Source organism: Halococcus saccharolyticus DSM 5350, from assembly GCF_000336915.1.
GTDB lineage: Archaea > Halobacteriota > Halobacteria > Halobacteriales > Halococcaceae > Halococcus > Halococcus saccharolyticus.
The window spans coordinates 56,877-103,297 of record NZ_AOMD01000005.1; the positions used below are offsets into that span (position 1 = coordinate 56,877).

The window sequence follows — 46,421 nt, forward strand, 5'->3', positions numbered from 1 at the left end:
GAGACCCTCGACGCCCACGACGCCGACCGGGCGGCGGGGATGGAGCGGGCACGGGAACTCCTCTCGGATCTCTACCTCGATCCCGATCGCGTGCTCGACTCGTACCCTCACGAGCTCTCGGGCGGGATGACCCAGCGCGCGCTGATCGCGCTCTCGCTGGTGCTCGATCCCGACCTCTTGGTGATGGACGAGCCGACCGCCGCACTCGACCTCCTGATGCAGCGTTCGATCCTCCAGCTGTTGGGAGGACTGCGCGAGAAGTACGACCTCACGATGGTGTTCATCACCCACGACCTGCCGCTTGTCGCGGCGCTCGCCGACCGGCTTGCGGTGATGTACGCGTTCAAGCTGGTCGAGATCGCCGACACTCGCGAGATGATCGAGGACGCAGGCCATCCCTACACGCGTGCACTCTTGAACTCGACGCCGAACCTCGATGCTCCCCTAGAGGAGATGCGACCGATCGACGGGAAGAGTCCGGCCCCGATCAACCTCCCGAGCGGATGTGCGTACCATCCGCGGTGTCCGCTCGCAACCGAGCAGTGTCGCGAGGAGGTTCCCGGGTATCACGAGGTGACGGCAGGCCACGGTGCGGCGTGTTTCCACTGGGAGGAGGCGATCGAGGAGATCCCCCTCAACTACACCGACTCGCTCGGCGACACCGCGGCGACCGGAGGAGGTGCGGCCGATGAGCAGTAATGACGCCGGTACCGATTCCGAGCCGGTGCTCTCGCTGTCCGATGTGGAGGTCCACTTCGAGAACCGGCCAGGGCTACTCGATTTCGGCGGCGAGACACAAACTGTGCGGGCCGTCGACGGGGTGAGTTTCGATCTCGAAGAGCGCGACGTGCTCTCGCTGGTCGGCGAGTCGGGCTGTGGGAAGACCACGCTCGGGAAGACCTCGATCGGGCTCCAGCGCCCGACTGGCGGCACCGTGAAGTATCGTGGTCACGACATCTGGAAAGTCCGCGACGGCGAGAGCGACGCCGACATCACGTGGGACGAGATTCGCCAATCGCTCCAGATCATCCACCAGGATCCCGGGAGCTCGCTCAACCCGAACCGCCGGCTGATCTCGATCCTCTCGGAGCCGCTCCGGTTGACGGGCGCGGATCTCAGCCGTGGGGAGCGCCGCGAGCGCATCTACGGACTCCTCGAACACGTCGGGATGACGCCGGCCTCCGATTTCGCCGATCGGTACCCCCACGAACTCTCGGGCGGCGAGAAACAGCGCGTCGCGCTGTGTCGCGCACTCCTGATGAACCCCGACGTGATCCTCGCCGACGAGGCGATCAGTGCGCTCGACGTCTCGCTGCGGGTGGAGATGATGGATCTCATGCTCGATCTCCAAGAGGAGTTCGACACTTCCTACGTGTTCATCAGCCACGACCTCTCGAACGCGCGCTACTTCACTCAGCACGGCGACGGCAAGATCGGGGTGATGTATCTCGGCGAGCTCGCCGAGATCGGTCCCGCCGAGGACATGGTGAACGACCCACACCACCCCTACACCAACGTGTTGCGGTGGGCGACGCCGGATCTCTCGCTCCGGGAGGCGGGCGAGCCGCCGATGCGGAAGATCGACATCCCGGACCCAGTGAACCCGCCGTCGGGCTGTCGGTTCCACACCCGGTGTCCGGAGGCCCGCGAGGCCTGCCGTCAGGAATCGCCACCGGATTACCAGCACAACGGCCAGCGGGTGGCGTGCTTCCGCGAAGACGACGACCACGAGTACTGGGATAGCCCAGAGCTCGCCGACTGACCGTTTCCGAACCGACCTGCAGGCGAAGTTTCTTTGTGTCGGCACTCGGCTATGACGAGCATGTCGTGGCGCGACGAGTTCTGGACGCTGGTTTACGAGTCGAGAGAGTACTTCAGACTGATTTGGGCGTTTCTGGTGTTGATGGCGCTGCTGAGCGCCGTCTCGTTCGTGTTCGGTCGGCCCGGTACCGCATCGCGCGCGATCGCGTACGTCAATCTCATTCTGATCGTCGGATTAGGGGTGATCGCGATCGGAACGTACTGGTACGCCGCGCGTCGCCAGCGCGAGCCCTGATCTCAAGCGGCGTCGCGATCGAGCCAGTCGGCGGTTTCGGCGGCGAGCGCGCGGAGATCTTCGTCGGCATCGGTGTCGGTCGCGACCTCCCGGAGTGGACTAACTGCACGATCGTCTCCGATGTATCCGAGTGCAGTGACGACGCTCGCCCTCACGGCTCCGTCGTGAGTGTCGAGACACGCACACAGTGGCTCGACCGCCGTGCTCGTGGCGTCGGGGTGATCCTCGGCGACGACTCCGATCACGTCGGCACCCGTCGTGACCAGAAGGGTATCGTCGCTATCGAGGAGGTCGACGATCGCCGGAACGTGTTCGACCAGCGCGGCGCTGTCGGCCTCGGCGACCGCCACGACGACGTTCGCCGCGACCGCCCGTGCAGCGAGCTGTCGCTTCCGTCCTTCCTCGCCGATGGCACGGTACTGCTCGAACGTCGAGAGACCGCCCATCGGTGGCTCTTCGAGCCCCTCGACGAGATTCGTGATCTCGCTGTCAAGCGTTGCGAGGAGATCGTCGAGTTCGGTCGCGAACCACTCGGGGTGCTCGGCGGCGACTGGACGGACGACGCGTGCGGCGAACGTCCGCACCAGTGGAAGGTCGTGATCGAGGAGATCGACGAGGGCTGGTACTCCGTCGGCGAGTTCTGCGGGTCGTTCGTCGGCGACGAGCGCGAGCGCCGTGAGGCTCTCCTTCAGAACGACCGAGTGATCTTCCGCGAGCCGATCCAGGAGCGTCGGCACCACGGGCACCACTGTATCGGGATCCTGAGCCGCGAGCGCAGCGGCGATCTTGGCGGCGTGTGTCCGAACGAGGTTCTCCTCGTCGGTGAGCCCGGCTCGGACGTGTTCGATATCGACGTCTGCCGGCGTGATCTCGTCGGCGTCGAGTTCACGAATATCGTCCGCGGTTGCGTGTGTCATTGCCACGAACGGCGGCGGCGAGCGGCATATGCGTAACGGTCGGTGATCTCGTCGATGGAACGACTGATGAACGTGAAACGACCGTACCGTGACGGTTTACGTCTCGTCGTCTATTTCCGATGGCGAGAGTGCGCCCGATTCTACCATCGCTTCGAGCGGACTGTCGTCGACATCGAGCGGGAGATCGACTCGGCCCCGCCGACGGACCGACTCGTAGCCGCCGAAGAGGATCTCGGCGGTGTTGAGACCGATTCGGCCAGAGAGCTGGGACTCCTCGCCAGTCCGGAGTGCGTCGATCGCGTCGCCGATCGAGCGATCGTGGAACCGTGAGCCGAACCGATCGCCGTCGTCGGCCGTGGCGTGCATCGTTTCGCCGTCGACGTCGATCACCTCACGCCGGCCATCCCGTTCGAGTTCGAGCATCGGACCGTCGTCGACGTCGATCCGGAGCGTCCCGTTGGTCCCTCGCAGCACGATCGCGGCGTCGGTCAGTGACGCGCCCGCACCGGTCGAGAGCACTCCATGGACGCCGTTGTCGTAGCGCCACTGGGCGAACATCTGGTTTTCTTGGTGGGCACCGAACCGGACGTCCTCCTCGCGGTAGTCGAGCTGGGCGATGACCCACTCGGCAGGTCGGTCGTCGTTGAACATCCCCGCGAGATCGACGGTGTGTGCGCCGGTGTCGAAGAAGTCGCCCCACCCGATCTCGATCCGGCGGAGCGCGCCGATCTCACCGGCGTCAAGCAGTCGGTCGGCCTCGGTGAACGGTCGGCCGAACCGGCGCTGGCGGTTGAAGGTGAGCTGGACGTCGCGTCGCCAGCAGGCTTGGACCATCCGCTCGGTACTCGGCCACGTCAGCGCCATCGGTTTCTCACAGTGGACGGCGTCGACGACCCCGCTGCGCGCACAGTCCACGACGACCTGCTCGTGAATCGCGGGCGGCACGGTAACACTGACGACGTCGGGTTCGACCGCAACGAGCATGTCCTCGTAGTCCGCGTAGATACCGTCCTCGGTGAGATCGAACGCATCGGCGAACGCGTTGGCATTCTCGGGAACGAGGTCGGCGCAGGCGACGAGCCGGCAGTCCTCGTTGTTTCGATATGCCTCGGCGTGTCGATACCCCATCGCGAACCCCTCGACAGTGGGGTTTCGTGGATCCGGGCCAGTGCCGATGATGGCGACTGTGTATTGGCTCATCTCGTTTGCGGACAGTGGGGACCAGCGGCATAGTGCTTTCGCTCGACCGATGTGAGCAGCGTGGGCCGACGATCGATATCGCCGGACGCGATTTCGGTGTCGTCGAGACGTTTATCCGGACCACGACCGAGGTCGGCACATGCACGCTCTCGTCATCGGGGGTACGGGACTGATCAGCACGGGAATCACCCGCCAACTCGTCGACGCTGGCCACGACGTTACGGTGTACAATCGTGGCCGCACTGACGCCGACCTCCCGCCAGGCGTCGCGCACGTCACCGGCGACCGAACCGACTACGATCGCTTCGAGGAACAGATGGCGGACCTCGATGTCGACTGCGTGATCGACATGGTGGCCTTCGAGCCAGCGGACATCGAATCCGCGATCCGTGCGTTCGAGGGTGAGATCGAGCAGTACGTCTTCTGTAGCACGATCGACGTCTATCACCGTCCGGTCGTGGACATGCCGATCGTCGAGTCGGCAGCACGCAGTCCCGCGGTCAGCGAGTACGGAGCCGACAAGGCTGCCTGCGAGAACCGACTGTTCGAAGCCCACAGCGACCGTGAATTCCCGGCGACGGTGCTCCGGCCGTGGCACACCTACGGTGAAGGTGGCACGCTGATCCACACCCTCGGCGACGGCACCGCCTACATCGACCGGCTTCGTGAGGGAAAACCGCTCGTGGTCCACGGCGACGGCACGTCGATCTGGGGGCCGTGTCACCGCGACGACATCGCGAGCGCGTTCGTCGGGGCGCTCGACAACCCGGCAGCGATCGGCGAGACGTACCACGTGACGTGCGAACGGCCGATGACGTGGAACCAGTACCATCGCCGCGCGGCCGACGCGCTGGACGCGCCAGATCCCGATCTCGTTCACATCCCGACTGACGCGCTCACCGCGGCGGTCCCCGACCGGACCGACGGTCTCGAGGATCATTTCCGGTTCAGCACGGTGTTCGATACGACGAAGGCTCGCCGAGATCTCGGGTTCGAACAGACCATCGACTGGAAGGAGGGCGTCCGGCGTACCGTCGATTGGCTCGCCGAGCGCGACCGGATCGACGACGCCGCGAGCGACCCCGAATACGATCGGGTGGTTGCAGCGTGGCGCGACGCCGAGGCATCGTTCGTCGACGCACTCGACAGCTCGTAAGTGCTGCGTCGAATCGTTGTGGTCTCTAGCCGCTACACCGAAAGCGCACTCCAAGTTCCTCAGAACTGTTCCAGCACGTCCGCGCCGTGGACGACTGACTCCATCTGATCGTCGAGATCGTCGTGCTCGTAGATCGCCCACTCGACATCGTGCTCCCGAGCTGCTGCCGCACAGGCCGCTACGTCGAGCACGCCGTCGCCGACTTCGGTCGGTGAACCCGACTCATCGGCGTCGGAGATGTGGACGAGCGTCACTCGGTCACCCCACCGATCGAGGACGGCAGTCGGATCCACACCCGCCACCGCGGTCCAGCCGCAGTCGAGTTCGAAGCCGAGCGGCTCTCGGGTGGCTTCCGCGAGCTGCTCGAACGCCGGCCGGCCGTTCACCTCGGCGAACTCGTGGTCGTGATTGTGATAGGACAGCGCCATCCCGTAATCGTCGACTGTCTCGGCCACTGCCATCAGCCGATCCGCGGTCTCCGCGACAGCGGCCTCAGTCTCGAAGCATTCGGGGTCGAGCCACGGCACTACGAGGTGGTCACAGCCGAGCGACCGATAGAACTCGACGGTGTCGTCGGGATCGTCTTCGATCTCGTCGATCCCGACATGGGCCGCGACCGATTCGAGACCCGTCTGGTCGAGTGCGGTCCGAACGGCGTCGGCGTCCGCATCGCCGATCCGGTTGGCGTACTCCACACCCTCGAACCCCGCGTCACCGACCCGCGCAAGGAGTTCGTCGAGCGGTTCGTCGAGCGCGCGTAGCGTGTACAGTTGGATGGCTGGTCGTGCCATACTCCGCCACTCACGGGTCGGCGGTAAAACGGTTTCTCCTGATAGTCGATCGATAACGCGACGGAGCCGAGCTACCCGGTGTTCTTCATGCCGGCAGCGATCCCCTTCACCGTCAGGCGCAGCGCACGCTTTTCCGTCTCGGTCCGGTGCTCGCGGTCCAGCAGGTGTGTCTGGAGTACGTTCAGCGGGTCGACGTAGGGGTTCCGGCGGCGGAGACTCTCGCGGAGCCACCCACGGTTCACGAGGTCCTCGCGGCCGCCGATGGTCGTCGCGAAGTCGGCCGCCCGCTCGTATTCGGCCTCGAACACTGGGAAGAAGCGCGCTTCCAAGTCGTCGTCGGCGACCGCGGCGTACTCGGTGGCGATCTCCATGTCGGTGCGCGCGAGCGCGAGCGCCGCGTTGTCGATCGTCGTTCGGAAGAACGCCCACTCGTCGTACATCGACTGGAGCGTCTCGGTCGAGCCGCCCGCCTCCAGGTACGCCTCGATCCCCGCTCCGAGGCCGTACCACCCGGGGAGGATGCACCGCGACTGGGTCCACGAGAACACCCACGGGATCGCCCGGAGATCCTCGACCGTGCGTTCGCCCGACCGCGAGGCGGGCCGCGAGCCCATGTTGAGCTCCTCGATCACCGTGATCGGCGTAGCCTGCTCGAAGTACGACACGAATCCGTCCGTGTCGAGCAGGTCCTGATACGCCGTCCGCGCCGCGTCGGCGATGGTTGCGGCCGCGGTGAGCCACTCCTCGGGTACGTCATCCGCAGGCTGATCAAGCGACTGCGCCCGTGCGCGGATCTGGGCGTTCAGCATCTGTTCGAGATTGCGTTCGGCGATCCGTGGGTTGGCGTACTTCTCCGCGATCGCCTCGCCCTGTTCGGTGAACTTGACCTGGCCGTTCACTGTCTCGTTCGGCAACGCGAGCAGTGCCTCGTTCATCGGGCCACCACCTCTGGAGATCGAGCCGCCACGACCGTGGAACAGTCGGAGGTCGACGTCGTGATCGTCGACGATGTCGGCGAGTCGGCGCTGGTTGCGGTAGAGGTCCCAGTTCGCCGCGAAAAACCCGTTCTCCTTGTTCGAATCGGAGTAGCCGAGCATCACTTCTTGAACATCGCCGCGGGCGGCGAGCGCCTGACTGTACGCCTCGTTCTCGAAGAGGGTGCCCATGATCTCGCGCGCGCCGTCGAGGGCGGCCTCGGTCTCCAGAAGGGGCACGACATCGATGCCACAGTACTCGGGAAGGGAGACTGCGCCCGCCTGATCGGCGAGGAACAGCACTTCGAGCACGTGACTCGGCTTCTCGGCCATCGAGATGCAGTAGGTGTCGATCGCGTCCGCGCCGTACTCGCGCTGCCAATCGTTCAGCCGATCGAACCGTTCGAGCACGCGCGCCGCGGGGTCGAACAGTCCTTCACGATCGGTGACGTCGATCAGTGGCGCGTCCTGGAGAATGGCCTCGGTGAGGAGTTCGACGCGCTCGTCCTCGTCGAGTGATTCGTAGGCGATGTCCTCACGACCAAGCGCCGCAGCGATCGCCTCGGTGTGTTTCTCCTGGTGGTCCCGAAGGTCGAGGCCCGCGAGACAGAATCCAAACGTCTGAGCCTGGCGTTCAAGCGGGTCGACGTGGACCGCGGCGATCCGCTCGCCGCCGTTCGCCCGAAGGCTCGTCGCCAGCGCGTCGAGATCGGCGGTGAACTTCGCCACCTCGTCGTACCCGTTCGGCCGAACGTCGCCGATGCGTTCGAGGCGCTCGCCCATCAGCCGGAGGTGCTGGCGGTAGGGTTCGTCGGGATAGCGCTCGCGGGCCTGATCGGCGAGCGTGGGGAAGCGCTTGCGGTTCGCAGCGAGGCGTTCGTCGAAGGTTGCGCCCGTGTCGAGCCGGTCGGCGTCGTGGGCGAGTACGCTCGAAAGATCGGCGAGCGCTTCCTGGTATTTCTCCAACACACTGCGGCGCTGTCGCGCGAGGGTCTCGCTCGTCACGTCGGGCGTGACGTAGGGGTTGCCGTCCCTGTCGCTACCGGCCCACGACCGGAACTCGAAGAGTTTGGGTACTCCAATATCGTCGAACTCGGCCCCGAGCGTGTCCTCGATCTCGCGGTAGACTTCGCCGGTCGTATCGAAGAGGGTGTTTTCGAGATACCAGTGGACGTTCCGAGCCTCGTCGAGCGGTTCGGGCTGGCGCTCGCGGATCTGGCGGGTGCCCCAGAGACTCGTGACCTGGGCTTCGAGGGCGTCCTCGAGCTGTTCGCGCTCGGTGTCGGTCAGTCGACGCTCGTCGAGTGCGACGAGGTGATCGGCGATGGTGCGGAGCTTCGCCTTCACGGTCTTGCGATGAGCCTCCGTGGGATGGGCAGTAAAGGTCGGCTCGATCAGGACGTCCTCGAGGATCTGCTCGACGACCTCCGGATCGCGGTCGGCGAGGCTCTCGACGGCGGCACCCAGACTGTCGGCAAGCGAGTCCTCCTGGGAGGCGGTCCGGATCGCACGGACGCGTTCGCGCTCCTCGGCGAGGTTCACCATCTCGAAGTAGGTGGTGAACGCGCGCGCAACCGTGACTGCGGTCTCCGGGTCGAGACCGCGCAGCGTTTGATCGAGGCCGTTTCGTGAATCGATCTCGCCGTTGCGGTAGTCGATGGCGGTGGTACGGAGGCGTTCGACCGTCTCGAACGCGTCGGTCGAGGTCTGTGTTTCGAGCACCTCACCGACCAGCGCGCCGAGTTCCCGAACGTCCGTCCCCACCGTGCGATTGTGTAGCGTCATCGTGTTATTAGAGCACGATACTCTTGTATCGAATGAACCCTTCGATACTCGTGCCGATACCTTCCCGGCCGATGCCCGAGTCCTCGTTCCCGCCGAAGGGGATGTCCCCGAGACCGTGGCTCGGTGCACCGTTTATTCGTACCGCGCCGGCGTCGATCCGCTCGGCGACCCGGAGCGCGCGGTCGTACTCGCTCGTGAACACGCAGCCGTCCAGCGCGAGATCGGTGTCGTTGGCGATCTCGATGGCGTGATCCTCGTCGGCGAACGTCGTCACCGGGATCACGGGGCCGAACTGCTCCTCGGTGACGAGGCGTGCGCTCTCGGGAACACGACCGAGCAGCGTGGGCTCGACGAACTGGCCGTCGCGCCCGCCGCCGCGAACGATCTCGGCACTCCGATCGGTGGCGTCGGTGACGAGTTCTTCGACCCAGTCGGCCTGGTCGTCGCTGATGAGCGGTCCGAGAGCCGTTTCCTCGTCGAAGAGGTCGCCCGTGGGGTAGGCGTCCATCTCGTTCTCGATCCGCTCGACGAGATCGTCGTGGATCGACTCGTGGACGAGCACGCGGCTGACCGCCGAGCAGCGCTGGCCGGCGTACTTGAGCCCGCCCTTCGCACACGCCGCGGCGGCTTCGTCGAGGTCGGCGTCGGGGAAAACCACGGCGGGCGCGTTGCCCCCGAGCTCCATGTGGAGGTTCACGATCCCGCTCTGGCGGGCGACGTGCTCGCCCGCACCCGACGAGCCGGTCATCGCGATCGCGTCGATCTGGTCCGAGCCGGCGAGCACGTCGCCGATCGTGCTCGCGTGCCCCGGCACGAAGTTGAACCCGCCCGCCGGAACGTCGGTCGAGGCGATGACGTCGGTCAGGATTGCGGCGCTCACTGGGGTCTTGCTCGCGGGTTTGAGCACGACGCTATTGCCGGCGGCGAGCGCGGGCGCGACCTGAAGCGCGGTCGTCGAAAGCGGGTAGTTGTACGGCGTGATGCAGAGCACGGTTCCCCGGGGTTCGGACTTGACGATCGCCTCCCAACCTTCGTGACCGGCGGTCGTCCCCGGACGGAACTCCCCGCTCAGTCCGCGGGCCTCCTCGACCGCGCGCTCGAACCGTTCGGCAGCCGATTCGACCTCGCCGCGCGCGCTCGCGATGGGTTTGCCCGCCTCGCGAACGATCACGTCCGCGAGTTCGTCCTTGCGGTCGCGCAGTCCCGCGGCGATGGCTTCGAGCCACGCGACTCGCTCGGGGATCGTCGATGCAGCCATCGCCGTCTGTGCGTTCTCGGCCGCATCGAGCGCGGCCTCGGCCTGGAGCGGACCCGCGGCGGCGATCCGCCCGAACACGCCGCCCTCAGCGAGGTCATCGACCTCGATCACGCCGTCACCGCTCTCCCACTCCCCGTCGATGTAGGGGCGTTCGTCGTGGGCCGTTGATGTGGTGGCCATGCACACGGATAGGGGCCGCGCCGGTAAAAGATTTACTTTGAACCGAATAAATGCCGTGGCGTCCGATTGACTCGTCGCTCCAGCCATCGTCCCCACCAGTTCACTTGTCGATTTCTCATTATGAGGGCGACCGAGGAATGTACAGCCACCGCGATACTACTCCGTGGACGGCAGGGTGGTATCGACTCAATGTGTGAGCAGTTCCTGGTTTGGAGGAATGACGCTCCAAAAATCGCTCGTAGCGACGATTAAGACGCCCGGTATTTAGTGTTGGGAGACGAGAGCACACAGGTGCTCTGAGGGTGCCCTCAGGACGCTCACGGTGCGGTTCGAACTCCGTTAACTCGTTTGATATTAGGAAACGGTTTTTCGGATTCCGATGGTCGAAAGCGGTATTACGCTCGCTCTGGAGGTACGGCTATGACCGAGGACACGCTCGAAATCGGGGTCGCGGGGCTCGGGACCTATGGTCTCCTCCGAGCGGAAATCCTCGCCGAGTTCGGCCACACGGTGTACGGTTCGGACGCGAGCCCGGATGCCCGCGAGGAGTTCGAGCGCCGCGTCGGCACCGCGGTGTTCGAACGCCCCGCCGAACTCTTCGAACGCGACCTCGATGGCGTTCTCGTCACGACACCGAACAAGTTCCACGAGCCGGTCGCCACGGCGGCGATGGAGCGCGGGTTCGACATGTTCGTCGAGAAGCCGCTGGCCCACACTCTCGAAAGCGCCGAACGGATCGCCGCAACCGCGCGTGAAACGGACTGTCTCTGCATGGTCGGCTTCCAAAATCGGTTTTTGAACGTCTGTAAGGTGCTCAAGTGGTACATCGACGAGGGATATCTCGGAGAGATCAGACACGTTCAGGCGGCGTACATCCGGCGGCGTGGGGTGCCAGGCCGCGGGTCGTGGTACACCTCCTCGGAGATCGCCGGCGGCGGTGCGGTGATCGATATCGGCATTCACTTGATCGATCTCCTCGACCACTTCCTCGACGCGCCGGTGATCGACGACGTCGCCGCCACGACCCGTCAGGACTTCGGCCACCGCGAGTCCTACGCCTACCTCGACATGTGGGGCGAGGACGCCGACGCGAACATGTTTGACGTCGAGGACTCGGCGTCGGGTTTCTTGACCTACGAGGACGAGACCACCGCGACGCTCGAAGTCGCGTGGGCGGCCAACGCCGAGTCGGTCCACAGATACCAGCTCTACGGTACCGAGGGTGGCGCGGTACTCGACATCACCGATCGCCTCAACGGTATGGCCGAGGTCGACCAAAGCCTCCGATTTTACGGCGCGAACACGGGCGGCATGGACCACTACCTCGACGCTTCGGTCACGGTGAACTCGAACGACCCGTACCGGGAGCAGTTGCGCACGTTCACGACGGCGATCACCGAGGACGCCCCGCCATCGGTGAACACCATCGAGCAGGCGCTCGCCGTCCAGCAGGTCGTCGACCGTATTTACGCCGAAAACGAGTGAGTCACGACCCGCGACGAGGGCCGGATATTTATATCGACACGCACAACCTCCGACATGACCCCGGACGCCGACGGCGCAAAGACGATCAACTCGGTCGACAACGCGGTTCGCATCCTCGACGAGCTCCTCGCTCGGGAGACCGCCGGGGTCACGGAGTTGGGCGAGGCGGTCGGTCTCTCGAAGGCCACCGTCCATCACTACTTGACGACCCTCCGGCAACACGGTTTCGTCCAGCAGGTGGATGGAACCTACCGCCTCGGCCTCCGGCCGCTCTCGTACGGCGGCGCGGCCCGCGAGCGCGAGGCGGTGTTTCAGTCCGGTAAGGAGGGCGTCGACAGGCTCGCGGCCACCACCGGCGAGACCGCCCGACTCGTCGTCGAGCGCAATGGGTACGCCGTCACGCTGTATCAGTCCTCGGAACGCCCCCACGAGGAGATCCCGACCACGCTCGGCACGCGCGAGGACCTCCATAGCACCGCCGCGGGGAAGGCGATGCTCGCTGCCCTCGACGACTCGTATCTCGATGCGTTCCTCGAACGAGAAGAGTTGACACGACACACTCGAAACACCATCGTGGACCCGGCGACCCTGCGCGCAGAGATCGCCGACGTCCGTTCTCGAGGAATTGCGTTTGACGATAACGAACAGTTCGAGGGCGTCCGGTGTGTCTCGACCCCCCTCGTCACCGACGCCGGAGGACTCCTCGGCGCGCTCAGCGTGAGCAGTTCCACCGCGAACCGCTCGGACGAAGCTTTCGAGGAGGAGTTCCCCCAGGCTCTCCAGAACGTCGCCGGCGTCATCGAGATCAACACCGCCTACCGCGGGTGGGTCGAGTGATCCCACACGGTCGGTGGCGAACCCGTTCACTACGACCGATCAGCGGAACGCTTGGTGAAGATATCTGGAGGATCACCAAGCAGATCCATACTAACTCCGACACGATCCTCGCGGTCACCAGTCAGCGATGCTGCCGTCCTCGTGTCGCCAAATGGGGTTGTGCCAGTCGGTCTCCATCGTGGATTTCTCCGCAACCACCGACTCGTCGATCTCGATGCCCAGTCCGGGCTCGTCGAGCGTGTCGAGATAGCCGTCGTCGAACACGAACGGCGACTCTCCCGCGAGATACTCGTGGGCGGGCCCTCGCGCGTCCGAATGGACGTCGAACCCGTGATCCTGAACGAGGAAGTTCGGAACGTGGGTCACGACCTGAAGCGAGGACGCGAGCGCGATCGGTCCGAGCGGACAGTTCGGCGCGACCGCGACGTCGTGGGTCTCGGCGGCACTCGCCAGCCGACGCATCTCGGAGATGCCGCCAGCGTGGGAGACGTCAGGTTGGATCACGTCGATCGCGCTGTCCTCGAACACCGGTTGGTAGTCCCACCGCGAGTAGAGCCGTTCACCCGCAGCGAGCGGGGTGCCCGACTGGTTCGCGATCACGGGAAGGTGTTCGAGGTTCTCCGGCAACACCGGCTCCTCGACGAACAACAGGTCGAACTCGGTCAGCCGGCGGGTCAACGTCTTCGCCATCGATTTCGAAACACGACCGCGGCAGTCGACCGCCATATCGACCGAGTCGTCGACCTCGCTTCTGACGTGCTCGATCCGCGAGACGATCCCCTTCAGCACCTCGCGCCCCTCGACGTGGCGGGTCTGGTTGGTCGCGTCCATCTTCAGAGCGGTGTAACCGGCCTCCGCGAGCCGGGTCGCCTCGCTCGCGACGTCACCCGGACGATCCCCGCCGATCCACTTGTACACCCGGATCTTCTCCCGGCTCTTGCCACCGAGTAGATCGTAGACGGGGGCCTCGTAGTGACGACCCTTGATGTCCCAGAGTGCCTGGTCGACGCCCGCGATCGCACTCATCAAGATCGGGCCCCCGCGATAGAACCCGCCGCGATACATCGCCTGCCAGTGGTCCTCGATCCGGAGCGGGTCCTTGCCGACGAGATAGCTGTCGAACAGCTCCTCGACCGCCGTTCGTACCGTCTTCGCGCGACCCTCGACGATCGGCTCGCCCCAGCCGACCAGCCCCGTGCTCGTCTCGATCTTGAGGAAGAGCCAGCGCGGCGGGACTTCGTACAGTTCGTAGCCGGTGATTTGCATACAGGATGGTCTCCCTATAGGGTATTAATGACACGGGTTCGACCGATACCATCGCGTCCGCCGTGGCGTCCGAAACGGTTGCATTCGGTTGGACGGTCCCGCCGTCAGTCAGCGCCGCCGGTTTCGGGGACCGTCGCCATCGCTTCGATCTCGACGTCGATATCGACGGGGAGTTTTACCACTTCGAACGCGCTGCGCGCGGGATACGGCTCCGACAGGAGTTCGCCGTAGACGTCGTTGACCTCGTCGTAGTAGCGCATGTCCTTGAGATAGACCGTCGTCTTCACGATATCGTCGAGTGAGGCGTCCGCAGCCCGAAGAACCGCGCCGACGTTTTCGAGCGTGCGTCTCGTCTGTTCACCGGGCGAGCCCTCGATCACGTCGCCGGTGTCGGGGTCGACTGGTCCCTGTCCCGAAACGTAGATCGTGTCGCCCTCGACGATTCCCTGCGAGAACGGGCCGATACTTGCCGGTGCGTCGTCGGTTTCGAGTTCGTTCATGGTGGTCCTGTCGCGGCGCGACAGTGGATACTCCACCGGCGACACGTCCCAAAACGCTACCGATCCGTGGCGGCACGATCGATGACCGGCGGCTCGAACGGAGGTGAGATGGCCGGCAGTTCACCCGAGATACTTGCTGGCGCGCTCGTGGAGCGGGGCGAACCCTTCGGCGCTCCCGACGCCGGTCCGCTTACCGAGCACGACCCCTTCGGCGTAGATTCCGTCGAGGAGGTTGTCGAACTCGGCGTCGATTCCACCGTGTTCGGTGAGGAAGGCTACCTGGGATTCGTGCTGTTCGATCGCCCTGAGCTTCCGATCGACGTGCTCGCTAGTGTCGACGAACGTCGACGGCTCGAATTCAGAGGTGGGTTTCCCGAAGTAATAGACGTTGTCCGGATCACACGGTCCGTGGTCGGTTTCGGCGAGCGGGAGCGACGCCATGTAGTACGCGTCCGTCACCAGCCGGGAGGTAACTCGGTGATCGGGATGCATGTCCTCGCGGAAATGCGTGAGAACCACGTCGGGATCGTATCGGCGGAGTGCCTCGACGATCCGCAGTCGGTTGTCGAGCGAGTAGGTGATCCGTCCGTCCTCGAATCCGAGGAACTCCACCGCGTCGGCCCCGAGCACCTCGCCGGACGCCCGGGCCTCTTTTTCGCGAACGTCGGCGATCTCCGCCTCGGTATCGGTTCCGAGACCGCCGTACTCGCCGCGGGTCATGTGGGCGATCGTCACCCTGTCGCCGCGGGCCGCGTGTTTCGCGAGCGTTCCGCCACAGAAGATGTCAGCATCGTCTGGATGGGCGACAATCGCTACCACGTGCATACAGAGACGTGCGGAAACCGGCAACAAATAGTTTGTGATCGACGAAGCGTTGTCGACTCGGTTCCGATCGTGGGCCGACGCTACTCGACGTTCGCGACGATGCGATCGATCACGTACTCGGCCTCGCTCTCGTCGAGACACATCGGATTCACGACGATTTTGCCGTCAGAGAGGTCGTCGGTGCCGACGTAGACTCGGGGGTCTTCGTCGCGGAGTGCGCGCGCGAGTTCTGTGGCGTTCGTCCCGACACCGGTCGCCTCGACGTCGACGACGACCTCCGGGGCGACGCTGGTGCCGTTGGGGCTCGTCACCCGCACACCGAGCCCGGTCTCGGCGAGTCGCTCCGCCATCGCCTCGGCGAGATCGATCCACTTCGCTTCGAGCCGGCCGTGATCCTCCTCGACGAACAGTTCGAGTGCACGGATCGCGCCGACGAGCTCTTCTTTTCCGACCTTCAGCGGCCGGCCGATGCCCTGGCGTGGCACGCCGTCGAACCGTTCTCGATCGATGAGATCGGTCGGCGGCTCCCAGAGATCGTTCGCGACGTGCATATCGAGATGCTGGGCCGCGATCGACGCGACGTACTCGCGCTTGCCCGCGACGAACCCGGTGGTCTGGGGACCACGGATCCCTTTTCCACCGCTGAACACCACCATGTCCGCACCCGTTTCTATGAACGCCGAGAGGTTCTCGCGCGGCGGAACCTCCGCTGCGGCGTCCACGATCACTGGGACGTCGTTACGATGGGCGACCTCGACGACCGACGCCAGCGGCGGTTGGGTGTAGGATTTCTCGATGTAGCCGACGGCGACCGTCTCGTCGGTGATCGCGCGATCGAGCTGCCACGGCTCGACGTCGGTCGCGCCGGTGCCGAGGTACCGGTCGTTGGTACCGACGTCGACGATCGACGCGCCGGCGGTCCGGAACGCATGGTCGTAGCCCGTCCGGTGAGTGCGGGGCATGACGATCTCGCTCGGCACGTCGGACGTGTCCGGGAGGGCGTTCATTACACCGACGTCGTGGCCCGCGATGGCGGCCGCCGCACACAGCAACAGTCCCGCGCTGGCTCCGCTGGTGACGTAGCCGGCCTCCGCACCCGTGACGTCGGCGATCGATGTCGAGGCCCGTGCTTCGAGGTCGCCGATCTCGACGAACTCGTCGGCAGCCCGCCGCATGGCGTCAAGCGCGCCAGGTCGAATCCGGCTCCCGCCGATACGGGTCTTCGTCCCCGCTGCGTTCACGACAGGCGTCACGTCTAGCTCGCGGTAGATGGAATCGTCCTCACTCATTGTTGGTAGCGGTATACACACCCTTACTGCCGGTAATCATAATCGTTGTGATTGGGGTGGTTCGGCACCGAACGACCCAAGAATCGATTCACTCCGCCGGCAGTAGTCCATCCGACGAGACGTTTGTCGTCGTTATCGAGACGGGGCCCACCCCGTTCACATCCTGATCGTCAATCGCTCCGTTCGCCCCGTCCCCCTCTCTAACCAGTCGATGGGGCGAACGGTCGACCCTCAGACGTGGTTTCCGACACACACGTCCACCCAGAGTAAACGGTAGCCGAGAGCACGGATCCCAGTAGTTCACGATCGGCGTCGTTTGAGGAATCCTCTTACGTGTTCCTTGGTCACTTTTAACGTGGAAGTCCGACGTTCACCACGCTACTGTGGACGGTCGTTTTCTGATAGTGGACAAGTGGTGTCGAGATCGTGACTCGATCCGGGTGTAGCACCGTTTCGGATCGTCGATCGGCGTGCGCTACCGTCGCAATACCCCGACCCGGAACGGATGTATCTCGCATGAACAGCAAGCAAATCGGATCGGTCAGCGATATCGGCGTCTGAATAACAGTTGTATCGGCGTTACACTCAAGACTCACGTTGTGACACCGATCTGCGATACGACTCTCGGCCAATTGTGTGTTGGCGCGTCGTACGTTCACACTGTGTGTACAGTCGGATCGATACCCTCGTTCGCTATCGGAGATCACCGTGCTGCTCGAACACGTTCATCGCTGCGTAGTGGTTGGCGACTGGATGATAGCCAGGCTCGACCGCAGTTCCGTGGTTCGGTCCATCCCGACTCCAGTCGGAGTCCAAGCGCTCGTACCAGTTCCCGAACCGTGGATTGACGACGTGGTCGGTCGCACATCGCTGGAGGTGGTCGTACCACTCGAGGTACGTCTCGTCGTGAACCGCGAGACGGGCGGCCGCGCCAATCCCTTCAGCCAGCGCCCACCCGTATTTGTCGGCCACGACCGGTTCGCCGCTCCGATCGACCGTATAGTGGAACCCATCGTGATCGTCGTCCCAGCCGATTTCGATGGCAGTGTCGAACAGCTCCATCGCGCGCGACACGAGCCAGTCGTCGTCGCGATGGTCTGCGAGATGGCAAAGGAGCTTCGCCCATTCGGCGTGGTGGCCCGGCTGATACCCCCACGGACGGAACAAGTGGTCGGGCTCGTTGCGGTTGTACCCGAGATCGGGCTCCCACTCCGGAGTGTAATGTTCCCAGACACGGCCAGCCTCGTCCGTACGATCACGGACGAGCGACCGGGCAACAGTGGCGGCACGATCGAGATGGGCCTCGTCGCCGGTGGCCTCGTACGCGGCGAGCATCGCTTCACACGCGTGCATGTTCGCGTTCTGTCCCCTGTAGGGTCGATATTCGCTCCAGTCACCGGTGGCCACGTCCGCGTAGAGCCCGTACTCGGGTTCGAAGAAGCGGCCGTTCAGGACGCCGAGGGCGCGCTCCAGTTCCGCGTCCGCGTCGGGGAGCCCGATCTCTGTCGCACGTGCGGTCGCGAGGACGGCGAACGCGTGGCCGTAGCAGTGACGCGTGTCGTCGGTCGTCTCGCGACCGGAAAGAAGCCAGTCGTAGCCCTCGTTGTCGGCGTCCCATTGAACGTGCCGGAGGAAGTGGAGCCCGTGCTCGGCGGCCGCGCGACAGTACGTCGGGCCGTCGATCGCGACGCCGATCGAAAAGTTGTGGATGGCACGGCACGTCGCGACGAGATGTTTCGATCGCCCGTCGTAGACGTGGCCGTCACGTTCGTCGAGCTGGGCGATGTAGCCGCCAAACCGTCGATCCACGATGTCGGGCCAGTAAAACTGAAGCACCCGACATAGCTTGGAACGGATCCGTTCCGGATCACGATGTGTGGCTGTCATACGTCGTGATCGAACGGCCGAGGGATAAGTGCCACGTCGGCAGGAGCGCCGTCGGTCGTCCACTCTTCGTGAACGTTATGGGTCCTGGCGAGAAACGACGGTATGGAACCGAACGGGTCGCCGAACACGGTCGGTGCGGTGCGGACAGCGTTTTCGCTGCTGGCGGCGGTCGCGGAACGCGGCGGCACTGCCGGTGTGACGGAACTGGCGACTGCCTGTGAGATGCCCAAAAGCACCGTGTACAAACATCTCAACACGCTCGTGGAGATCGGGTATTTAGAGCGTGACGACGGTACGTACGCACTGGGAGCCCGGATGGTGGATCTCGGGCAGCACTCGCTCGCACGGACCGATCTCTACCCCGCAGCGAAGCCACAGATAGAACGGCTGGCGGAGCTAACCGACGAGACGGCTGGCATCGCGGTCGAGAGTCGAGGTCGCGTGGCGGATCTCTACTGGGATTCCCGCAGCGATAGCGCGATCAGCGCGGCCGGCACCTCGAAACACCCACACTGCAGCGCTCCCGGGAAGGCGATACTCTCACAGTGTTCGGATTCGAGCGCCGAGTCGATCGTCGCGGAACTCGGCCTTCCGCCGCGGACGTCGAACACGATCACCGATGTGGAACACCTCGTGAACGCCGTCCGACGCGTCCGCGAGCGTGGCGTCGCCATCGAGCGCGAGGAACAGTACGAGGGCGTCAACAGCGTCGCTGTGCCGCTCACCGATCTCACTCCGAACGCGGCGATCTACGTCGCGGGCAGTGCCGAGCGGCTATCGAGCAAGCGTATCGAGGAAGACATCCCCGGTATCCTCCTGAGCGCGGCCAACGAAGTGACGAAGCGCTTTCTCGCCGAAACGTAGTTCACTCATAGTGGATGATTGACCGACAGGGTCCGAAGCACCGATCCAGTTGTGAACGGGGCAGGTTGACGGAGTACGTGTCTATCGAGCGACGAAGCAGCGGCGGTGATCAAGGGAGTCGCTATCAACCTCTGTTCACCCTAGCGAAACGGATTCGTCGAGCATAACTTCTAGTGTCTGTTCGGTGGTGAAGCCGGATGCGATCCGTTCGGCCCGACCACCGTCAGAGGGTTTATTTGTGGGTATGCGGAACTGGGCACGATGGACGGTATCACGCAAGCGGTGCACCGAGTAGTGTGGAGCCAAGGGTGTGCGAGGAATGGTGACGGCAGATGAAGGCCGTCGTCGTCCAGCAGGGCGAAACCGAGCCCACGGTCGTCGAGATAGACGAGCCGACACCCGATCCGGGGGAAGCGCTGCTCCGGACGCTGCGAGTCGGGATCGACGGGACCGATCACGAGGTCATCGAGGGTAATCACGGAGGATTCCCTGACGGTGACGACTACCAGGTTCTCGGCCACGAGGCGGTTGCGGTCGTAGCGGACGCGAACGGCACCGACCTCAACGAGGGGCAACTCGTGGTCCCGACGGTCCGCCGCCCCCGCGAGGAGGGCAACGAGTATTTCGAACGTGGTGAGCCCGACATGGCTCCCGACGGCCAGTACGTCGAGCGCGGGATCGTTGGCGCGCACGGCTACATGGCCGAGTACTTCACGAGCGCGCCACGATATCTGGTTCCGGTGCCGGATGCGTTCGCCGAATCGGGCTTTCTCGTCGAGCCGATCAGCAACACCGAGAAAGCGCTCGAACACGCCCACGCGACGCGGTCGGCGTTCGAGTGGACGCCCGAGACCGGACTCGTGCTCGGGAACGGCCCGCTCGGGCTGTTGACCCTCGCGATGCTGGAGGGCGGGCGGACCGATTTCTCTCGGACGTACTGTCTGGGACGGCGGGATCGCCCCGACCCCACGATCGACATCATCGAACGGCTCGGCGCGACCTACGTCGATTCGCGCGAGACGCCGGTGTCGGTGATTTCCGAGGTCCACGAACCGATGGATTTCGTGTACGAGGCGACCGGCTACGCGAAACACGCCTTCGAAACCGTCCACGCGCTCCGTTCCAATGGCGTGGGTGCGCTGCTCGGGATCCCCGAAGACTGGACGTTCGAGATCGATGGGGGTGCACTCCATCGCGAGCTAGTGCTCCAGAACAAGGCGCTGTTCGGCAGCGTCAACTCGAACGTGCGCCACTACGAGGCCGCGATCGACTCGCTTTCGGCGTTTCCCGACTGGCTCGTGGATGATCTCGTCACCGGCGTTCACGAACCGGCGGCGGCCCCGGCCGCCTTCGAAACCAACGACGAAACGATCAAAACCGTCGTCGAGTTCGACACGGTCTGAACGGCAGACGGCGGTTCCGGTAACCGTATCGGATGATCGGGAAACGCGAACGGTAATTCGGTGACAGTACCGTAAGCACCAACGTTATGCAGGCGATCACCGAGAACGTAGTATGACGGCTACCGTCGAGCAACTCACGGATCGTGCGGCGATCCGCGATGGCATCTCGCTCTGGAACGACCAGCACCCGGACTTCCGGATCGGCGATCGTCTCGCAGCCAACGTTTTCGCGCCGTTTGCCGGGCTTGACGTGCGGTGCTACGGGAGCTACGCCGATGAGGAACTGGTCGCGTTCGGCGTGCTGAAACGGCTCACCCGCTCGGTCGGCGGGTACGACGCGACCGATACCGCGTGGCTCTCGCTGTTCGCGTTCGACGGTGACGCCGATCGCGGCCGACCGATCGCCGAGGAGTTGCTGACCGCGATCGGCGAGACGGCGGTCGAGAGCGGTGCGGCGCGACTCCGCCTTGGCGGCGATCCACAGAACTTCGTCGCGGGTGTGCCGAACACCGTCAGTTCGGCGTATCGCGACGTACTGACGGCAGCCGGGTTCGCGATCGACACCGACGACGTGGTGTACGACCTTCAGCGGAGCATTACCGAATTCGCACCGCCGGACGCCGTTCAAGCGACCGGCCGCGAGTGGCCCGGACTGGATGTGGAACGAGCGACGGATCACGAGCCGGCGTTGCAGTCCTTCCTCGCCGATCAGTTTCCCGGTCGATGGCACTACGAGGCTGAGAACATCTGTCGGGTTCCAGGTGGGCCCGAGGACTACTGGGTGCTACTGTACGAGGACAGCGTGGTTGGTTTCGCCCGCTCGAACCGTCACGACGGCGCGTACCGCGGCGCGAACGTGAACTGGGGGTGGCGACTCGCCGACGCACACTGCGGTGTCGGTCCGCTCGGAGTTCACACAGACTACCGTGGTCGCGGGTGGGGACTGTACATGATCAGCGAGATCGTCTGTCGGCTGCGGGACGCGGGCTACGAGGCCGCGGTGATCGACTGGACCGATCTCCACGACTACTACGAGCAGCTTGGGTTCGAACGATGGATCGCCTACGATTCCGCCGTTCGCGAACTGTCCGGTGCGAGCTCCGTCTGAGCACACCGTCTTCACAACCGCATCCGTTTCGGAGGGAAACGTTACACGCGGACACTCGGCACACGAGCAGCGACCGCTGATGGTGGGGGTCACGCTATATCCATCGCTGTATTTCTACATGCTGCACGACCGAGAGACGGATGTCTTCTCCGCCCCGTCGAAACGATGACGACCGTCAGTCGATCGACAGTCGTTCGACTGTGAGCACAGCGGTGATAGTACTGACCGTCCCCGACCCTCAAAAATGCAATCAGTGCCGTGCTAAAATATCGGTAATCCTACGGAAATGATTATATACCATTCGGTGGTATCTCGTACTGTGTTAGCATAGCAGTACTCGTGGTCACTAACCCCACGATTGGCGCGGTTCGATGGTATGAGGCTTCGAAAGCAACACTGACCGCCACGAACCACTGTCGAAACCGGAGTCGAGCCACTACAATGTTTGTCCTGTGTCCGCTGAACGAAGATATAGGGCAAGAAAAAATTGATACTATAGCTAGAAAAACTATTTATTACGTGACTGTGTACGAAGAGTGACGGGGGCAAGTAAGCGGACCGGATACGAGTTCGGCGATCGTGAATCGGACGACGACCGATCCGATGCCGCCGTCTCGATCGACCACAACTATGTCACGACAACCAATCGAACGAACCAGGCGCAACATCCTTCGGACGACGTCGGCGCTGCTCGCTGCAGCTGCCGGCGCAGGTGCGACGGTCGCCGCACAGTCACAGTACCCGGCGTGGGACGCGAACACCGCATACAGTGGCGGCGATCGCGTCACCCACAACGGCTCTGTCTGGGTGGCGGAATGGTGGACGAAAGGTACCGAACCGGCCGAAAGCGCGAACGTGTGGACGAAAACCGAGCCCACCAACGGTGGAGGGGGCGAAAGCGGCAGTGCCACGGACTGTAGTAACGTCCCGGCGTACGATTCGGGGACCGCCTACTCGGGCGGCGACCAGGTGACCTACGACGGATCGCTCTGGAGCGCCGAGTGGTGGACCAAGGGTACCGCACCCGCCACGAGTGAAAACGTCTGGACCAAACAGGGCGACTGTGGGTCCGGCGGCGGTGGCGGTGGTGGTGACGGCGGCGACGGTGGTGGGGGTGGTGACGGCGGCAACACCGCACCGAGTGCGACGTTCACCGCCTCGGAGTCGTTCCCCACGCCAGGGACGTCTGTCACATTCGACGCGTCGGGCTCGTCGGATACGGACGGCTCGATCGCCAGCTACGAGTGGGCGTTCGGCGACGGCGCGACCGCGACCGGCGAATCAGTGAGCCACACCTACGAGTCCGCGGGTGAGTACACGGTGACGCTCACGGTCACGGACGACGCGGGCGCGAGCGGGACGTTTACGAGGACGGTCAACGTCCAGTCGAACGGCGGCGGTAGCGGCGAGAAGCGCGTGATCGCGTACTGGCGACAGTGGGCACAGTACCAACGCGATTACACGCCGGACATGATCCCGTACGACAAGGTCACCGACGTACAGTACGCCTTCCTGCGGCCGGAGAAAGACGGGTCGCTGGAGTTCCTGCACGCCAACGGTGGCCAGGACTTCTACGGATCGCGGTTCATGCACAACGGCAACGAAGGGACCTTCCTGAAAGAGGGAGCAGTCGCGGACTGGCAGAACGTCGGTGACAAAGCGTTCAGTGCTCAGGCCCAGATGCGCGACAACACCAACTTCATCGCGTCGGTGGGTGGGTGGGGTGACTCGGAGTACTTCTCCTACGTCGCCCAGGACCCCGACAAGCGCAAGATATTCGCTCAGGACTGCGTCGAGCTCGTGGAGAGCTACGGTCTCGACGGCATCGACCTCGACTGGGAGTACCCCGGCGGAGGTGGCTGCACCTCGGCGTCACCGGTGTGTGATATCGACAACGTCTCCCAGCCCGGCGACCAGAAGGCGTTCACGAAGCTGGTGAAGGCGGTCCGGGACGCGCTCGACGAGGCCGCGGCCAACGATCCCGACCGGAGCGAGCCTTACGTGCTCTCGGCGGCGATGAGCGCGAACCCCGAGATCGTGAAGGGCCTCGAACACGGGAAGCTCTCGAACCTGCTGGATTACACCAGCGTGATGACGTTCGACTACCGGGGCATCTTCAGCGAGTACACGGGCCACCAGTCGCCCCTCAAGGCAAACCCCAACAGCCCGAACGAGAACCCCAGCGAGTTCAACGCCTCGTCCGCGCTCAGCTGGTACGAGAACCAGGGCTGGAACGCGGCTCAGCTCAACATGGCCGTGCCGTTCTACGGCCGGAGCTGGTCGGGCGTCAAGCCGCCCGAGGGTGACTTCGGGAACGGGACGGACGACGGACTGTTCCAGGAGTACACCGGCGAGGGCAAGGACGCCAGCGGCGACGGCTCCTACCCCACGTTCGGCGATGGCGGGACGAACCTCGGCGGGATCTGGGAGGCGTTCGACCTGATCGGCAACGGACGGACCGGGAGCAACCCGGTCGACCTCGACAGCAGCGACTGGACGACCTACTACGACGACGTGGCGGTCTCCTCGTGGAGCTACAACGCGAGCAGGGGGCTGATGATCTCGCATCCGACCCAGAAATCGATCCGGAAGAAGATGGAGTGGCTCGGCAGCTCGGACTACGGCGGCACGATGCTGTGGGCCATCGGCGGCGACACCAAGGACGGGAAACTCATCACGACGCTCTGGAACACGCTCAACGGGTAATCGAACCCGGTCGGGCCTGCCGTCGTCGGCGTGACGGCGGTGGGTCAACGGACGACGCACCACCCAACGAACGACACGGCGACAGGAAACAACGATCAGGACACAGACACGACGAAACGTGCTACGCAAGGTAGCGGGGCTGTCGGCGCTGGCGGTCGGTGCCAGTGGCGTGGCCTCGGCGGCCGACTGCAGCAGCCATCCACAGTGGGAGTCGGAAACGACATACAACGGGGGTAACAAAGTCGTCCACGACGGCGCGCTGTGGGAGGCCGAATGGTGGACGAGGGGCCGGGAGCCGGCGGTGAGCAAGAACGTCTGGACCAAGGTCGGTGACTGTGGTAGCGGTGGTGGTGACGGCGGCAACACCGCACCGAGTGCGACGTTCACCACCTCGTCGGCGACGGTGACGCCCGACGAGTCGGTCACGTTCGACGCGTCGGGATCGTCGGATACGGACGGCTCGATCGCCAGCTACGAGTGGGCGTTCGGCGACGGTGCGACCGCGACCGGACAGACGGTCCCGCACGCGTACGCGTCGAGCGGCAGCTACACCGTCACGCTGACTGTCACTGACGACGACGGTGCGAGTGCGTCGTCCTCGAAAACGGTCTCGGTCGAGGCCTCGGGCGGCGGTGGCGGCAGCGAACCGACCGGCGACACGGTGTTCGCTCCGTACGGCCACATGACGACCCAGCCGGGCACGAGCCTGGTCGACCACGCTCAGCAGGCCGGCAACGACGCCGTGACGGCGGCGTTCGTGTTGTCGGACGGCAACGGGAACGCGGCGTGGGACGGCGCGCCGGACATGCTCGTTGGCGAGGCTGGAATGCAAAGCGAGATCCAGGCCTACCAGGACACCGGCGGCACAGTGATAATTTCCTTCGGCGGCGCGGTGGGGACGATGATCGCCCAGGATACGACCGACGTCGGCGCGATCAAATCGGCGTACCAGCACGTGATCGACACCTACGGGGTCACCCATCTCGACTTCGACATCGAATCGGTCAGCGAGAGCGCGGTCGACCGGCGCAACGAGGCGCTGGCCCAACTCCAAGCCGAGAACTCCGACGTGAAGGTGTCGTACACGCTGCGGTGTCGCACCACCGGACTGACGAGCCACGGCACCTATATCGTGGAGAACGCCAAGAGCCACGGGGTCGATCTGGAGTTCGTCAACGTGATGACGATGAACTACGGGTGGGTCGCGCCGACCGCGAGCACCGTCAAGGACTCCGCCAACGGCACTCATGACGACCTCATGTCCATCTTCCCCGACATCTCGTCGGCGGCGGCGTGGAGCATGGTGGGCGTGACTCCGATGATCGGGGTGAACAACGCGGGCGGCACCCACCACCTCGACGATGCGCGCGAGGTGGCATCGTTCGTACAGGACAAGGGGATCGGCCTCGTCTCGTTCTGGTCGCTCGACCGGGACAACGGCGGCTGTCCGGACGGCTCGGTCTCGGCGACCTGTAGCGGAATCGCCCAGAAACCCTACGCGTTCTCGGCGATCTACAACGGCGTCTCGAAATAGTATCGCTCGCCAACCAACCACGACAACCACAAAACACGAACCACGAATCATGAACGATTCACGACGAGATCTGTTGCGCAAAGTATCGGCACTTCCCGTCGCGGCATACGGTTTCAGCGGGATCGCAGCGGCGGCCGACTGTAGCGGCATCCCGGCGTACGATTCGGGGACCGCCTACTCCGGCGGCGACCAGGTGACCTACGACGGATCGCTCTGGACCGCCGAGTGGTGGACCAAGGGTACCGCACCTGCAGCGAGCGAGAACGCCTGGACCAAACAGGGCGATTGCAGCGCCAACGGTGGCTCCGGGAGCGACGGGAGCGTTACTGACTGCAGCGGCGTTCCTGCGTACGACGCGAGCACTGCCTACTCGGGTGGCGACCAGGTGACCCACGAGGGTACGCTCTGGACCGCCGAATGGTGGACCAAAGGAACCACGCCCGCTGCCAGTGAAAACGTCTGGACCAAACAGGGTGACTGCGGGCCTGCCAACGAGATGCCAACCGTCTCGTTCACGGCGAGTCCGTCCGCGCCCGATCCGAGCGCGTCGGTCACGTTCGACGCGTCGGGTTCTTCGGATCCGGATGGCTCGATCACATCCTACGAGTGGGCGTTCGGTGACGGCACCTCGGGGACCGGCGAAACCGCGAGTCACACCTACGACGCCATCGGGAAGTACACCGTCGAGCTGACGGTGACTGACGACGGCGGCAAGACCGCGAGTACGACTTCGACGCTCACGGTGGGCAACCCCAACGAGGTCCCGACTGCGTCGTTTGCGGTCGATCCGTCGATGCCCGCACCCGGGAAAGCGGCCACGTTCGACGCGTCGGGCTCCTCGGATCCCGACGGCTCGATCACATCCTACGAGTGGGACTTCGGCGACGGATCGACGGGTTCGGGGAAGACTGCGAGTCACACCTACAGCTCGAAGGGTACCTACACGGTCTCGCTGACTGTCACGGACGGTGCGGGCGCGAGCACGACCACCACGAGCGACGTGACGGTCGGGACCGGCCCCTCCGACGAGTTCAAAGTCATCGGTTACTACCCCGGCTGGAAGGCAACGCCGGAGTACGACTACTACCCCGAGGACATCCCGTGGGGCAAGGTCACCGACGTGCAGTACGCCTTCCTCGGCGTCGATGCGACGAAGGCCGTTCCCACGATCATGAGCGAACAGGACCGGAAGAATCTAGAGCGGTTCAAGGAGCTCAAGTCGGGACCAGCATCGGACACCCGCGTGAAGGTCTCGGTCGGTGGGTGGGCCGACTCGGAGGGGTTCAGCGACATCGCGGCGAGTCAGAGCAAGCGCCAGACGTTCGCCGACCGGAGCGTCGAGATCGTCCGAAAGTACGACCTCGACGGCGTCGACATCGACTGGGAACATCCCGGTAGCTCCCAGGGCAAGTGCCAGTGTGGCCGTAACGCAGACTACGAGAACCACATCAAGCTGTTGCAGGCGCTGCGCGACGCGCTCGACGCCGCCGGGAAGGAGGACGGTCAGAAGTACTACCTCTCGGTCGCCAACGGTGGTTCGGACTGGAACGCAGGCGGGCTCCGTCACGGCAAGATCGGGGAGATCTGTGACTACACCATGATCATGGCGTACGACTTCACCGGGTCGTGGATGGACGTCGCCGGACTGAACGCGCCGCTGTACGGTTCGGGCCATCCGACCGAAAACTCTCAGTACGGCGAGACCTACACCGCCCAGTACTACGTCGAGTACTCCGTGGACAAGTTGTACGCGGGCAATCACGGCGAGACGGGCTACTGGCCCGGCCAATGGAAGTACCCGCCCGCCGAACCTGCTGCCCATAGCGAGCTCGTGCTCGGGCTGCCGTTCTACGGACGCGGGTTCAACGGCACCGAGCTCTACGGTAGCTACAGCGGACTGCCGAAGGGAACGTGGCACGACCAGCTCGAAAAGGGTGCGGACCCGACGGGCGCGTTCGACTTCGGCGATCTGGAGGAGAACTATCAGAACACGAGCGGATGGACGAAGTACCGCCACGATCCCGGTGCAGTGCCGTACCTCGTCAACGAAAGTGAGGAGACGATCATCAGCTACGACGACGAGCAGGCGATCGAGGAGAAGGTGAAGTTCGCGAAGGAGCGCGGCATGCAGGGCGTGATGTTCTGGGAACTCTCCCAGGACTGGAACGAGACGCTGCTCGACGCGATCCTCGCCACGATCTGATCGTCAGCCGTCGTTCGATCTACCGATGAACAACACACCACGCGACACGCCCGATCGGCGGTCGACGCGCCTGCCGATCCAGCGGGGCGTGCCACCGCCCGTGACGAACGGCGGACGATCGAGGGTCGGCGACGTCGATCCGAACGGCGTTCCGATCCCACGAGCTCGTCGCGGCGAACGTGTACTCGGCGCATAGCACTCGACGAACGATGCGGAAGACGACACCACGAACACAACTCATGAACCACACACGACGGAGCGTACTGCGCAAGGCAGCGGGACTCTCGGCGCTGGCGATCGGGACGAGCGGAGCCGCTTCGGCGGCGACCGACTGTAGCAACGTGCCAGCATACGACGCGAACACTGCGTACTCGGGCGGCGACCAGGTGATCTACGAGGGATCGCTCTGGACCGCCGAGTGGTGGACCAAAGGCACTGCACCCTCCACGAGCGAGAACGTCTGGACCAAACAGGGCGACTGTGGGTCCGGCGGCGGTGGCGGTGGTGGCTCCGATGGCGGCAGCGGCGGAAGCGCCGCCGACTGTAGCGGCGTCCCGGCATACGACCCGAACACCGCCTACTCCGGTGGCGATCAGGTGGTCCACAACGGATCACTCTGGATCGCCGAGTGGTGGACCCGTGGAAGCGCGCCCGCCGAGTCCGAGGCGGTCTGGACGCTGGAGGGGTCCTGCCGTAGCGACGGCGGCGGTGATGGTGGCGATGGCGGCGGTGATGATGGAGACGGCGGCGGTGGCGGCGGAGGCGGCGGTGGCGGGATTTACTCCCTCTACGCGGGTACGTGGATGAACCGCGTCGACGGCGTGACGAGCCGGAACCTCGATCACGTCTACCTGACGGTCCTCGGTGACGCCACGGACGACGGCGAGGTGAACGCCGGGTGGCTGGCGGGCTGCAACACGGGCTCGTGTAGCCAGAAGTCACTCTCGACACAGACCGACACGATCCAAGCGCTTCAGGACAACGGCGTCGAGGTGCGGGTTTCGATCGGCGGCGCGGACGGACGTGTCGTGGCTCGGGACGCGAGCAGCGCCACCGAACTCAAAAACGCCTACGCCAACATCCTCGACACGCTCGGCGTCAGCACGCTCGACATCGACGACGAGAACGCCGACCAGCGCTCCGAGACGCTCTACGAGATGCGCAACGAGGCGCTGGCGATGCTCAAAACGGAGCGACCGAACGTCACGGTCGGCTTCACGGTCTCTGCGACCGCGGATGGCATCGTGAGCTACGGCCACTCGCGTGGCAAGACGTGGATCAAGGACGCCGAAAAGAAGGGCGTCGGCCTCGATTACGTCCAGCCGATGACGATGTACTTCCAGGGCGACGAGAACTTCGATTCGATCACCCAGTCGCTCGAAGGTACTGTTGACTTCCTGGAGACGGTCTACACCGGGAAGTCCCGGAGCGCGATCTGGTCGATGGTGGGCGTGACGCCCCTGCTGAGTCAGATATCGACCCAGGACGCGACACAACTGGTCGATTACGCCAGCCAGAAGGGCATGTACAGCATCGCGCCGTGGTCGCTGAACCTGGACACCAACGGCGAGTTCTCGGACATCTTCAAGCAGTTCGGATAGCCGACGGGGACTGAGCCGCTCGAACGGGGTCGAGCACGACTCTCGACTTCCCTAATCGGCTCCCGATGGTTCGCCGAAGAATCCGCCACGACGATCCTCGGTCCCATCACTCGTTGCCGGATCGCACACGAAACGAAAGACGACAAAACCGACATGAAACACACACGACGAAGCCTTCTTCAGAAGGTATCGACACTGCCCATCGCGGCGTACGGCCTCAGCGGGATCGCAGCGGCAGCCGATTGCAGCGGCGTCCCGGCGTACGATTCGGGAACCACCTACTTAGGTGGCGATCAGGTGATCTACGAGGGATCGCTCTGGACCGCCGAGTGGTGGACCAAAGGAACCACGCCCGCCACGAGTGAGAACGTCTGGACCAAACAGGGCGACTGTGGACCGGTCAACGACGGGCCGACCGCCTCGTTCACGGCGAGTCCGTCCACGCCCGATCCGGGTGCGTCGGTCACGTTCGACGCATCGGGAAGCTCGGACCCCGACGGTTCGATCACATCCTACGAGTGGACTTTCGGTGACGGCACCGCGGGCTCGGGCCAAACCGCGAGTCACGTCTACGATGCGGCCGGAGACTACACCGTGACACTGACCGTGACCGACGACGCCGGTGCGAGCGCCGCCACGTCGACGACGGTCGGCGTCGGCGACACCGGCGGCGGAGGTGGCGGGGGCCCCGTCTCTGCCACCACCACCCTCGCCGAGTTCTACGCAGAGTACGACAAGGACTTCTACCCGGCCGAAACCGAAGGCGGCGTTCCCGGGCTGCTCAAAAACGAGCTGCCCGCCGACGCCAGCCAGCACGGCGTCGACCTCACCGCGATCCAGGACAACGCTGACGACGGCTCGATAGAACTGCGCGCACTCGGCGACCGGGGGCTCGGGTTGGTCAAACGGTTCACCGCCGACGGGGTGCCGCGAGAGACCACCGCACGACTCATGCCGTGGCTGACATCGCTACCCGAGACGACCGAACCGATCCCGTTCAACGACGGGAGTGGCCGGAATGGCGGCCTCACGGCCGACACGGGACCGGTGTCTGCAACGAACGATCCACCGGTGTTCGTTCAGGACGCGTGGCCGAGTGGTGCACAGTTCGACGACGTCTACCACCAGTCCCGACGCTCCGACTGGAGTAGCGGCGTCAGCGACACTCAGTACACCAACGCCGACAATCCGATCATCGACGCCACCACGAAAAAGAACCATCCGGTCACGGGTGCGTCGCTCGGGAATGGGTTCACCGCGAACGCGCCGCTAGAGGGGACTGCCGAACTCCACGGCGATGGCTGGATCTTCGACCAGTCGCTGATATTCGAGAACACCACCGACGTGCCGCTGCTGATCGATGGTGCGGTCGTCTGGTGGGTCGGGGCGTCGAAAGGCGGACGGGGACTGGATCAGTTCTCCTACGACAACGCACAACGGAAGAACTTCTCGGTGGGCCACCCACAGCGGGACGTCATCGAAGTGTCCTTGCCAGCGGCGGACAAGCCGGGTCCCTTCCAAGGAACCGACGCGCCGCTCTCGGCGTACGGGGTCCGGATCGCACAGCACAACAACCCGTACATGTATAGGACGTGCTACCCCAACCAGAAGTTCTCGATGACCTACCAGAACGTCACGGGCCCCGGTCAGTACGACTGGCCGCTCACCGATCTAGTCGACGTGATGCTCGAAACCTGCCACGTCGAGTTCCGTGAAGACATGTCCAGCATCAACCAGAACACCGAGCTGGTCGCCACACTCGATATGAAGAACCGCTACGGGAACTAGCGGCCCGTCGGCGGACGATTTTCGTCGGAGCGACGATCGAGATTCGGTTTCGTACAGTGGAAAGACGTAGCGACCGGCGACTGCAAAGAGCTGGTTCGTGGATCGCGATTCGCGGGCGGCACGATCGACGAACGACTACTCCGTCGGAAGTTCCTCGATATACGCGTTCCAGACCGCTTCGGGGTTCTCACACGCGATATCGGAGATGATCCGGCAGGCGTCGTAGCCCCACATGAACACGCTGTCGACGTCGCTGTCGGCGACGGTGCGGGTCGCGGTGTGGACGTCCTCGATGGTGGCATCGCTGCCGTCGAGCCGGAACCCCTGGATCCAGATCTGGCTGCGCTTGTCGTACTCCGCGGCCAGCGATTCGACGAGATCGGTGAAGTAGCCGACGAACTCGGCGGCTTCGTCGGGGGCGTGGATCGCCCAGTAGGGATCGGTCGCCAGCACGTCGAGAGCATCGTTCGCGGCGAGGCGCTCCCAGTCGGAGAGGCCGTGATCGGCGTCCTCGCTCGGTAGGAGACAGACCGCGTTCTCTGCGCCCTCCTCGTGCGCGAGCGTCATCATCTCGTCGAGGAAGTCGAGTAAGGCGTCCTCGCGGAACGCAGTGACCTGGTCGGTCTGCTCGTCGGGCATCGACTCGCCGTACGCCTCCTCGTAGGCAGCCTGGCAGTGTTCGCATCGGCAGGCCCACGCGTCCTCGGGGTACTCCGCCTCGTGCCAGCTCGCGATGAACCAGTGGGGCTCGTCCCAGAACAGCACGTCGGCCCCGATCCCGGCGGCGTCACGGGTCCAGCCGCGCATGTACTCCCGGAACGCGGGCGCGTTGAAGCAGGCTGCGGGGATGCGCTCGCCGGTCGAGAGTATTTGACACGCCTCGGGATGCTTGCCGATGAACTCCGAGAGCGCCTCGCCGCCGAACACCCGGCCGACCGACCACGGATTGACGTAGGTCTCGAACCCGCGATCGTGGCTCGCCTCGATGATTCCCCCCATCGTCCCGGTGTAGTACTCCCGATCGCGCTCGCTGAACGTGTGGAGGATCGCGTCGAGACCCTCGTCGGCGAACCGATCGAGGTCGGATTTCACATGGTCCACATCGCGGACGCCGAAGTAGCTCGTTCCGGTCTCCATACCACCCCCACCGAGGGGAAGGGGAAAAACCACGAGGTAGCGGCAATCCCGATGAAACGGGGTGACTTCAGTTCGACGATCGAAAGATTTCCAGCACGAACCACACTCGATCGAGCGGAAGCGGACTGACACGAGGAGTCTCAGCCGCCGATAGTTTTTTGCTGCCCAACTCCGCAGAGAGAGACGACCTGTCACGAGCAATGTCGATCTCTCGGGGGTCGCAAAGGTGTACGACGACGATCTCCTCACAGTCGATGACGTCGATCTCACGGTCGAGGACGGGGAGTTCCTCGTCATGGTCGGTCCCTCGGGCTGTGGTAAGTCGACGACGCTGCGGATGATCGCCGGACCCAATCAGCCGTTCCACGAGCGCGTCTACGATGCGGACGAGGCACCGACACGGGAGTGACCCGGTTTCCTGTCCTCGCCTGCGGGCTGTCGTCCGACATCGATCAGTGAGACAGTTCGGTCGAGAAACCCCGAGCAACTATGTACGCCGCGGTGATCGGTCGAGTATGAAGTTCGCGATCTGGGCCTATCCCTGGTCTCTCGTTGACGAGGGCGTTGAGCAGGCCGCGAGGCGGTTGGAACGGATCGGGATCGACGAGATCACGCTCGCAACGAACTACCATGCAGTCCAGACGTACCACCCCCGTCAGCCGGGTCGGAGCACGTTCTTCGCGCGGGCGAGTGCGTACTTCCAGCCGGACGGGGAGTACGGCCGGCTCGAACCCGTACCGAACGAGCGGATGGGTGAGGACGATTGGCTGGCCGAGATCGCCGACGGAATCGCGGACACCTCACTCGCGCTCAACTCGTGGACTGTCGGCTGTCACAACTCCCGGCTCGGGATGGCCAACCGCGACTTCGCGCTCGAAAATCCGTTCGGGGATCGGCTCGTGTTTGGACTCTGCCCGTCGAAGCCGGCAGTACACCGCTACCTCACGGCGCTCGTCGCGGATCTCGACGCACGGACCCCGTTCGAGCGGATCGAACTCGAACAGTTCGATTACTTCTATGGAACTGGGTTCGGTTGGCACCACCAGAAGATCCACGTTGGCCTCGGCGATCTCGGCGAGTTCCTGTTCGGACTCTGTTTCTGTGATGCGTGTCGCGCGAACGCGGCCGATGCCGGTATCGACGTCGAGCAAGCGCGATTGCAGTGCATCGAGACGCTCGACGCCATTGCGGCAGGTGAACTCGTTTCGGACATCGGCGTCGCCGCTTGGCTCGTGCACCATCCGTCGGTCCGTTCGTACGTAGAAATTCGTTGCGAGACTCTTGCGGAGGTGTTCGCCGATCTTCGCCGGAAGGTCGACGCGGATCTCGGCTACTACTTGCCGAACCTCGCCCCCACAGATGCGTGGAAGTACGGAGCCGATCCCGACCGGCTCGCGACCACCCTCGATCACCACGTCGCCCTCGCCTACGGCTCGAACCGAACGGAAATCACCGACTGCGTTCGTACAGCCCAATCACTCACCGACACGCCGGTTCACGCCGGCGTTCTCGCCGGTCATCCGGCGATCGAGAATCGAGCGACGCTCGTCGACATCGTGGACGGCCTCGCCAACGCCGGCGTCAAGCGCGTCTCGTTTTACAACGACGGACTGCTCCCCGAGCGAAATCTCGATTGGATCGAGGCGGCGACCGAACCACATCGATAGATCCACATGCTGGATGGGTGCCGGAAGGAATTGTTGCGATTGTCTTCTCTGGAATCGATAGAAGTAGTTGTATTCGTATCATCCTCCGTACCAGGCGCGACAGTTTCGCGGCGAAATGAGTTGTATGTGGACTGTGACAAACTAAAGCCCGGAGTGATGGAGTGAAGATGCAGGGGCAAGAAACAAAAATATCTGGATATCTACCGACCGAAGCCAAGTCATTCGGAAGAATGACATCAACACGATCGGCAAACTGTCCGTTGATGCGGCTGTTTTCATCGGAAGAGATTTCTCCGATTGCGAAGCCTGTTTAACTACTTCTAACTGCCGTATTGTCGTTCGTCACGACGAGGGATCCGGTGCCGGTTCGTCTCGCTCTCGGCCATTACTCAGTCGCTGGCGATGGACGATGCCGACGTTGTTCACGGTTCGTTCGGTGAACGCTCGAAACGCATCGCCGGTCTCGCCGTCGTCGAGCACGATCGGCGCGCCGTCGTCGCCACCCTCCCTGACGCGTGGATCGAGTGGAAGTTCGCCGAGGAACGGCATCTCGACTTCCTCGGCGAACGCCTCGCCGCCGCCCTCCCCGAAGAGCGCGTGCTCGGAACTGCAGTCGGGACACCGAAAGCCGCTCATGTTCTCGACGATCCCCAAAACTGGTGTCTCGTGTTTGCCGAACATCTCCAACCCCTTTTTAGCGTCGTCGACCGCGACCTCCTGGGGTGTAGTGACGATTACTGCGCCCGCGATCGGCACCGTCTGGAGGAGGGTGAGTTGAGTGTCGCCCGTCCCCGGCGGGAGGTCGATCACCATGTAGTCGAGCGATCCCCACTCGACGTCCTCGAACAGCTGGGTGATGAGCTTGTGGACCATCGGGCCGCGCCAGATCACGGGATCGTCCTCACCAGTCAGAAAGTCCATGCTCATCAGCTTCATGCCGTACTTCTCGGGCGGGATGATCTGCTCCTCGGCCGTGGCCTGGGGCCGCTCGTCGGCGTCGACCATCCGGGGAACGTTCGGGCCGTAGACGTCGGCGTCGAACAGTCCCACGCGCGCGCCAAGCTGCGAGAGTCCGGCAGCGAGGTTGACCGCGACGGTGGATTTCCCGACCCCGCCCTTGCCCGAGGCGACCGCGATGACGTTCTTGACGTCGGGAAGGACGTCTCCCTCGGCTGGCCGATCGACGTTCGCGGTGAGCTCGCACTCGATCCCTTCCGCACCGAGCACCTCACGCACCCGCCCCGCGATCGCGGTCTCGTTCGGCGAGTAGGGCGCACCGAGCGCGAGCGAGACGTGGGCAACCTCCTCTCGCAGCTCGACGTTGTTGACGAGACCGAGCGAGACGATGTCGTCGCCGAGATCCGGGTCCTCGACCTCGCGGAGGAGCGATCGCACGTCGTCTTCGTTCATAGCGGCGGTAGCTCCGGCCGAGCGATAAGGGTTGGGAACCCGCCGATCGGTCGGCGACGTCGGCTCGACGATTCGTGGTGGCTGGCGGCCAGTGGGGCGCGTCGGTGGATGGGTCCGCTGGCCGCAGCGTCGGTTCCCAACCCCGACCCGGGTTTCGTTGGGGTTAAATACCCGCGTCGAATTAGTCCGAGACACGTACTGCAGGGGGTCGGCCCCGAGTCCGAGAGGGCGAGACTAACAGCGTGGGTCGTGGTAGCCAAGCCTGGCCCAAGGCGCAGGGTTGCTAACTCTGTGGCGCACAGCCTCCGGGGTTCGAATCCCCGCCACGACGCTCCGAACCACATCATATGAGCGCAGAAGACCCAGACACACCGGCCGAAGACGAAGAGGAGGACATCCGTTACTTCGTCCGCATCGGCCAGACCGACCTCGACGGGACGAAAAGCGTCGAGCGGGCGCTGACCGGCATGAACGGTGTCGGACGGCGGGCCGCTCGCATCATCGCAGCGGAGGCGGACGTCGACCGGACGGCAACGCTCGGCCGACTCGACGACGACGCGGTCGATTCGATCATCGAGCACGTCGAAGGATTCGCCGAGGACGTACCGGCGTGGCTCACCAACCGTCCGACCGACTACTTCACGGGCGAGACCACCCACGAGGTCGGCAACGACCTCTCGCTGACTCGTCAGCAGGACATCAATCGTATGCAGATGATCAGCTCGTACAAGGGCGTGCGCCACGAGCGCGGCCAGAAGGTCCGCGGCCAGCGCACCAAGTCCACCGGTCGTTCGGAGGGGACGATCGGCGTGAACGTCGAAGCCATCCAGGAAGAGATGGAAGAAGAGGCGGAGGGCGAATAGATGGCGCTCGGATCCAACACGAAGGGCTACGAGACGCCGAACCACCCCTTCCAGGGCGAGCGTATCGCCGAGGAGTCGAACCTCGTCGGACGCTACGGCCTGAAGAACAAAGAAGAGCTCTGGCGCGCCCAGTCCGAACTCCGTGGGTTCCGCCGCGAGGCGCGACGCCTACTCGGAGACGCCCAGGGCGACGTCGACGCCGCCGAACGGGAGGGCGAACCGTTCCTCGCTCGACTCCGGCGACTCGGCATCCTCAGCGAAACGGACGGGCTCGACGACGTGCTGAGCCTCGAAGTCACCGACGTGCTCGAACGCCGGCTGCAAACCGTGGTCTACCGCACCGGACTCGCGAACACGGTCCAGCAGGCCCGCCAGTTCGTTTCTCATGGACATATCGTCGTCGACGGCGCACGAGTGACGACGCCCTCGCGGAAGGTCGACGTGAGCGAGGAGGACCTCGTGGGATTCGACGAAACGAGCCCGATCGCGGACGAACTCCACCCCGAACGAGCGGAGGAACAAGAATGAGCGCCGACGAAAACGAGGAGCGGTGGGCAGTCGCGCACGTCCACGCCTCGTTCAACAACACGATCATCACGATCACCGACCAGACCGGGGCAGAGACGCTCGCCAAATCCAGCGGCGGGACCGCCGTGAAGCAGAACCGCGACGAGGCGTCGCCCTATGCCGCGATGCAGATGGCCGAAGGCGTCGCCGAGGAGGTGCTCGCCCAGGGAATCGAGGGCGTCCACGTCAAGGTCCGCGGTCCCGGCGGGAACCTCCAGCAGAGTCCCGGACCGGGCGCACAGGCGACCATCCGGGCGCTCGCGCGCGCCGGACTGGAGATCGGCCGGATCGAGGACGTGACGCCGATCCCGCACGATGGCACGCGCGCCCCCAAATCGAGCGGGTTCTAACCAGTGAGCGCCGCGTACGACGTCGCGTTCATCGATCGCGACGACCGCGACGCACGCTTCCTCGTCCGGGGGATCACGCCCGCGTTCGCCAACGGGATCCGGCGGGCGATGGTCGCCGACGTGCCGACACTCTCGGTCGACACCGTGCGAGTGGTCGAGAACTCGTCGGTGATGTTCGACGAGCAGATCGGCCACCGACTCGGAATGGTGCCACTGAGTGCGCCGCCGAACGAGTTCGAGCCGGACGATAGCGTCACGCTGGGGCTCGACGTTTCCGGCCCCGACACCGCGTACTCCGGCGACCTCGTCAGCAGCGATTCGGTTGTCGAACCCGCCGAGGACAACGTCCCGATCATCGAGCTCAAAGAGGACCAGCGCCTCGAAGTCGAGGCCGAGGCCGTGCTCGACACCGGGAAGTCCCACGCCAAACACCAGGGCGGCGTGGCAGTCGGCTACCGCCACCTCCAGAAGGTGGAGGTCGTCGGCGACCGCGAGGAGTTCGCCGACGAGGAGCCGAACATCCTCCGGGGCGTCATCGAGGAGGACGGTGAGCTGATCCCGACCGAGGAGTTCGACAACGACCTCACGAACCGGTATCCGGGCAAGGAGGTCACGGTCGAGGACGTGCCGAACGCGTTCGTCTTCCACGTCGAGACCGACGGCTCGCTGACCGTCGAGGAGCTGGTGACGGCGGCGGTCGACTCGCTGGAAACGCGCGCGAACGAACTCAAAGAAGCGGTCCAGTTGTAATGTATCGCCCCACGAACCACGAACGGTCGCGTGCCCGCCGTCGAGATACGGCAGCAGGCACGCACCGGCACGGCTCCATCGCGCGGACACGTCGGCACGGCGAGCGGACGCCACGCGTCGCGCGACCCCTGAGTGACGTGCCGCCGATCGAAACTGGTTTGTGGGGACGGAAACGAGTGCAGTCCGCGTGCAGGGATAGCCAAGTCAGGTCAACGGCGCAGCGTTCAGGGCGCTGTCTCGTAGGAGTTCGCAGGTTCAAATCCTGCTCCCTGCATGCTCTTTTGGGAGACAAGTTATGAGCAAGACCAATCCGAGGCTCACGAGTCTCATCACTGAACTGGAATCGACTGCCCGCGAGGCGGATAGCCCCGTCTGGCAGGCAGTCGCCGACCGGCTGGAGAAACCCCGGCGCACCCACGCCGAGGTCAACCTCGGTCGGATCGAACGCTACGCCAAGGAGGAAGAGACGGTCGTCGTTCCGGGCAAGGTGCTCGGCAGCGGCGTCCTCGAAAAGCCCGTCACCGTGGCGGCAGTCGATTTCTCCGGCACAGCCGAAACAAAGATCGATCAAGTCGGGGAGTCGCTCGCGCTCGAAGAATGCATCGAGCAGAACCCCGATGGATCGGACGTCCGGGTGATCCGATGAACGCCGCCGAGTTCGAACCCGACATCGTGGTCGACGCTCGGGACTGTATCCTCGGGCGGGTCGCGAGCCAGGTCGCAGAACGCGCCCTCGACGGCGAGCGCGTCGCCGTGGTCAACGCCGAGGAGGCGGTCATCACGGGCGGCACCGACGACGTGATGGGCGTCTTCGAGGACCGCGCCGAGCTCGGCTCGGACAGCGGGCCGTACTACCCGAAACGCCCCGACCGGATCATGAAGCGCTCGATCCGCGGGATGATCCCGTACAAGCGCCCGCGCGGGCGCGAGGCGTTTGAGCGCCTCCGGGTCTACGTCGGCGATCCCTTCGAGGACGACGCGGCGGTTCTCGACGGGACCTCGCTGGATCGGCTGTCGAACACCAAGTTCGTCCAACTGGGCGACGTGAGCGAAAACCTCGGAGCCAACGTCACATGGTAACGAACACCTCAGGCAAGAAGAAGACCGCGATCGCCCGCGCCACCGTCTCGGAGGGTGAGGGTCGCGTTCGCATCAACGCGAAACCAGTCGAACTGATCGAGCCCGAGCTGGCACGGCTGAAGATGCTCGAACCGTTCCGCATCGCCGAGGAACGCCGCGAGAGCGTCGACATCGAGGTCGACGTGAGCGGCGGTGGCACCGTCGGGCAGGCCGACGCAGTCCGAACCGCGATCGCACGCGGGCTGGTCGAGCACGCGAACGACGCCGAACTCCGCGACGCGTACATGGAGTTCGACCGGTCGCTGCTCGTGAACGACGTCCGTCAGTCCGAATCCAAGAAATGGGGCGGCCCGGGCGCACGGGCACGCTACCAGAAGTCCTACCGCTAACATGATCGGGACACCAGCCTCGGGAGGACGACTGCCATGATGGTCCCCGTGCGGTGTTTCACCTGCGGGAAGGTCGTCGGCGAGCACTGGGAACCGTTCGAAGCCCGGGTCGAGGACGGCGAGGACCCGGCCGACGTGCTCGACGACCTCGGCGTGGACCGGCACTGCTGTCGCCGGATGTTGGTGTCGCACTCGGACCTCGTCGACATCGTGGCCCCCTATCAGTGATGGCTCAGCGCTACAATCGGTACGAGAAGGCGCGGATCATCGGCGCGCGAGCGCTCCAGATCGCGTACGGCGCGCCCGTGCTGGTCGGGACGGATAGTACCGAACCGATCCTGATCGCGGCCGAGGAGTACGACGCCGGCGTGTTGCCCTTCACCGTCAACCGGGGGCAGCAATGACGCTGATCACCGAGGTCCGGCTCCGGCGGGTGCTCGATTCACGCGGGAATCCGACCGTCGAGGCCGAGGTCACTACCGAGTCGGGCGGGTTCGGTCGGGCGGCCGCACCGAGCGGTGCAAGCACCGGTGCACACGAGGCGACGTCGCTACCCGCGAGCGAGGCGATCGCGAGCGCCCGCGAACACGCCGTCCCGCGAATCGAGGGCCAGGTGTACGCCGGCGACCAGCGCTCGGTTGACGCCGCGCTGCGTGCGGCCGACGGCACCGAGAGCTTCGACGAGATCGGCGCGAACAGTGCAGTCGCGATTTCGATGGCTGCCGCGACCGCTGCAGCCGACACACTCGGCGCACCGCTGTACCAGCATCTCGGCGGGGCGTTCCGCGGGAACGAGTTCCCGACGCCGCTCGGCAACGTGATCGGCGGTGGCGAGCACGCGGCAGAGGCGACCCACATTCAGGAGTTCCTCGCCGCGCCGGTCGGCGCACCCAGCGTCGCGGACGCGGTGTTCGCGAACGCCCGAGTCCACGGGGCAGTCGGCGAGATCCTCGCCGAGCGCGATGTCGCTGCGGCAAAGGGCGACGAGGGCGCGTGGGCCCCCGCGATCGACGACAGTGAGGCGTTCGAGATCGTCGCGGAAGCCACAGAGCAAGTCGCCGGTGAGGTCGGCTTCGACATCGGGTTCGGTCTCGATGTGGCGGCGACCGAACTCTACGACGCCGACGAGGGTGTCTACCGCTACGGTGACACCGAGCGGACGCCCGACGAGCAGATCGAGTACGTCGCAGGCCTCGTCGACGAGTACGATCTCGTCTACGTCGAGGACCCGCTCGACGAGGAGGATTTCGAGGGGTTCGCCGATCTGACCGACCAAGTCGGATCGGAGACGTTGATCTGTGGCGACGATCTGTTCGTGACGAACACCGAACGGCTCGATCGCGGGATCGAAGCGGGCGCGGCGAACGCCCTCCTCGTGAAACCGAACCAGATCGGGACGCTCTCGGACGCGTTCGACGCGACCGAGCGCGCCGTCGAGAACGGGCTCGCGCCCGTGATCTCCCACCGATCGGGCGAGACCGAGGACACCACGATCGCACACCTCGCCGTCGCGACCGCCGCACCGTTCGTCAAGACGGGCGCGGTCGGCGGCGAGCGCACAGCCAAGCTGAACGAACTCATCAGAACCGAGGAAACCGCATGAGCAACAACGAAGAGGGTCTCGACGCGGCCGAACGCGACATCGAGGCGGAGCCGACCGGCGAGTCCGGCGCAGAACCCGCGACAGACCCCGACACCGACGTGAGAGACGAATCGATCGAGGGGACGACCGACGCCGACGAGGCGGCCACGGACGAAGTCGAGGAGAGCAACGGACCGGCGTTCGACGAGGACGTCATGTCCGGCGACGAGGCCGACCTCCTCATCCCCGTCGAGGACTACCTCGGCGCAGGCGTCCACATCGGCACCCAACAGAAGACCGACGAGATGGAGCGGTTCATCCACCGCGTCCGGACCGACGGCCTCTACGTCCTCGACGTGGGCCGAACCGACGAACGGATCCGGACCGCAGCCGACTTCCTCGCGAACTACGACCCCGAGGGGATCCTCGTGGCCTCCTCGCGCCAGTACGGTCGGTTCCCGGCCGAAAAGCTCGCCGACGCCATCGGGGCGCGCGCCCGGACGGGGCGGTTCATCCCCGGGACGCTCACCAACCCCGACTACGACGGGTACATCGAGCCCGACGTGCTCGTGGTGACCGACCCGATCGGCGACGCCCAGGCCGTCACGGAGGCCATTACAGTGGGTATCCCGGTCGTCGCGATGTGCGACTCGAACAACTCCACGAGCAACGTGGACCTCGCGATCCCGACGAACAACAAGGGCCGCCGGGCGCTGTCGGTGGTCTACTGGCTGCTCGCGAACGAGACGCTCGACCGCCGCGGCGCGGACACGGTGTACGAACTCGACGACTTCGAAGAGGGTATCTGAGCCCGCGTTCGTTTTTCAGCGCATCACTCCAACAGCGACGGCGTTCGCCGGCGAGAGTCCAGTCCTGATTCTCACTCGACGGCTGGGTACGGAACGACGTCGACCGACTCGTCAGGTTCGATCGCGGTTTCGGTGAGAACGAATCCGTCGGCGAGCGTCGCCCGTGTGCTCGCGGCAACAAGGCCCGGTTTGAACTGATCCTCGTAGAGCGGAAGCGACGAATCGACGTGACCGAGCGCCGTCGCTCGCCCGTCCGCCACGACAACCGGGACCGCGTACTCCCGGTCGGCGTCGGGCATTCCGACGTGGTGTTCGGGAGTGGCCGTGACAGTCGAAAGATCGGTTTTCCCAGTGAACAGCGGACGGGCAACGAGCACGGCCGCGATGTGAGCCGCGATCGGTTTTCCAGGAAGTGCGACGACGGGAGTTCCATCCACCACAGCGGCCGTCACAGGGCGACCGGGCCGGAGGCGAACGCCGGCGAACAGCGGGTCGTGATCGGCGAGGACACTCGAAACGTGATCCGCTATTCCAACGCTCGTCCCGCCAGTCGTGAGGACGACGTCGTGGTTCGCGGTCGCGTCCTCGATCGTCTCTCGAACCGCGGCGGGATCGTCGGGCACGGTTCGTGGGTCCGTCGGGATGTGCCCCCAAGACCGGACGAGATTGGCGAGGAACGCCGAATCGCGGTCGGGCTGTCGGCCCTCGTAGATCTCGGTGCCGGTCGCGACGATGCCGACCGCAAACCGCTCGCGGACCGGAAGGGTGTCGATACCGACATCACGGAGGAGCGCCGCGTGTCGCGGCGCGAGTCGATCGCCCGCGGCGAACAGCCGCTCGTCCGCTTCGGCGGTGGTGCCTCGACGGTGGACGTTCGTTCCGGCGGCGAGGTCCCAGGTCGTGAGCTGCCCGTCCGCGACGGTCGCGTTCTCGCGTTTCAACACCGCGTCGGCCCGGGATGGCAGCGGCGCACCGGTAGCGATCCGTACCGCGGTTCCGGAGCCGATGTCGGGTGGCTCGTCCTCGGGTGCGATCTCGTCGACGACATCGAGTGGCGGCTCGTCGGCAGCCGCAGCGGCGTAGCCGTCCATCGTGGCGTAATCGTGTGGTGGGACGTCGCGGGGCGCGTGGACGTTCTCGGCGAGCACTCGACCGGCGAGCGCATCCAGTTCGACGGACACCGTGGCGACGTCGGCGAGTGCTGTCGATCGCGCTTCGGTGATCCGTTCGATCGCCACCGAGCGAGCGACCAGCTCGCGGTCGGACATACCATCCCGTGGCTCGAACGCGTCATATCCCTTCCGCCGGTGTCGGACGATCGGGCGACGGCACCTAGACGATCGTGCGTGCGCGACGCGAAACCATGGTAATCTTTTTCATTACATAGCGACACACTAGGGTGAAGGTGTCTCGCACGCCTTTCGGGAGCAACTCGACATATGGAATTCAGTGGGACGTTCGAACTCGAGGACACGACCACCGAAGAGGTGTGGCTCGCGCTCTCGGATCCGGTGATGATCGAGAGCGCGCTTCCCGGATGTGAGTTTCTCGTCCGGGTCGACGACGGCGACGTCGATTTCGACGCGCTCCGCGAGGAGCACGCCGATCGGGACGTCGAACCGACCTCGGACCCGGAAGTCATCGCCGAACGGGCGTTCGAGGAGGGGGGACGCTACGCCGCCGTCATGCAGATCAGCATTGGACCGGTGAACCCGACGTTCGAGACGGTCGTGACGATCGACCATCGCGAACAGCCCGCAATGGAGGCCTCGGGCGAGGGCTCGGCTGGGGATAGCTCGTTCGAGATGACTTCGGGAATGGAACTCTCCGAAACCGACGACGGCGTCGGGGTCGAGTGGGAGACCGAGGCCGACGTGTTCGGCCGGATCGCTTCGATGGGCCAGCGGGTCATCAACCCGGCAGCGAATCAGGTCGTGAAGCGATTCTTCTCGTCGGTTCAGGAGGAGATCCGCGAGCGCGAAATCGCCGAAGGCGGCGAGGTCGAAGCGGCAGAGCCGGCCGAGGAGTCCGGGGACGATCGCGGTATCGTCGATCGAATTCTCGGTCGATCGGAGGGGAGTTAACACATGACAGAACACGACATCGAGGTGACGGTCAACGGCACAGCACACGAACTCACGGTCGATTCCCGGACACTGCTGGTCCACGCCCTGCGTGACGAGTTGGGCTATACCGGGACGAACGTCGGGTGTGAAAGCTCGACCTGTGGGGCCTGTACCGTTCACCTGGACGGCGACGCGGTAAAGTCCTGTACGCTGCTCGCCGTGCAGGCCGACGGCGCAGCAATCGGGACCGTCGAGGGACTCGCCGAGGACGGGACCTACGCCCCGATCCAGGAAGGCTTCCAGAAGGAGCACGGTCTCCAGTGTGGCTACTGCACGCCCGGGATGATGCTCGCGGCGAACGATCTCTTGGAGCGCAACCCCGACCCCGACGAGGAGGAGATCCGCGAGGCGATCGAGGGCAACCTCTGTCGATGTACCGGCTATCAGAACATCGTGAACGCGGTCGAGTTCGCCGCCGACGAGATGAGTGCGGCAGCGACCGACGGTGGCGAGGACGTGACCGAGACGACCGCCGTAGACGGTGGGGGTGACGACTGACCATGGGAATCGAAACCATCGAATCCGACGAACTCGACGTGGAATCGGTGCTCGGCTCGGCGGTCGAGCGCCGCGAGGACCCCTCGCTCATCACGGGCGAGGCCGAGTACACCGACGATATCCAGCGGCCGAACATGGCCCACATGGCCGTATTGCGGAGTCAGTACGGCCATGCGACGATCGGCGATGTCGACACCAGCGACGCCGAAGAAATGGACGGGGTGATCGGCGTCTACACCGCCGACGATCTCGACGTTCCCGGCGAGATCCCCGTCGGCTGGCTGCTCGACAGTCTTGAGACGCCGGTCCATCCACTTCTCGCGGGCGAAACTGCGCGGTATCAGGGTGACGGGATCGCCGTGGTCGTCGCCGAGGAGCGCTACATCGCGAGTGACGCGGTCGACGCCATCGACGTCGACTACGACCGCCAGGATGCAGTCATCGACCCGAAGGAGGCCGTCGAGGACGGTGCGCCGGTCGTCCACGACGACCTCGACGACAACACCGCCTTCGACTGGGAGATCGGTGATGCGGATGCTACCGACGACGCGTTCGACGACGCGGCCCACACCGCCGAGGTCGATCTGACGAACCAGCGACTGATCCCGAACGCGATGGAGCCGCGGGCGACGGTGGCGGAGTACAAACCCGGTACCGAAGAACTGGAGGTTCACATGACCTCACAGAACCCCCATCTCCACCGCCAGCTCATGTCGGGAGTGCTCGACGTCCCCGAGCACAAGATCCACATCGTCGCACCCGACGTGGGCGGCGGGTTCGGCTCGAAGATCCACCACTACCCCGACGAGGCGCTCGCGTCGTGGTGTGCGATGGAGACCGGGCGGCCCGTGAAGTGGACCGCCACGCGGACCGAGACCTACCTCACCGACGCCCACGGCCGCGATCACATCACCCACGGCGAACTCGCGATGGACGAGGAAGGAACGATCACCGGGATGCGCGTGAAGACCTACGCAGGGATGGGCGCGTACCTCTCGACGTTCGCACCCGCCGTGCCGACGTATCTCTATGGGACGCTGCTCTCGGGGCAGTACGACATCCCAGCGATCCACTGCAACGTGGTCGGCGCGTTCACCAACGGCGCACCCGTCGACGCCTATCGCGGGGCTGGCCGTCCCGAAGCGCTGTACGTCGTCGAGCGGCTGATAACCCTCGGCGCGCGCGAGATGGGGATGGACCCCGCGGAATTCAGACGCCAGAATTTCGTTCCCGACGACGACTTCCCTCACCAGACGCCGGTGGCAGTGGAGTACGACAGCGGGAACTACGAACCGGCGCTCGACAAGGCGTTGAAAGCTGTGGGCTACGACGACCTCCGGGAGCGTCAGGAAGAGCTCCGCGAGGAAGGACGGTATCTCGGGATCGGACTTTCGAGCTACATCGAGGCGTGTGGGCTCGCGCCATCCGAACTCGCCGGCCAGCTCGGTGCGCAGGCCGGCCTCTGGGAATCGGGGCTCGTTCGGGTCCATCCCACCGGGAAGGTCACGGCGTTCTGTGGCACCTCGGGCCACGGCCAGGGCCACGAGACCACCTACGCCCCTGTCTCTTATACACATCTC

The 46,421-nt window shown here is 64.7% G+C and carries 43 protein-coding genes and 2 tRNA genes (1 of these 45 only partly in view); 32 read left to right on the top strand and 13 right to left on the bottom strand.

The features are described 5' to 3' along the window. The 3 genes in view from C449_RS01645 to C449_RS01655 are tightly spaced (at most 60 nt apart) and all read left to right on the top strand, a layout consistent with a single transcriptional unit that may run on beyond the window. A protein-coding gene (locus C449_RS01645) for an ABC transporter ATP-binding protein (protein ID WP_006076134.1) crosses the window boundary here: on the top strand, window positions 1-699 show its 3' portion. The gene continues 390 nt to the left of window position 1, outside the view; 699 of the gene's 1,089 nt are visible here — the last part of the coding sequence; the start codon falls outside the window, past its left edge; the stop codon is at window positions 697-699. After that, a complete protein-coding gene (locus C449_RS01650) occupies window positions 689-1,762 on the top strand; it encodes an oligopeptide/dipeptide ABC transporter ATP-binding protein (protein ID WP_006076135.1) in 1,074 nt (357 codons plus the stop codon). The genes C449_RS01645 and C449_RS01650 overlap by 11 nt, the downstream gene beginning before the upstream one ends. A gap of 60 nt (window positions 1,763-1,822) precedes the next feature. Continuing rightward, window positions 1,823-2,056 carry a hypothetical protein gene (locus tag C449_RS01655; RefSeq protein ID WP_152415625.1) on the top strand — a complete coding sequence of 78 codons (234 nt, stop codon included), beginning with the start codon at window positions 1,823-1,825 and terminating at the stop codon, window positions 2,054-2,056. Window positions 2,057-2,058: 2 nt separating this feature from the next. On the opposite strand, the gene C449_RS01660 is transcribed toward C449_RS01655, so the two are convergent. Then, window positions 2,059-2,973: a HEAT repeat domain-containing protein gene (locus C449_RS01660; protein ID WP_006076137.1), complete on the bottom strand. Its 915-nt coding sequence runs from the start codon at window positions 2,971-2,973 to the stop codon at window positions 2,059-2,061. 96 nt (window positions 2,974-3,069) lie between these two features. Beyond that, entirely contained in the window at window positions 3,070-4,173 is a 1,104-nt protein-coding gene (locus C449_RS01665) for a Gfo/Idh/MocA family protein (RefSeq protein WP_006076138.1), read from the bottom strand. 139 nt (window positions 4,174-4,312) lie between these two features. On the opposite strand from C449_RS01665, the gene C449_RS01670 reads away from it, so the two are divergent. Next, on the top strand, window positions 4,313-5,329 hold the full coding sequence (locus C449_RS01670) for an NAD-dependent epimerase/dehydratase family protein (protein WP_006076139.1): 1,017 nt from the start codon (window positions 4,313-4,315) through the stop codon (window positions 5,327-5,329). Between the two features lie 59 nt (window positions 5,330-5,388). On the opposite strand, the gene C449_RS01675 is transcribed toward C449_RS01670, so the two are convergent. The 3 genes from C449_RS01675 to C449_RS01685 all read right to left on the bottom strand — a co-directional run bounded on the left by C449_RS01675 (window position 5,389) and on the right by C449_RS01685 (window position 10,317). Beyond that, a complete protein-coding gene (locus C449_RS01675; protein WP_006076140.1) occupies window positions 5,389-6,120 on the bottom strand; it encodes a sugar phosphate isomerase/epimerase family protein in 732 nt (243 codons plus the stop codon). Between the two features lie 71 nt (window positions 6,121-6,191). Continuing rightward, the gene (gene ppc / locus C449_RS01680) at window positions 6,192-8,879 is read right to left on the bottom strand and encodes a phosphoenolpyruvate carboxylase (protein WP_006076141.1); all 2,688 of its coding nucleotides are present in this window, start codon (window positions 8,877-8,879) and stop codon (window positions 6,192-6,194) included. A gap of 7 nt (window positions 8,880-8,886) precedes the next feature. After that, entirely contained in the window at window positions 8,887-10,317 is a 1,431-nt protein-coding gene (locus C449_RS01685; protein ID WP_006076142.1) for an aldehyde dehydrogenase family protein, read from the bottom strand. Window positions 10,318-10,737: 420 nt separating this feature from the next. Between C449_RS01685 and C449_RS01690 the strand changes: the two genes are divergently transcribed. Beyond that, entirely contained in the window at window positions 10,738-11,802 is a 1,065-nt protein-coding gene (locus tag C449_RS01690) for a Gfo/Idh/MocA family protein (RefSeq protein WP_006076143.1), read from the top strand. A 54-nt stretch (window positions 11,803-11,856) separates the two neighbouring features. After that, window positions 11,857-12,639 (top strand): IclR family transcriptional regulator, encoded by a 783-nt coding sequence (locus C449_RS01695; protein WP_006076144.1) that lies wholly within the window; start codon window positions 11,857-11,859, stop codon window positions 12,637-12,639. Window positions 12,640-12,753: 114 nt separating this feature from the next. On the opposite strand, the gene dgoD is transcribed toward C449_RS01695, so the two are convergent. The 5 genes from dgoD to C449_RS01720 all read right to left on the bottom strand — a co-directional run bounded on the left by dgoD (window position 12,754) and on the right by C449_RS01720 (window position 18,406). Beyond that, window positions 12,754-13,905, bottom strand: a complete 1,152-nt coding sequence (gene dgoD / locus C449_RS01700) for a galactonate dehydratase (protein ID WP_006076145.1) — start codon at window positions 13,903-13,905, stop codon at window positions 12,754-12,756. A 104-nt stretch (window positions 13,906-14,009) separates the two neighbouring features. Continuing rightward, window positions 14,010-14,405, bottom strand: coding sequence for a Rid family detoxifying hydrolase (locus C449_RS01705; RefSeq protein WP_006076146.1), 396 nt, complete (start codon window positions 14,403-14,405; stop codon window positions 14,010-14,012). Window positions 14,406-14,525: 120 nt separating this feature from the next. Then, on the bottom strand, window positions 14,526-15,230 hold the full coding sequence (locus C449_RS01710) for a PIG-L deacetylase family protein (RefSeq protein ID WP_006076147.1): 705 nt from the start codon (window positions 15,228-15,230) through the stop codon (window positions 14,526-14,528). A gap of 80 nt (window positions 15,231-15,310) precedes the next feature. Beyond that, window positions 15,311-16,519 (bottom strand): aminotransferase class V-fold PLP-dependent enzyme, encoded by a 1,209-nt coding sequence (locus C449_RS01715; protein ID WP_006076148.1) that lies wholly within the window; start codon window positions 16,517-16,519, stop codon window positions 15,311-15,313. Window positions 16,520-17,212: 693 nt separating this feature from the next. Beyond that, window positions 17,213-18,406 (bottom strand): AGE family epimerase/isomerase, encoded by a 1,194-nt coding sequence (locus C449_RS01720; RefSeq protein ID WP_006076149.1) that lies wholly within the window; start codon window positions 18,404-18,406, stop codon window positions 17,213-17,215. Window positions 18,407-18,508: 102 nt separating this feature from the next. On the opposite strand from C449_RS01720, the gene C449_RS01725 reads away from it, so the two are divergent. From C449_RS01725 to C449_RS01760, 8 genes are all read left to right on the top strand, one after another. Next, the gene (locus C449_RS01725) at window positions 18,509-19,270 is read left to right on the top strand and encodes an IclR family transcriptional regulator (protein WP_006076150.1); all 762 of its coding nucleotides are present in this window, start codon (window positions 18,509-18,511) and stop codon (window positions 19,268-19,270) included. Window positions 19,271-19,602: 332 nt separating this feature from the next. After that, window positions 19,603-20,673: a glucose 1-dehydrogenase gene (locus C449_RS01730; protein ID WP_006076151.1), complete on the top strand. Its 1,071-nt coding sequence runs from the start codon at window positions 19,603-19,605 to the stop codon at window positions 20,671-20,673. A 112-nt stretch (window positions 20,674-20,785) separates the two neighbouring features. Further along, window positions 20,786-21,781: a GNAT family N-acetyltransferase gene (locus tag C449_RS01735; RefSeq protein ID WP_006076152.1), complete on the top strand. Its 996-nt coding sequence runs from the start codon at window positions 20,786-20,788 to the stop codon at window positions 21,779-21,781. A 630-nt stretch (window positions 21,782-22,411) separates the two neighbouring features. Next, complete coding sequence (locus C449_RS01740) at window positions 22,412-24,487, top strand: glycosyl hydrolase family 18 protein (RefSeq protein ID WP_006076153.1); 2,076 nt, start codon at window positions 22,412-22,414, stop codon at window positions 24,485-24,487. 118 nt (window positions 24,488-24,605) lie between these two features. Continuing rightward, complete coding sequence (locus C449_RS01745) at window positions 24,606-26,021, top strand: PKD domain-containing protein (protein ID WP_241430051.1); 1,416 nt, start codon at window positions 24,606-24,608, stop codon at window positions 26,019-26,021. Window positions 26,022-26,070: 49 nt separating this feature from the next. Then, complete coding sequence (locus tag C449_RS01750; RefSeq protein WP_006076155.1) at window positions 26,071-28,224, top strand: glycosyl hydrolase family 18 protein; 2,154 nt, start codon at window positions 26,071-26,073, stop codon at window positions 28,222-28,224. 239 nt (window positions 28,225-28,463) lie between these two features. Next, entirely contained in the window at window positions 28,464-29,825 is a 1,362-nt protein-coding gene (locus C449_RS18775; protein ID WP_152415626.1) for a carbohydrate-binding protein, read from the top strand. 153 nt (window positions 29,826-29,978) lie between these two features. Further along, on the top strand, window positions 29,979-31,613 hold the full coding sequence (locus tag C449_RS01760; RefSeq protein WP_006076157.1) for a PKD domain-containing protein: 1,635 nt from the start codon (window positions 29,979-29,981) through the stop codon (window positions 31,611-31,613). 135 nt (window positions 31,614-31,748) lie between these two features. Here the strand turns inward: C449_RS01760 and C449_RS01765 are convergent, their stop codons facing one another. Continuing rightward, window positions 31,749-32,750, bottom strand: coding sequence for a hypothetical protein (locus C449_RS01765; RefSeq protein ID WP_006076158.1), 1,002 nt, complete (start codon window positions 32,748-32,750; stop codon window positions 31,749-31,751). A 226-nt stretch (window positions 32,751-32,976) separates the two neighbouring features. On the opposite strand from C449_RS01765, the gene C449_RS01770 reads away from it, so the two are divergent. Next, window positions 32,977-33,159, top strand: a complete 183-nt coding sequence (locus C449_RS01770; protein ID WP_006076159.1) for an ATP-binding cassette domain-containing protein — start codon at window positions 32,977-32,979, stop codon at window positions 33,157-33,159. 106 nt (window positions 33,160-33,265) lie between these two features. Then, window positions 33,266-34,417, top strand: coding sequence for a hypothetical protein (locus C449_RS01775; RefSeq protein ID WP_006076161.1), 1,152 nt, complete (start codon window positions 33,266-33,268; stop codon window positions 34,415-34,417). Between the two features lie 342 nt (window positions 34,418-34,759). On the opposite strand, the gene C449_RS01780 is transcribed toward C449_RS01775, so the two are convergent. Beyond that, a complete protein-coding gene (locus C449_RS01780; RefSeq protein ID WP_006076162.1) occupies window positions 34,760-35,827 on the bottom strand; it encodes an Mrp/NBP35 family ATP-binding protein in 1,068 nt (355 codons plus the stop codon). Between the two features lie 246 nt (window positions 35,828-36,073). On the opposite strand from C449_RS01780, the gene C449_RS01785 reads away from it, so the two are divergent. From C449_RS01785 to rpsB, 13 genes are all read left to right on the top strand, one after another. Further along, window positions 36,074-36,158: transfer RNA gene (locus tag C449_RS01785), tRNA-Ser, on the top strand. A 16-nt stretch (window positions 36,159-36,174) separates the two neighbouring features. Then, window positions 36,175-36,690 (top strand): 30S ribosomal protein S13, encoded by a 516-nt coding sequence (locus C449_RS01790; protein WP_006076163.1) that lies wholly within the window; start codon window positions 36,175-36,177, stop codon window positions 36,688-36,690. Continuing rightward, a complete protein-coding gene (locus C449_RS01795; protein WP_006076164.1) occupies window positions 36,691-37,218 on the top strand; it encodes a 30S ribosomal protein S4 in 528 nt (175 codons plus the stop codon). Next, a complete protein-coding gene (locus C449_RS01800; RefSeq protein ID WP_006076165.1) occupies window positions 37,215-37,607 on the top strand; it encodes a 30S ribosomal protein S11 in 393 nt (130 codons plus the stop codon). Before C449_RS01795 ends, C449_RS01800 begins: the two co-directional genes overlap by 4 nt. Window positions 37,608-37,610: 3 nt before the next feature. Then, a complete protein-coding gene (locus C449_RS01805) occupies window positions 37,611-38,357 on the top strand; it encodes a DNA-directed RNA polymerase subunit D (protein ID WP_006076166.1) in 747 nt (248 codons plus the stop codon). Between the two features lie 189 nt (window positions 38,358-38,546). Further along, window positions 38,547-38,631 (top strand) — tRNA-Leu (locus tag C449_RS01810). Window positions 38,632-38,652: 21 nt separating this feature from the next. Beyond that, window positions 38,653-39,003, top strand: a complete 351-nt coding sequence (locus tag C449_RS01815) for a 50S ribosomal protein L18e (RefSeq protein WP_006076167.1) — start codon at window positions 38,653-38,655, stop codon at window positions 39,001-39,003. Further along, entirely contained in the window at window positions 39,000-39,437 is a 438-nt protein-coding gene (locus tag C449_RS01820; protein ID WP_006076169.1) for a 50S ribosomal protein L13, read from the top strand. The genes C449_RS01815 and C449_RS01820 overlap by 4 nt, the downstream gene beginning before the upstream one ends. After that, window positions 39,431-39,826, top strand: coding sequence for a 30S ribosomal protein S9 (locus C449_RS01825; protein ID WP_006076170.1), 396 nt, complete (start codon window positions 39,431-39,433; stop codon window positions 39,824-39,826). Before C449_RS01820 ends, C449_RS01825 begins: the two co-directional genes overlap by 7 nt. Before the next feature lie 36 nt (window positions 39,827-39,862). Next, the gene (locus C449_RS01830; protein WP_006076171.1) at window positions 39,863-40,054 is read left to right on the top strand and encodes a DNA-directed RNA polymerase subunit N; all 192 of its coding nucleotides are present in this window, start codon (window positions 39,863-39,865) and stop codon (window positions 40,052-40,054) included. Beyond that, window positions 40,054-40,230 (top strand): DNA-directed RNA polymerase subunit K, encoded by a 177-nt coding sequence (locus C449_RS01835; RefSeq protein WP_006076172.1) that lies wholly within the window; start codon window positions 40,054-40,056, stop codon window positions 40,228-40,230. Before C449_RS01830 ends, C449_RS01835 begins: the two co-directional genes overlap by 1 nt. Further along, window positions 40,227-41,429: a phosphopyruvate hydratase gene (gene eno / locus C449_RS01840; protein WP_006076174.1), complete on the top strand. Its 1,203-nt coding sequence runs from the start codon at window positions 40,227-40,229 to the stop codon at window positions 41,427-41,429. Before C449_RS01835 ends, eno begins: the two co-directional genes overlap by 4 nt. Continuing rightward, entirely contained in the window at window positions 41,426-42,217 is a 792-nt protein-coding gene (gene rpsB / locus C449_RS01845) for a 30S ribosomal protein S2 (protein ID WP_006076176.1), read from the top strand. The genes eno and rpsB overlap by 4 nt, the downstream gene beginning before the upstream one ends. 71 nt (window positions 42,218-42,288) lie before the next feature. Here rpsB and C449_RS01850 read toward each other — a convergent pair whose 3' ends face one another. Next, the gene (locus C449_RS01850; protein WP_006076177.1) at window positions 42,289-43,485 is read right to left on the bottom strand and encodes a molybdopterin molybdotransferase MoeA; all 1,197 of its coding nucleotides are present in this window, start codon (window positions 43,483-43,485) and stop codon (window positions 42,289-42,291) included. A gap of 171 nt (window positions 43,486-43,656) precedes the next feature. Here C449_RS01850 and C449_RS01855 point away from each other — a divergent pair, with 171 nt between their 5' ends. From C449_RS01855 to C449_RS01865, 3 genes are all read left to right on the top strand, one after another. Continuing rightward, the gene (locus C449_RS01855; RefSeq protein ID WP_006076178.1) at window positions 43,657-44,301 is read left to right on the top strand and encodes a CoxG family protein; all 645 of its coding nucleotides are present in this window, start codon (window positions 43,657-43,659) and stop codon (window positions 44,299-44,301) included. Between the two features lie 3 nt (window positions 44,302-44,304). Next, complete coding sequence (locus C449_RS01860) at window positions 44,305-44,841, top strand: (2Fe-2S)-binding protein (protein WP_006076180.1); 537 nt, start codon at window positions 44,305-44,307, stop codon at window positions 44,839-44,841. Between the two features lie 2 nt (window positions 44,842-44,843). Then, the coding region (locus C449_RS01865; protein WP_006076181.1) for a xanthine dehydrogenase family protein molybdopterin-binding subunit at window positions 44,844-46,421 on the top strand (1,578 nt) is incomplete at its 3' end.

What these genes read in the sequence shown, in the direction of transcription:
- C449_RS01650 (WP_006076135.1), top strand. Translation starts at nt 689, where the DNA reads ATGAGCAGTAATGACGCCGGTACCGATTCCGAGCCGGTGCTCTCGCTG.
- C449_RS01655 (WP_152415625.1), top strand. Translation starts at nt 1,823, where the DNA reads ATGTCGTGGCGCGACGAGTTCTGGACGCTGGTTTACGAGTCGAGAGAG.
- C449_RS01660 (WP_006076137.1), bottom strand. Translation starts at nt 2,973, where the DNA reads ATGACACACGCAACCGCGGACGATATTCGTGAACTCGACGCCGACGAG.
- C449_RS01665 (WP_006076138.1), bottom strand. Translation starts at nt 4,173, where the DNA reads ATGAGCCAATACACAGTCGCCATCATCGGCACTGGCCCGGATCCACGA.
- C449_RS01670 (WP_006076139.1), top strand. Translation starts at nt 4,313, where the DNA reads ATGCACGCTCTCGTCATCGGGGGTACGGGACTGATCAGCACGGGAATC.
- C449_RS01675 (WP_006076140.1), bottom strand. Translation starts at nt 6,120, where the DNA reads ATGGCACGACCAGCCATCCAACTGTACACGCTACGCGCGCTCGACGAA.
- ppc (WP_006076141.1), bottom strand. Translation starts at nt 8,879, where the DNA reads ATGACGCTACACAATCGCACGGTGGGGACGGACGTTCGGGAACTCGGC.
- C449_RS01685 (WP_006076142.1), bottom strand. Translation starts at nt 10,317, where the DNA reads ATGGCCACCACATCAACGGCCCACGACGAACGCCCCTACATCGACGGG.
- C449_RS01690 (WP_006076143.1), top strand. Translation starts at nt 10,738, where the DNA reads ATGACCGAGGACACGCTCGAAATCGGGGTCGCGGGGCTCGGGACCTAT.
- C449_RS01695 (WP_006076144.1), top strand. Translation starts at nt 11,857, where the DNA reads ATGACCCCGGACGCCGACGGCGCAAAGACGATCAACTCGGTCGACAAC.
- dgoD (WP_006076145.1), bottom strand. Translation starts at nt 13,905, where the DNA reads ATGCAAATCACCGGCTACGAACTGTACGAAGTCCCGCCGCGCTGGCTC.
- C449_RS01705 (WP_006076146.1), bottom strand. Translation starts at nt 14,405, where the DNA reads ATGAACGAACTCGAAACCGACGACGCACCGGCAAGTATCGGCCCGTTC.
- C449_RS01710 (WP_006076147.1), bottom strand. Translation starts at nt 15,230, where the DNA reads ATGCACGTGGTAGCGATTGTCGCCCATCCAGACGATGCTGACATCTTC.
- C449_RS01715 (WP_006076148.1), bottom strand. Translation starts at nt 16,519, where the DNA reads ATGAGTGAGGACGATTCCATCTACCGCGAGCTAGACGTGACGCCTGTC.
- C449_RS01720 (WP_006076149.1), bottom strand. Translation starts at nt 18,406, where the DNA reads ATGACAGCCACACATCGTGATCCGGAACGGATCCGTTCCAAGCTATGT.
- C449_RS01725 (WP_006076150.1), top strand. Translation starts at nt 18,509, where the DNA reads ATGGAACCGAACGGGTCGCCGAACACGGTCGGTGCGGTGCGGACAGCG.
- C449_RS01730 (WP_006076151.1), top strand. Translation starts at nt 19,603, where the DNA reads ATGAAGGCCGTCGTCGTCCAGCAGGGCGAAACCGAGCCCACGGTCGTC.
- C449_RS01735 (WP_006076152.1), top strand. Translation starts at nt 20,786, where the DNA reads ATGACGGCTACCGTCGAGCAACTCACGGATCGTGCGGCGATCCGCGAT.
- C449_RS01740 (WP_006076153.1), top strand. Translation starts at nt 22,412, where the DNA reads ATGTCACGACAACCAATCGAACGAACCAGGCGCAACATCCTTCGGACG.
- C449_RS01750 (WP_006076155.1), top strand. Translation starts at nt 26,071, where the DNA reads ATGAACGATTCACGACGAGATCTGTTGCGCAAAGTATCGGCACTTCCC.
- C449_RS18775 (WP_152415626.1), top strand. Translation starts at nt 28,464, where the DNA reads ATGAACCACACACGACGGAGCGTACTGCGCAAGGCAGCGGGACTCTCG.
- C449_RS01760 (WP_006076157.1), top strand. Translation starts at nt 29,979, where the DNA reads ATGAAACACACACGACGAAGCCTTCTTCAGAAGGTATCGACACTGCCC.
- C449_RS01765 (WP_006076158.1), bottom strand. Translation starts at nt 32,750, where the DNA reads ATGGAGACCGGAACGAGCTACTTCGGCGTCCGCGATGTGGACCATGTG.
- C449_RS01775 (WP_006076161.1), top strand. Translation starts at nt 33,266, where the DNA reads ATGAAGTTCGCGATCTGGGCCTATCCCTGGTCTCTCGTTGACGAGGGC.
- C449_RS01780 (WP_006076162.1), bottom strand. Translation starts at nt 35,827, where the DNA reads ATGAACGAAGACGACGTGCGATCGCTCCTCCGCGAGGTCGAGGACCCG.
- C449_RS01790 (WP_006076163.1), top strand. Translation starts at nt 36,175, where the DNA reads ATGAGCGCAGAAGACCCAGACACACCGGCCGAAGACGAAGAGGAGGAC.
- C449_RS01795 (WP_006076164.1), top strand. Translation starts at nt 36,691, where the DNA reads ATGGCGCTCGGATCCAACACGAAGGGCTACGAGACGCCGAACCACCCC.
- C449_RS01800 (WP_006076165.1), top strand. Translation starts at nt 37,215, where the DNA reads ATGAGCGCCGACGAAAACGAGGAGCGGTGGGCAGTCGCGCACGTCCAC.
- C449_RS01815 (WP_006076167.1), top strand. Translation starts at nt 38,653, where the DNA reads ATGAGCAAGACCAATCCGAGGCTCACGAGTCTCATCACTGAACTGGAA.
- C449_RS01820 (WP_006076169.1), top strand. Translation starts at nt 39,000, where the DNA reads ATGAACGCCGCCGAGTTCGAACCCGACATCGTGGTCGACGCTCGGGAC.
- C449_RS01825 (WP_006076170.1), top strand. Translation starts at nt 39,431, where the DNA reads ATGGTAACGAACACCTCAGGCAAGAAGAAGACCGCGATCGCCCGCGCC.
- C449_RS01830 (WP_006076171.1), top strand. Translation starts at nt 39,863, where the DNA reads ATGATGGTCCCCGTGCGGTGTTTCACCTGCGGGAAGGTCGTCGGCGAG.
- C449_RS01835 (WP_006076172.1), top strand. Translation starts at nt 40,054, where the DNA reads ATGGCTCAGCGCTACAATCGGTACGAGAAGGCGCGGATCATCGGCGCG.
- eno (WP_006076174.1), top strand. Translation starts at nt 40,227, where the DNA reads ATGACGCTGATCACCGAGGTCCGGCTCCGGCGGGTGCTCGATTCACGC.
- rpsB (WP_006076176.1), top strand. Translation starts at nt 41,426, where the DNA reads ATGAGCAACAACGAAGAGGGTCTCGACGCGGCCGAACGCGACATCGAG.
- C449_RS01850 (WP_006076177.1), bottom strand. Translation starts at nt 43,485, where the DNA reads ATGTCCGACCGCGAGCTGGTCGCTCGCTCGGTGGCGATCGAACGGATC.
- C449_RS01855 (WP_006076178.1), top strand. Translation starts at nt 43,657, where the DNA reads ATGGAATTCAGTGGGACGTTCGAACTCGAGGACACGACCACCGAAGAG.
- C449_RS01860 (WP_006076180.1), top strand. Translation starts at nt 44,305, where the DNA reads ATGACAGAACACGACATCGAGGTGACGGTCAACGGCACAGCACACGAA.